This is a genomic window from Thermus tengchongensis (assembly GCF_021462405.1).
In the GTDB taxonomy this organism is placed as follows: Bacteria; Deinococcota; Deinococci; order Deinococcales; family Thermaceae; genus Thermus; species Thermus tengchongensis.
The window spans coordinates 53,792-108,546 of record NZ_JAKEDU010000003.1; the positions used below are offsets into that span (position 1 = coordinate 53,792).

58 protein-coding genes (2 of these 58 running past the window's edge) are annotated in these 54,755 nt (G+C 65.9%); 34 read left to right on the top strand and 24 right to left on the bottom strand.

The genetic code is table 11. The annotated features are described in order from the left end of the window. A protein-coding gene (locus L1087_RS04815) for an alanyl-tRNA editing protein (RefSeq protein ID WP_234557889.1) crosses the window boundary here: on the bottom strand, positions 1-623 show its 5' portion. The gene continues 505 nt to the left of window position 1, outside the view; only the first 623 of its 1,128 coding nucleotides appear in the window; it begins with the start codon at positions 621-623; its stop codon lies beyond the left edge, outside the window. Between the two features lie 19 nt (positions 624-642). Between L1087_RS04815 and L1087_RS04820 the strand changes: the two genes are divergently transcribed. Genes L1087_RS04820 through L1087_RS04830 form a run of 3 tightly spaced genes read left to right on the top strand, consistent with a single transcriptional unit; the run spans position 643 to position 2,100 of the window. After that, complete coding sequence (locus tag L1087_RS04820; RefSeq protein ID WP_234557890.1) at positions 643-1,062, top strand: HEPN domain-containing protein; 420 nt, start codon at positions 643-645, stop codon at positions 1,060-1,062. Continuing rightward, positions 1,043-1,372 carry a nucleotidyltransferase domain-containing protein gene (locus tag L1087_RS04825; RefSeq protein WP_135343289.1) on the top strand — a complete coding sequence of 110 codons (330 nt, stop codon included), beginning with the start codon at positions 1,043-1,045 and terminating at the stop codon, positions 1,370-1,372. Before L1087_RS04820 ends, L1087_RS04825 begins: the two co-directional genes overlap by 20 nt. Further along, positions 1,369-2,100 carry a pseudouridine synthase gene (locus tag L1087_RS04830; RefSeq protein ID WP_234557891.1) on the top strand — a complete coding sequence of 244 codons (732 nt, stop codon included), beginning with the start codon at positions 1,369-1,371 and terminating at the stop codon, positions 2,098-2,100. The genes L1087_RS04825 and L1087_RS04830 overlap by 4 nt, the downstream gene beginning before the upstream one ends. On the opposite strand, the gene pilO is transcribed toward L1087_RS04830, so the two are convergent. The 10 genes from pilO to L1087_RS13295 all read right to left on the bottom strand — a co-directional run bounded on the left by pilO (position 2,068) and on the right by L1087_RS13295 (position 9,610). Further along, positions 2,068-2,538 (bottom strand): type 4a pilus biogenesis protein PilO, encoded by a 471-nt coding sequence (pilO, locus tag L1087_RS04835; RefSeq protein WP_038041166.1) that lies wholly within the window; start codon positions 2,536-2,538, stop codon positions 2,068-2,070. The genes L1087_RS04830 and pilO overlap by 33 nt on opposite strands. Continuing rightward, positions 2,535-3,725 carry a type II secretion system F family protein gene (locus L1087_RS04840; protein WP_234557892.1) on the bottom strand — a complete coding sequence of 397 codons (1,191 nt, stop codon included), beginning with the start codon at positions 3,723-3,725 and terminating at the stop codon, positions 2,535-2,537. Before L1087_RS04840 ends, pilO begins: the two co-directional genes overlap by 4 nt. A 4-nt stretch (positions 3,726-3,729) precedes the next feature. After that, on the bottom strand, positions 3,730-5,376 hold the full coding sequence (locus L1087_RS04845; RefSeq protein ID WP_234557893.1) for a GspE/PulE family protein: 1,647 nt from the start codon (positions 5,374-5,376) through the stop codon (positions 3,730-3,732). After that, positions 5,354-6,535, bottom strand: a complete 1,182-nt coding sequence (locus L1087_RS04850; protein WP_234557894.1) for a hypothetical protein — start codon at positions 6,533-6,535, stop codon at positions 5,354-5,356. The genes L1087_RS04845 and L1087_RS04850 overlap by 23 nt, the downstream gene beginning before the upstream one ends. An 18-nt stretch (positions 6,536-6,553) precedes the next feature. Further along, positions 6,554-7,102, bottom strand: a complete 549-nt coding sequence (locus L1087_RS04855; protein WP_038041160.1) for a prepilin-type N-terminal cleavage/methylation domain-containing protein — start codon at positions 7,100-7,102, stop codon at positions 6,554-6,556. Next, positions 7,103-7,843 (bottom strand): type II secretion system protein, encoded by a 741-nt coding sequence (locus L1087_RS04860; protein ID WP_234557895.1) that lies wholly within the window; start codon positions 7,841-7,843, stop codon positions 7,103-7,105. Then, a complete protein-coding gene (locus tag L1087_RS04865; protein ID WP_234557896.1) occupies positions 7,840-8,283 on the bottom strand; it encodes a hypothetical protein in 444 nt (147 codons plus the stop codon). Before L1087_RS04865 ends, L1087_RS04860 begins: the two co-directional genes overlap by 4 nt. 3 nt (positions 8,284-8,286) lie before the next feature. Beyond that, positions 8,287-8,736, bottom strand: a complete 450-nt coding sequence (locus L1087_RS04870) for a prepilin-type N-terminal cleavage/methylation domain-containing protein (RefSeq protein WP_234557898.1) — start codon at positions 8,734-8,736, stop codon at positions 8,287-8,289. A gap of 10 nt (positions 8,737-8,746) precedes the next feature. After that, positions 8,747-9,178: a prepilin-type N-terminal cleavage/methylation domain-containing protein gene (locus L1087_RS04875; RefSeq protein ID WP_234557900.1), complete on the bottom strand. Its 432-nt coding sequence runs from the start codon at positions 9,176-9,178 to the stop codon at positions 8,747-8,749. A gap of 66 nt (positions 9,179-9,244) precedes the next feature. Then, positions 9,245-9,610, bottom strand: coding sequence for a prepilin-type N-terminal cleavage/methylation domain-containing protein (locus L1087_RS13295; protein ID WP_326490700.1), 366 nt, complete (start codon positions 9,608-9,610; stop codon positions 9,245-9,247). Positions 9,611-9,762: 152 nt separating this feature from the next. Between L1087_RS13295 and L1087_RS04885 the strand changes: the two genes are divergently transcribed. Continuing rightward, positions 9,763-10,905 carry a VanW family protein gene (locus L1087_RS04885; protein ID WP_234557902.1) on the top strand — a complete coding sequence of 381 codons (1,143 nt, stop codon included), beginning with the start codon at positions 9,763-9,765 and terminating at the stop codon, positions 10,903-10,905. Here the strand turns inward: L1087_RS04885 and L1087_RS04890 are convergent. Genes L1087_RS04890 through L1087_RS04905 form a run of 4 tightly spaced genes read right to left on the bottom strand, consistent with a single transcriptional unit; the run spans position 10,847 to position 16,088 of the window. Further along, on the bottom strand, positions 10,847-11,107 hold the full coding sequence (locus L1087_RS04890; protein WP_038041148.1) for a hypothetical protein: 261 nt from the start codon (positions 11,105-11,107) through the stop codon (positions 10,847-10,849). The genes L1087_RS04885 and L1087_RS04890 overlap by 59 nt on opposite strands. Continuing rightward, the gene (gene topA / locus L1087_RS04895) at positions 11,107-13,680 is read right to left on the bottom strand and encodes a type I DNA topoisomerase (RefSeq protein WP_267964717.1); all 2,574 of its coding nucleotides are present in this window, start codon (positions 13,678-13,680) and stop codon (positions 11,107-11,109) included. Before topA ends, L1087_RS04890 begins: the two co-directional genes overlap by 1 nt. Positions 13,681-13,713: 33 nt before the next feature. Then, the gene (locus L1087_RS04900; protein WP_234557905.1) at positions 13,714-15,030 is read right to left on the bottom strand and encodes an acetyl-CoA hydrolase/transferase family protein; all 1,317 of its coding nucleotides are present in this window, start codon (positions 15,028-15,030) and stop codon (positions 13,714-13,716) included. Next, entirely contained in the window at positions 15,027-16,088 is a 1,062-nt protein-coding gene (locus tag L1087_RS04905) for an alanine dehydrogenase (RefSeq protein WP_234557907.1), read from the bottom strand. The genes L1087_RS04900 and L1087_RS04905 overlap by 4 nt, the downstream gene beginning before the upstream one ends. Positions 16,089-16,175: 87 nt before the next feature. Between L1087_RS04905 and L1087_RS04910 the strand changes: the two genes are divergently transcribed. From L1087_RS04910 to L1087_RS04925, 4 genes are read left to right on the top strand one after another with little or no spacing between them, the layout of a single operon-like run. Further along, positions 16,176-16,658, top strand: a complete 483-nt coding sequence (locus L1087_RS04910) for a DUF456 domain-containing protein (RefSeq protein WP_234557908.1) — start codon at positions 16,176-16,178, stop codon at positions 16,656-16,658. A 3-nt stretch (positions 16,659-16,661) separates the two neighbouring features. Next, positions 16,662-16,916, top strand: coding sequence for a glutaredoxin family protein (locus L1087_RS04915; RefSeq protein ID WP_206201852.1), 255 nt, complete (start codon positions 16,662-16,664; stop codon positions 16,914-16,916). 8 nt (positions 16,917-16,924) lie between these two features. Continuing rightward, a complete protein-coding gene (gene lgt / locus L1087_RS04920) occupies positions 16,925-17,752 on the top strand; it encodes a prolipoprotein diacylglyceryl transferase (protein ID WP_135343329.1) in 828 nt (275 codons plus the stop codon). Between the two features lie 4 nt (positions 17,753-17,756). After that, positions 17,757-18,827 carry a MalY/PatB family protein gene (locus L1087_RS04925; RefSeq protein WP_234557909.1) on the top strand — a complete coding sequence of 357 codons (1,071 nt, stop codon included), beginning with the start codon at positions 17,757-17,759 and terminating at the stop codon, positions 18,825-18,827. Positions 18,828-18,868: 41 nt separating this feature from the next. On the opposite strand, the gene L1087_RS04930 is transcribed toward L1087_RS04925, so the two are convergent. Then, positions 18,869-19,333 carry an Hsp20/alpha crystallin family protein gene (locus tag L1087_RS04930; protein ID WP_135343272.1) on the bottom strand — a complete coding sequence of 155 codons (465 nt, stop codon included), beginning with the start codon at positions 19,331-19,333 and terminating at the stop codon, positions 18,869-18,871. A gap of 98 nt (positions 19,334-19,431) precedes the next feature. Between L1087_RS04930 and L1087_RS04935 the strand changes: the two genes are divergently transcribed. From L1087_RS04935 to L1087_RS04945, 3 genes are read left to right on the top strand one after another with little or no spacing between them, the layout of a single operon-like run. Further along, a complete protein-coding gene (locus tag L1087_RS04935) occupies positions 19,432-20,124 on the top strand; it encodes a sulfurtransferase (RefSeq protein ID WP_038041139.1) in 693 nt (230 codons plus the stop codon). After that, the gene (locus L1087_RS04940; protein WP_038041138.1) at positions 20,121-20,756 is read left to right on the top strand and encodes an MBL fold metallo-hydrolase; all 636 of its coding nucleotides are present in this window, start codon (positions 20,121-20,123) and stop codon (positions 20,754-20,756) included. Before L1087_RS04935 ends, L1087_RS04940 begins: the two co-directional genes overlap by 4 nt. Further along, a complete protein-coding gene (locus L1087_RS04945; protein ID WP_038041137.1) occupies positions 20,744-21,499 on the top strand; it encodes a zinc ribbon domain-containing protein in 756 nt (251 codons plus the stop codon). The genes L1087_RS04940 and L1087_RS04945 overlap by 13 nt, the downstream gene beginning before the upstream one ends. A gap of 98 nt (positions 21,500-21,597) precedes the next feature. Here L1087_RS04945 and L1087_RS04950 read toward each other — a convergent pair whose 3' ends face one another. Then, a complete protein-coding gene (locus L1087_RS04950) occupies positions 21,598-22,026 on the bottom strand; it encodes an OsmC family protein (protein WP_038041136.1) in 429 nt (142 codons plus the stop codon). Between the two features lie 117 nt (positions 22,027-22,143). Between L1087_RS04950 and L1087_RS04955 the strand changes: the two genes are divergently transcribed. From L1087_RS04955 to truA, 5 genes are all read left to right on the top strand, one after another. Continuing rightward, positions 22,144-22,920, top strand: coding sequence for a metalloenzyme (locus L1087_RS04955; protein ID WP_234557910.1), 777 nt, complete (start codon positions 22,144-22,146; stop codon positions 22,918-22,920). Positions 22,921-23,004: 84 nt separating this feature from the next. After that, positions 23,005-24,000 (top strand): iron ABC transporter substrate-binding protein, encoded by a 996-nt coding sequence (locus L1087_RS04960; protein ID WP_234557911.1) that lies wholly within the window; start codon positions 23,005-23,007, stop codon positions 23,998-24,000. Between the two features lie 46 nt (positions 24,001-24,046). Beyond that, positions 24,047-25,600 carry an ABC transporter permease gene (locus L1087_RS04965; protein ID WP_234557912.1) on the top strand — a complete coding sequence of 518 codons (1,554 nt, stop codon included), beginning with the start codon at positions 24,047-24,049 and terminating at the stop codon, positions 25,598-25,600. Next, positions 25,579-26,631 carry an ABC transporter ATP-binding protein gene (locus tag L1087_RS04970; RefSeq protein ID WP_234557913.1) on the top strand — a complete coding sequence of 351 codons (1,053 nt, stop codon included), beginning with the start codon at positions 25,579-25,581 and terminating at the stop codon, positions 26,629-26,631. Before L1087_RS04965 ends, L1087_RS04970 begins: the two co-directional genes overlap by 22 nt. Before the next feature lie 9 nt (positions 26,632-26,640). After that, entirely contained in the window at positions 26,641-27,408 is a 768-nt protein-coding gene (truA, locus tag L1087_RS04975; protein ID WP_234557914.1) for a tRNA pseudouridine(38-40) synthase TruA, read from the top strand. Positions 27,409-27,436: 28 nt separating this feature from the next. Here the strand turns inward: truA and L1087_RS04980 are convergent, their stop codons facing one another. From L1087_RS04980 to erpA, 4 genes are all read right to left on the bottom strand, one after another. After that, the gene (locus L1087_RS04980; protein WP_135259315.1) at positions 27,437-28,624 is read right to left on the bottom strand and encodes an ABC transporter permease; all 1,188 of its coding nucleotides are present in this window, start codon (positions 28,622-28,624) and stop codon (positions 27,437-27,439) included. 9 nt (positions 28,625-28,633) lie between these two features. Then, complete coding sequence (locus L1087_RS04985; RefSeq protein ID WP_135259314.1) at positions 28,634-29,644, bottom strand: ABC transporter permease; 1,011 nt, start codon at positions 29,642-29,644, stop codon at positions 28,634-28,636. A 76-nt stretch (positions 29,645-29,720) separates the two neighbouring features. Continuing rightward, positions 29,721-31,568, bottom strand: coding sequence for a peptide ABC transporter substrate-binding protein (locus L1087_RS04990; RefSeq protein ID WP_135343265.1), 1,848 nt, complete (start codon positions 31,566-31,568; stop codon positions 29,721-29,723). A 133-nt stretch (positions 31,569-31,701) separates the two neighbouring features. After that, positions 31,702-32,082 carry an iron-sulfur cluster insertion protein ErpA gene (erpA, locus tag L1087_RS04995; RefSeq protein WP_038041127.1) on the bottom strand — a complete coding sequence of 127 codons (381 nt, stop codon included), beginning with the start codon at positions 32,080-32,082 and terminating at the stop codon, positions 31,702-31,704. An 81-nt stretch (positions 32,083-32,163) separates the two neighbouring features. Between erpA and L1087_RS05000 the strand changes: the two genes are divergently transcribed. Genes L1087_RS05000 through L1087_RS05025 form a run of 6 tightly spaced genes read left to right on the top strand, consistent with a single transcriptional unit; the run spans position 32,164 to position 38,597 of the window. Next, a complete protein-coding gene (locus L1087_RS05000; RefSeq protein ID WP_234557915.1) occupies positions 32,164-33,294 on the top strand; it encodes a M24 family metallopeptidase in 1,131 nt (376 codons plus the stop codon). 59 nt (positions 33,295-33,353) lie between these two features. Beyond that, a complete protein-coding gene (locus L1087_RS05005; protein WP_234557916.1) occupies positions 33,354-34,286 on the top strand; it encodes a ribose-phosphate diphosphokinase in 933 nt (310 codons plus the stop codon). A 10-nt stretch (positions 34,287-34,296) separates the two neighbouring features. Next, complete coding sequence (locus tag L1087_RS05010) at positions 34,297-35,013, top strand: alpha/beta hydrolase (RefSeq protein WP_234557918.1); 717 nt, start codon at positions 34,297-34,299, stop codon at positions 35,011-35,013. Then, positions 34,994-35,581, top strand: coding sequence for a DUF72 domain-containing protein (locus L1087_RS05015; protein ID WP_234557919.1), 588 nt, complete (start codon positions 34,994-34,996; stop codon positions 35,579-35,581). Before L1087_RS05010 ends, L1087_RS05015 begins: the two co-directional genes overlap by 20 nt. A gap of 1 nt (position 35,582) precedes the next feature. Continuing rightward, positions 35,583-37,475 carry a biosynthetic arginine decarboxylase gene (gene speA, locus L1087_RS05020; RefSeq protein WP_234557920.1) on the top strand — a complete coding sequence of 631 codons (1,893 nt, stop codon included), beginning with the start codon at positions 35,583-35,585 and terminating at the stop codon, positions 37,473-37,475. Positions 37,476-37,520: 45 nt separating this feature from the next. Continuing rightward, entirely contained in the window at positions 37,521-38,597 is a 1,077-nt protein-coding gene (locus L1087_RS05025) for a GGDEF domain-containing protein (protein WP_206201717.1), read from the top strand. A 53-nt stretch (positions 38,598-38,650) separates the two neighbouring features. Here L1087_RS05025 and metK read toward each other — a convergent pair whose 3' ends face one another. Next, on the bottom strand, positions 38,651-39,829 hold the full coding sequence (gene metK / locus L1087_RS05030; protein ID WP_038043358.1) for a methionine adenosyltransferase: 1,179 nt from the start codon (positions 39,827-39,829) through the stop codon (positions 38,651-38,653). A gap of 84 nt (positions 39,830-39,913) precedes the next feature. On the opposite strand from metK, the gene murI reads away from it, so the two are divergent. The 10 genes from murI to L1087_RS05080 all read left to right on the top strand — a co-directional run bounded on the left by murI (position 39,914) and on the right by L1087_RS05080 (position 51,284). Continuing rightward, positions 39,914-40,687 (top strand): glutamate racemase, encoded by a 774-nt coding sequence (gene murI, locus L1087_RS05035; RefSeq protein ID WP_234557921.1) that lies wholly within the window; start codon positions 39,914-39,916, stop codon positions 40,685-40,687. Beyond that, on the top strand, positions 40,687-41,331 hold the full coding sequence (locus tag L1087_RS05040; protein WP_038041120.1) for an LOG family protein: 645 nt from the start codon (positions 40,687-40,689) through the stop codon (positions 41,329-41,331). The genes murI and L1087_RS05040 overlap by 1 nt, the downstream gene beginning before the upstream one ends. 5 nt (positions 41,332-41,336) lie before the next feature. After that, complete coding sequence (gene rdgB, locus L1087_RS05045) at positions 41,337-41,948, top strand: RdgB/HAM1 family non-canonical purine NTP pyrophosphatase (protein WP_234557922.1); 612 nt, start codon at positions 41,337-41,339, stop codon at positions 41,946-41,948. Next, positions 41,945-42,976 carry an RMD1 family protein gene (locus L1087_RS05050; RefSeq protein ID WP_135259304.1) on the top strand — a complete coding sequence of 344 codons (1,032 nt, stop codon included), beginning with the start codon at positions 41,945-41,947 and terminating at the stop codon, positions 42,974-42,976. Before rdgB ends, L1087_RS05050 begins: the two co-directional genes overlap by 4 nt. A 95-nt stretch (positions 42,977-43,071) precedes the next feature. Then, positions 43,072-44,268, top strand: a complete 1,197-nt coding sequence (locus L1087_RS05055; RefSeq protein ID WP_234557923.1) for a sugar ABC transporter substrate-binding protein — start codon at positions 43,072-43,074, stop codon at positions 44,266-44,268. Positions 44,269-44,326: 58 nt separating this feature from the next. After that, positions 44,327-45,655 (top strand): ABC transporter permease subunit, encoded by a 1,329-nt coding sequence (locus tag L1087_RS05060; RefSeq protein WP_234557924.1) that lies wholly within the window; start codon positions 44,327-44,329, stop codon positions 45,653-45,655. Then, entirely contained in the window at positions 45,656-46,975 is a 1,320-nt protein-coding gene (locus L1087_RS05065; protein ID WP_234557925.1) for a sugar ABC transporter permease, read from the top strand. It begins immediately after the preceding gene. Further along, entirely contained in the window at positions 46,972-48,684 is a 1,713-nt protein-coding gene (locus tag L1087_RS05070; protein ID WP_234557926.1) for a glycoside hydrolase family 13 protein, read from the top strand. The genes L1087_RS05065 and L1087_RS05070 overlap by 4 nt, the downstream gene beginning before the upstream one ends. Positions 48,685-48,689: 5 nt before the next feature. Continuing rightward, positions 48,690-49,022, top strand: coding sequence for a hypothetical protein (locus tag L1087_RS05075; RefSeq protein ID WP_234557927.1), 333 nt, complete (start codon positions 48,690-48,692; stop codon positions 49,020-49,022). Between the two features lie 27 nt (positions 49,023-49,049). Beyond that, positions 49,050-51,284, top strand: a complete 2,235-nt coding sequence (locus L1087_RS05080; protein WP_234557929.1) for an endonuclease MutS2 — start codon at positions 49,050-49,052, stop codon at positions 51,282-51,284. 98 nt (positions 51,285-51,382) lie between these two features. On the opposite strand, the gene L1087_RS05085 is transcribed toward L1087_RS05080, so the two are convergent. Then, positions 51,383-51,784 carry an acyl-CoA thioesterase gene (locus L1087_RS05085; RefSeq protein WP_038028725.1) on the bottom strand — a complete coding sequence of 134 codons (402 nt, stop codon included), beginning with the start codon at positions 51,782-51,784 and terminating at the stop codon, positions 51,383-51,385. 49 nt (positions 51,785-51,833) lie between these two features. On the opposite strand from L1087_RS05085, the gene L1087_RS05090 reads away from it, so the two are divergent. After that, a complete protein-coding gene (locus tag L1087_RS05090) occupies positions 51,834-53,522 on the top strand; it encodes a M3 family oligoendopeptidase (RefSeq protein ID WP_234557931.1) in 1,689 nt (562 codons plus the stop codon). Positions 53,523-53,680: 158 nt separating this feature from the next. Beyond that, positions 53,681-54,130, top strand: coding sequence for an arsenate reductase ArsC (locus L1087_RS05095; RefSeq protein ID WP_234557933.1), 450 nt, complete (start codon positions 53,681-53,683; stop codon positions 54,128-54,130). A 2-nt stretch (positions 54,131-54,132) separates the two neighbouring features. On the opposite strand, the gene ubiE is transcribed toward L1087_RS05095, so the two are convergent. Next, on the bottom strand, positions 54,133-54,755 hold the 3' portion of the coding sequence (gene ubiE, locus L1087_RS05100) for a bifunctional demethylmenaquinone methyltransferase/2-methoxy-6-polyprenyl-1,4-benzoquinol methylase UbiE (protein WP_326490701.1). 97 nt of this gene lie beyond the right edge of the window; 623 of the gene's 720 nt are visible here — the last part of the coding sequence; the start codon falls outside the window, past its right edge; the stop codon is at positions 54,133-54,135.

Here is a 54,755-nt window from a genome sequence, read left to right on the forward strand (position 1 = left end):
TGGGCGCTGGTCTTGAGGTGGGTGCCCCCGCAGGCCGCCAGGTCGAAGTCCCCGATCCGCACCAGGCGCACCTGGCCCTGAACCTTCGGAGGCCGCCTCAAAGGGTAACGGGCAAGCTCCTCCTCAGAAACCCAAAAGGCCTCTATGGGGTAGTCCGCGTACACGGCGAAGTTGGCCAGGGCCTCCGCCTCCTGGAGCTTGGCCTCCGCCACTTCCTCCTTTAGGTCCACGGTGCAAATGGGCCCATCTAGGCTCACGGCCACCGTGTGGTACCCCCCGGCCCGGAGGAGGGCCTGGGAGAGGATGTGCTGGGCGGTGTGGCGCTGCATGTGGCGGAAGCGCCTATTCCAGTCGATCTCCCCTTCCACCTCCACCCCTTCGGGAATGGGGGCGGAGAGCACGTGGACCACGTCGCCAAAGGCCTTTTCCTCCTCGTAGGCGTGGAGGACCCGCACCTCGCCAAAGGGGCCCCGTAGAACCCCGGTGTCCGCAGGCTGGCCGCCGGATTCCGGGTAGAAAAGGGTCTCGGAAAGCACGGCATGGTGCCCCTTCTCGTCGCTCCAAACCCGCACCACCTGGGCCCGAAAGCGGGTGGCGTAGCTGTCCAGCTGGTAAAGCCTCATGCCCTTTAGGATAAGGAGGATGGTGCCCTTGGACCGGGAGGAAGGAGAGAGATGGCTGGCCCAAGCGCGGCATACCCTGGCCTCTGGGGAGCGTGACCTGGAGGAAGGGGACTACGACTGGGCCAGCTTTAAAGCCCACCAAGCGGGGGAGTACGCCTTGAAGGGGCTCCTCCGGGGCCTTGGGCGGCCCGCCTTCGGCCACGCCCTTTTCCGCCTGCTCCAAGCCTTGGCGGAAACGGGCTTGGTCATTCCCCCGGTCCTGGAGGAGAGGGCGCGGCTCCTGGACGCCCACTACATCCCCGCCCGCTGCCCCGACGCCTACCCCGAGGGCAGTCCCTACGAGTACTACACCCCCTCCCGGGCTAAGGAGGCCTTGCAGGCGGCCAGGAGCATCCTGGGATGGGTAGAGGAGGTGTGGCATGGCCTGGAAGGCCCTTGAGGGGCGAAGGGCCGAGTGGGAGAGCCTTCTGGACGAGGCCAAGGCCTTTGCCCAAAGGGTGCGGCAGGCCTTAGGGGAGGCCCGGGTGTACCTTTATGGTTCGGTGGCCCGGGGAGTGTTCAACGTGGAAAGCGACATCGACCTGCTGGTGGTCTCCCCCCATCTGCCGAAAGACCCCTTGGAGCGCTTCACCTTTCTCCAGCGCCTAAACCCGGGCCGGGTGGAGGCCAGGGGCCTCACCCCAGAGGAGTTCGCCAGGCTTCGGGCCAAGGGGGCCCTTTGGTGGCTGGAGGGGGCTTTGGAGCTATGAGGGGGGAAAGGCTCGACAAGCTCCTGGCCCGCCTGGGCCTGGGGAGCCGCAAGGAGGTAGCCCGCCTGGTGCGCGCCGGGCGGGTGCGGGTGGCGGGGGAGGCGGTGCGGGACCCGGGCTTCCACGTCCCAGAAGGGGCCTCCTTGGAGCTGGACGGGAAGCCCCTGGCGGTGCGCCGCCACCACCACCTCCTCCTGCACAAGCCCGCGGGGTACGTGACGAGCCGCACCGAGGGCCCCAGCGTGTACGCCCTGCTTTCGGGCTTTCCCACCCGGGACCTCGCCCCGGTGGGCCGCCTGGACAAGGACACCGAGGGACTCCTCCTCTTTACCACCGATGGGGAGCTCCTCCACCGCCTCACCCACCCCCGGCACAAGGTGGCGAAGCGCTACCTGGTCCACCTGGAGCGCCCGGCCACGGAGGAGGACCAAAGGGCCTTCGCCGAGGGGCTTTCCCTGGATGGGGAGAGGCTTTTGCCCGCGGCGCTCTCCTTGGGGGAGGACCCCACCCGGGTGGAGCTCGTCCTCCGGGAGGGGCGCTTCCACCAGGTGAAGCGCATGTTCCAGGCCCGGGGGAACCGGGTGCTCTACCTGAAGCGCCTCTCCTTGGGGCCCTTGGAGCTGGGGGACCTTTCCAAAGGGGAGGCCCGCTACCTTACCCCCGAAGAGGAGGAAACCCTCTACCGGGCGGTGGGCCTAGGGGGCCAAGATGCGCAGGGCGAGCTCTAGGGTTAAGCGCTCCCCCCGGGTTTCCGCCACGGGCGCCAGGCGGTAGCGCTCCACCCAGAGGGGTGCGGGCACCTGGGGTAGGGCCTCGAGGTAGGCCAGCACCCCCGGGTAGGGGCCTTCCAAGGTTATCTCCAGGCTCCAGGCGCGGGCCTCCCCCACCTGGGCCACCTCCTGGGGTCGGAGGTTTTTGAGGGCAAGGCCTTGGGCCTCTGCCAGGCGCACCAGGGCTTCGTAGAGCTGAGGGAGCTCCCCTTCCTTCACCGGGGCCTCGGACAAGGCCCCAGGGAGGCTTTTCGTCAAGGCTTCCACTTCCCGCTCTAGGACCTGCGCTGCTGCCACCGCCCGTCGGTAGTGGGCGTAGGCGGAGAACACCGCCTGGCCGCTCCAGAGGAGCGTCGTCAGGGGCAGGAGGAACCAAAGCCAAATAGGCGGTTTCATCGGCGCAGGATCCGGGAGAGGTCAAAGAGGGGCAGGTACAAGGCCAGGGCGACCACGAGCATTATACCCCCCAGGAGCACGGTTAGGGCGGGCTCTATGCTGGAGGAAAGCCGTTTGACGCCGTAGTCCACCTCTCGTTCCAGATGGGAGGCCACCTGGTAGAGCATCTGGTCCAGACTCCCGGCCTCTTCCCCTACCAAGGTAAGGCGGACCACGATGGGCAGGAAGAGGGGCTCCCGGCTCATGGCGGCGCTCAGGGACTCCCCCCGCACCACCCGCTCCAGGACCCGGTCCAGGGCCTCGGCCAGGGCTGCGTTCGCGAGGACGTTCCGGGTGGCCTCGAGGGCCTGGGTGATGAGGACTCCTCCCTCATACAGGGTGGCCAGGGTGCGGGCGAAGCGGGCCATGGCCGCCTTGTGCAGGATGGGGCCCACCAGGGGAAGCCGGAGAAGGAGGCCGTCCAGCAACTTGGCCCCCCCTGGGGTGCGGCGGTAGGCCCTAAGGACGTAGAGGAGGGCCAGGAAGAGGAGCAATAGCCAGAGGATATTTTGGCGCACGAACAGAGAAGTGCCGATGAGGAGGCGGGTGGGAAAAGGGAGCTCCGCTCCCGCTGCCCCGTAGAGTCGGGCGAACACCGGGATGACGAAAACCAGGAGAACGGCCACCACCAGGACCAGGACCGCGACCACGAAGGAGGGGTAGAGGAGGGCGGTGCGCACCTTCTCCCGGAGGTCGTGGCTTTTGTCCAGGTACTCGGCGATGCGCCTCAGGACCACCTCTAAAGCCCCCCCCGTCTCCCCTGCTGCCACCAAGGCCCGCACCAGGGGAGGGAAGACTCCAGGGTAGTGCCCCATGGCCTGGGCCAGCCCCTCCCCCGCCTCCACCCGCTCCCGCACCCCTCGGGCGGCCTCCTTTATAAGCGGGTGGCGGGTTTCCAGAGAGAGGGTGTGCAGGGCTTGGGTTACGGGGACCCCAGCCCCCACCAGGGTGGCGAACTCCTCCATGAAGAGGACCAGTTCCGGCAAGGGTACCTGGCCCCTTTTAGGGCGCCGCGCGCGCTCTAGGCGCAAGGGGTAAAGCCCCATCTCCCGCAGGCGCCGCCTGGCCCCTTGGGGGCTTTCCGCCTCCAGAACCCCCCGGTAGACCCGTTCTCCCTTGGCGTCGGTGGCCTCGTAGAGAAAGCGCATGCCCTTACTCCCAAAGCCCAAGCACCCTGAGGAGCTCGTGCCCGGTGGTGACCCCCGCCCGCACCTGCAAAAGGCCCACCTGTCGCAGGCTCCGGTGCCCCTTTAGCTCCGCCAATTGCCGAAGCTCTTCCTCCCCTGCCCCCTGGCCCAATCGGTAGAGAGCCTCCCGATCCGGGGCGTAGACCTCGTAGATCCCCACCCGTCCCCGGTACCCCGTGCCCCGGCAGTAGGGGCAGCCTTCCCCCACAAGCTCCTTCTCGGGAGCCTCCTCTCCGAAGAACAGCCGGGCTTCTTCCGAAACGGGCCTGGGTCTGGCGCACTGGGGACAGACCCGACGCACCAGGCGCTGGGCCACGGTTCCGATCAGGGTGGAGGCCAGGAGGTGGCGTTCGGCCCCCATTTCCAGGAGGCGGGTCACGGCGGCGATGGCGTCGTTGGCGTGCAGGGTGGCCAGAACCAGGTGCCCGGTGAGGGCCGCCCGCAGGGCGGTGTCCAAGGTATCCCCGTCCCGCACCTCCCCCACCAGGATCACGTCCGGGTCCAGGCGCAAGACGCTTTTCAGGGCCTCGGCGAAGGTGAGGCCGATCTTGGGCTGCACGGGGATCTGCACCACCCCTTCCAGGGGAAATTCCACCGGGTCCTCAATGGTCACGAAGGTCTTCTCCTTGGTGTAAAGCTGTTCCAAGGCGGCGTAGAGGGTGGTGGTCTTGCCGCTTCCCGTGGGCCCGGTGACGAAGAGAATGCCGTAGGGCCTGAGAAGGAGCTTCTGGAAGCGGGCGAGTTCTTCAGGAAGCATTCCGAGTTCGGGGAGGCCCAGCCGCACCCCCGTGGGGTAGATGATGCGCAGGGTGAGCTTCTCCCCGTGCAGGGTGCCTATGGAGGCCACCCGCACCTCGTACCGCCGCCCTTCAAAGGCGAAGGTAAAGTGCCCATCCTGAGGGCGGCGCCTCTCGGCGATGTCCATGCCCGCCAAGACCTTGTAGCGGGCGGCCAAGGGGGCTTCCAGGTCCTTGGCCAGGCGCTCCAGCTCCTGCACCACCCCGTCCACCCGGGCCCGCACCAGGAGGTGGGTTTCCTCCGGGTCCAGGTGCAGGTCGCTGGCGGAAAGGGCGATGGCCCTTTCCAGAAGGGCCTGGGCCAGGCGCACCGCGGGGCTTACCCCCAGGGTGAGGTCCAGCTCCGCCGCCGAGGAGGGCTCCGCCTCTGGCTGCTTGGGCCTCGAGGCCTCCGCCAAAAGCCGGTCCAGGGCCTCCAGGATCTCCCGGTCCGGGGCCAGGTAGGGTACGATCTCCTTGCCCGTGAGGAAGCGGAGCTCGTCCAGAAGGGCCAGGTCCGAGGGATGGGCCATGGCCACGTGAAGGCGGTTTCCCTCCAACCTAAAGGGCAGCACCCGCCGTTCCCGCGCCAGGCGGGGGTCCAGGAGGGCAAGGGCCTTGGGGTCTGGGGTAAGCTCGGCCACCCGCACCAGGGGGGCCTTCTGCTGGTCCGCCAGGGCCCGCACCAGGTCTTCCTCCCGCACGTACCCTCGGCGGAGGAGGATCTGGCCCAGGAGGTCCCCTGTGCGCTCCTGCTCCTGAAGGGCGGCCTGGAGCTGTTCCTCCGTGAGGTACCCCAGCCGCAGGAGTAGCTCACCGAGCCTCGGCCTTGGCAACCTCCACCTCCCAGGTGTACAGTCGGCCTTCGCCTTCCGCCTGGATGACACCAGGCTTTCCCCCGAGGCGGCGGGCCAGAAGCAGGGGCGCGTAGGGGTCCAAGGCCTTGCCCTCCAGGTGGAGCCTGGTCTGTTCCGCGGTGAGGCTTGTGAGCCAGAGGTTTTCCGGGCGCTCCGAGGCTACCCTCAGGACCTCTTCCAGCCCCAAGCCCCGGGGCCGGGCCGGCTGGAAGGTCTGGGCCCGGAGGAGCTCCACCTGCTGGCGCAAGGCTTCGGCCCGCCGCTCCTCCCTGGACGCTCTCTCCTCCAGAAGGCCTTTCCCTACCAGTCCCCCCACGAAGAAGAGGGCCGCCAGGAAGACCGCCCACTGGGCTTCCCGGGGCAGGCCCTCGCCCAGGGCCTTGCGCCTGGGCTTGAGATCCAGGGAGAACCCTTTGGCCAGGGCTTGGGCCTCCAGGTCCAGGGGTACCCCCTGGGCCACCTCGCGGGCGGGGAGGCCCGGGGGTACCGGGGGCGGGGTGGGCAGGCCCAGGAGCAGGGCCTGGTCCACCGCCCCCGCGTGGCCGAAGAGGGCCAGGGACCTGGCCACCTCTTCCGCGAGCTGCGCCGAGCCCTCGTCCGCGGGCAGGGTCAGGTAGCGGAAGCCCCGGAGTACCCCGTTCTCAAAGAGGGCCACGGTGTGGGCCAGGTTTTCCAGGACCAAGAGACTGGGGGCCTCGCTTTGGCTTAGGGCATGGCGCCAAAGGAGAAGGGGCAGGGGTTCCACCCGGGCAGGGCGGAGCCGCGCCAAAAGCCCCGCTCCCCTCCTGGGTAGGGCGGCGAAGAGGACCCGGACCCGCCTTTCGTCCTCAGGAGCCACCAGGAGGTAGTCCGCAAGGAGCTCCTCCTCCGCAAAAAGGGGGCTGCGCTCCGCCTCGGCCAGGACCGCCTCTTCCAAGGGGAAGCCCTGGAGCCTGGGGAAGGGCTGGAGCCGGAGGAGGGCGAACTCCGGGCCCAGGCCCACGTAGGCCCCCCGTCCCCCCAGTTCCCGCAGGTGGTGAAGAAGGCGTTCGTACCGAGGGTACCCCTCCTCTGTGAGGAGGTCCTCTGCGGGGAAAGCCTCGGCTTCGCCCTCTCTTAAGCGCAGGATGCGGCGGTGGGTGACGAAGAGGAGGTTCATAGCTAGGCTGGGTACAGTCTAACCGCTTCGCAGGGAAAACACCAGGGGCGGGAAGGGGTAGTCCTTCCCGCCAATCCTCAGGGTGAGGCCTTTGCCGTTCAGATTTACCGGGTCGCAGGGAGCGTCCATCAGGCCCACGAGGCTAGGATTCGTCAGGTTGTCGTAGCAGAAGCTGGCGTTGGGCAGGAGGGCGGGCTCGAGGAGGCTCACGAAAACCCCCGTGGGGCTGGTGCAGCTTCCCGTCCAGCTCCGGCGCTCCAGGGTCTTGCTGGCGGTCAGGCGGTATTGGACACACACCTTTCCCGAGCCTGCCTGGGTTTCCACGATGAATCCGCTGGCGGTGGGGCTCTGCCCGGAAAGGGTCGCGATGCCCGCGCTGGTGGCGCTCCGCAGGTCCTTTCCCAGGCGGTCCCGCAGGTCCTGGGCCAGGGATTGCGCCTGGAGCAGCGGGGCCTCCCCGTGGGTCCGGACCCCCGAAAGCAGAAGGTAGGAGAGGGCCAGACCCAAAATCCCTGCCAGCGCCAGGACGATGGATAGCTCTACCAGAGAAAGACCTTCCCTCCGCATTCACCACCTCAGGGAACAGGAGGCCGTATAGGTCACCTGGTTGTTGCCTTGACCCACGTAGAGAAAAAGCGTGAAGGTGTAGTTGCCTGCCTTGAAGTTGGCGTTGAAGGTGAAGGTGAGCGTCTGGCTCCCAAAGGTGAGGTTTTGGCTTAGGGAGATGGGGGTGCCCTTTTTAACCCCTTTGTTGTTGGACCAGAGGGTGGTACCTCCCGAAGACACCGCCACGATCCGCTTTTTGCCTTCGCCGTTCCAGCTTAAGGCGAGGGTTCTGGTGGTCACCGAAGCGCCGGCGTTGGTTACCGTCATCTGCAGCTGGTTGGAGGAGGCCTTTTGGCATGTGGCGGTGAAGTTGGGGCTGGGGGGAGGCGGGGGAGGGGAGCCTTCCCAGGTCACCTGGGTAAGGGAAAAGGTCCGGCTCGGGCTGCTGGAGACCTCCTCGAAGGTGTAGGTGTAAGCGTAAACGGAGGTGTTGGCTGGGGGGGTGATGGATAAGCCCGCGGTTTGTTGGCAGATGCGGTAGCTCTTTCCCGCTAGGGTCAGGACCAAAGGCGGGCTTGAGCCACAGGGGGGGGCATCCAGACCCGTTTCCAAGACCGTCTCCGCCGCATGCAAGACCTCCTCTTCCAGCCCGGTGGCGGCCCCGGCTTCCAGGGTCCGGGACAGGGCCAGGATCATGTAGGCCACCACCCCCACCAAAAGGAGGGCTACGGCCACCTCCACCAGGGTAAAGCCTCGCTTCACGGGAGCACCTCCCAGGAGAGCACCGCTTGGTTAGCCGTGTCGTAGGTTACCTTTACCCAGCGCACGAGGCCGTCTTTGGTCTTCCCAAACCCCCAGAAGGTTACCGTAGTCCCGCTTGGCAAAGTGGGCGTGGCGCAGTCTGTGGGCTGGCTGGAGCTGTAGGTGTAGCAGCCCACGTAATCGGGAGAGGTGCTGGTGCAGGGGGCGGTTGCAGTGCGGCACACGAGCACGGGGGAGCCGGGTGCTCCATTTTTGCTATCCAGCCGGGCGATGGCCTCCCACGCCCCGGCCTCGGCCAGGTAGAGGGCTTGCAGGGAGGACTGGGACCGGAGGGTGCGCTCGGCGTTTAGGAGGCTGAGAAGGGAGTAGGGCAGGAGGAGGAGGCCGAAGAAGGTCAGGGCCAGGGCCACCATCACCATGAGATACCCTTGCCGCTTCATCCCCTAAAACTCCCCCTGGCAGTAGTCGCTTATGCCCGAGGTATACGGCCGGAAGACCACGATCTGGGCTTTGGGGTCGGTGGGGTCCCCTGCCTCGGCGAGGCCCCCCAAGGGGTTGTACCCGTCCATGCAGTACTCCCGCCCCGGGCGGTAGCGGAGAACGATCTGGTAGTTGTAGTTGTCGTAGGGGTTCCGCTTGAGGAAAGGCTCCTCCCAGGTGTCCTTTTTATAGGGAGAGTCCAGGGCCTCCCAGACCTCGTCCAGGATGGGAGGGCGGCCCAGCTTCACCGTGAGGATGCGCACCGTGGAGTTCAGGGCCAAGAGGGTCTGCCGCGCCGCCGCCTGTTCGGCCTGCAAGGAGAGGTCCACGAAGCGCGGCACGGCCACTGCCACCAACAATCCCAGGATCAGGATCACCAGGGCCAGTTCAATAAGGGTGAACCCTTTCCGCATCCTCCCTCCTTCAGTTTAGGGTGTCCGGGTGGGCCCGCAGGCAGCGGATGGGCACGGTGACGGTGGTCTGGCTCACGGCGATGAGGAAGAGGGTGCAGGCCTCGTCGGCGTAGAGGTAGGCCAGGCGCTCCCCGGCGTTGCACAGGGCGTTGCCGTTTCCGTCCCAGTAGGCCACGGTGGTGCCGGAAGGGCAGCTGGAGGAGAGCCGGAGGGGGGTGGGGTTGCCCATGAGGGCCTTGAGGGCGTTCCAGGTGGGCGGGCTGCGGTGCTGGGCCACGTGGATGGCGTAGGCCGAGCGCAGGTGGCGCAGGACCTCCTGCCGCTGGGCCTTTTGGGCCTGGGCCTGCAGGTCCAGGTACCGGGGCACGGCCACCGCGGCCAGGACGGCTAGGAGGAGAAGGGTCACCGCGAGCTCCGCCAAGGTGAAACCTCTTGCCTTCAAAGCCCCTCCTCTTTGAGACATATGGGGGTGGGATCCATCCCACCCCCTATCCCCGAAGGCTCCTTCTCAGAAGGCCTTGGTAATACAACGAACAGTATTTCCCACAGCAGTAGCAGGGGTAGTGCAGGTCTCGTCAGTATAGACGTTGGCGATGTCGGTGGCCGTTCCCCCTATGACAACCTGGATCTTGCCCTCAGAGAAGCTAGCGCCGCCTTCCAGTTTGCCGAGGATCTCTTGCACCGTGGGGTAGCCCTTTTTCTGCGCGATGGCGATGGCATAGGCGGAACGGATGGAGCCGTAAGACGCTTCCTTGGCTGCCTGCGTGGCCTGGCTGGAAAGATCCGTGAACCGCGGCACCGCGATGGCCACCAGGATCCCGATGATCACGATCACGATCGCCAGCTCGATCAGCGTGAAGCCTTTTGCCTTCATCTCTGCCCTCCTTTCACAGGTCCCAGCATGGGGGAAGGGTGTGAAAACGGTGTGAAAGCTGGGGCCTAGGCTGAAGGGTACCATGGGGAAGTAGGGAAGGCAAGGCCAGGGGGATCACGGGGTTTCCCCTGCCTCCGTGCTACCCTTGGGGCATGCGCTGGCAGCTCTTGGGGGCCCTGGCCCTCCTGCTGGGAGCCCCGGGGGGCTTGGGGCAGGAGGGGGGGAGCCTCCCCGTGGAGGCCCTTCTGGTGCTCCAGGAGGACGTCATCGAGGAGAGCCGGCTGGTCACCTACACCGGGGTCCAGCGCTACCCCGTGGCCTCGGAGGCGGAGCTTTTGGCCCTCATCCGGCGGCTCGCCCGTGACCCTAGGCCTCCCCGCTTCATCCTCCAGGAGGGACGGTGGCGGGGGGTGGAGAAGAAGGGCCTCGCCTTCAGCGAGGCCGAGGCCCTGGCCGCCTACCGGGAGGCCCTGGGGGCGGGGCGGCGGAGCTTCCACCTCCCCGTGCGCTACACCCCCCCTCGCCCCAGCCTCAGGGAGCTCTACGCCCTGGGGATCAAGGAACACCTGGCCACGGGGGAGACGGACTTCCGGGGCTCCAGCCGGGAGCGCACCCACAACCTCCTCCTGGCCTCCAGCAAGTTGGACGGCCTCCTCATCCCCCCGGGCAGGTTCTCCTTCAACCAGGCCCTGGGGCCCGTGACCCAGGAGGAAGGGTACAAGGAAGCCTTCGTCATCGTGGGCGACCGCACGGAGCAGGGGGTGGGGGGCGGGGTGTGCCAGGTTTCCACCACCCTCTTCCGGGCCTTCTTCTTCGCAGGGCTTCCCATCCTGGAGCGCCACGCCCACAGCTACCAGGTGGCCTACTACAAGCCCACCGGCCTGGACGCCGCCGTGATCCAGCCCTACAAGGATCTACGGGTGCTCAACGACACCCCCGGGTATATCCTGGTGCAACGCTCCGTCCAGGGCACCACCCTGCGCTTTCACCTCTTCGGCACCAAGGACCGGGAGGTGCGCTGGGAAGGCCCCTTTGTTTCGGAGCGCAAGCCGCCCTTACCTCCGAAGGAGGTGGTGGAACCCTCCCTGCCCCCTGGGACGCGCAAGCAGGTGGACTTTGCCGCCGAGGGGGCAAAGGTGGAGGTGCGGCGTACCGTGCGCTACGGGGACGGACGGGTGAGGGAGGACAAGCTGGTGAGCGTGTACCGCCCCTGGGGGGCGGTCTACCTGGTGGGGCCTACCCCACCTCCAAAAGCACCGCCCGCTCCACAGGGAGGAGGCGGTGGGGCTCCGTGAGCCGGGCGGCCTCCCCTTTTTTGAGGTGGAGGTAGCGCCCTTCGGGGAGGTCGATGACCAGCTCCCCTTCCAGAAGGAGGTAAAACCCACTCCCTTCCCGTTCCACGGGTTCCAAGAGGGTGTAGGCCCGTGCGGGCACCCCGGGCACCTCCACCGGCCCCTGCCGGGCTAGCCGCAGAAGGTGGAGTTTGAAGCTTTCCATCAGGGGGCTACCGTCTCCTTTCTGGCCCGTCCCTTGCGCATGCGCAGTTTGAAGAGGGCCCGCTGGGCCAGCTTGGCGTTTTCCGGGGAAAGAGGCTCGCCAAGGGCCAGGGCTTCCACCGCCCCGCGCTCCTCCGGGGCCAGCTCTTGAAGGAAGGGTTTCAGCTCCTCCCAGTCCGAGGGCGGCTTGGGTGGGGAGGCTCCTTGGCCCTTTCCTTTGGCCTTTGCCCCGGTACGGCTCGATGCTCCCGAAGCGGCCTTGCGGCGGGCGGTTTTCCCGCCCTTGGAAGCCGAGGTTGCCTGGGCTTTGGGGAGCGGGACCAGCTTGGGATCGTGCGCCGGGCAGGCGGGGTTCATGCAGGCCCCTTGCCCTTTGCCCACCAACGGCCAGCCACAAGAAGGGCAGGTCTGGTCCAGAAGGGGGTAGAAGGAAAGGAAGTCGCAGGCGTTGCTTTCGCACTTGTAGTAGGGCTTCCCCCGCTTGCTCCGCTTTTCCAGGACCCGGCTTCCGCATTTGGGGCAGGTGTGGCCCGTGGGGGTGCCGTCGTCCCGGGTGTAGTCGCACTCGGGGTAGCCGGAGCAGGCGATGAAACTGCCGTAGCGGCCTTCCTTCCGCACCAGGGGCCTGCCGCACTTGGGGCAGGCTTCCCCGATGGGCTCGGCCTCCTTTTTTCTTTCCAGGGGCTCGGTGTAGGTGCACTCCGGGTAGCCGGTGCACCCTAAGAACTGCCCGAAGCGGCTCACCTTGAGCTCCAGGGGCCTGCCGCACTGGGGGCAGGTCTTCTTGGGCACCTGGCTCAGCTCCTTCAAAAATGGCTCGTAGAACTCCCACACCACCTTAGGCCAGGGGACCTTGCCCTCCTCCACCTGGTCCAGCCCCTCCTCCATCTGGGCGGTGAACTCGTAGGCCACCACCCGGGGGAAGCGCTCCTTGAGGTAGTGGACGATCTGCCGCCCCAGGGGGGTGGGGAGGAGGGTGCGCCCCTTTCGCTCCACGTAGCCCCGCTTCTCCAGGGTCTCGAGGGTAGGGGCGTAGGTGGAGGGACGGCCGATGCCGAGCTCCTCCATGGTCTTCACCAAGGTGGCATCGGTGTAGCGGGGCGGGGGCTCGGTGAAGTGCTGCTCGGGCCTCGCCTGGAGAAGCCTGGCCTCCGCCCCCTGGGGCACGGCAGGCACCGGGGGGGCTTCCTCCTCGTCCTCCCCTTCCCGGCCCCAGGCCTTCAGGTAGCCCTCAAACCGGAGCACCGAGCCCGCGGCCCGGAAGGTGAAGCGGGGCTGTCCTTGACCCTCCAGCAGGATCACCGTCTGCTCGTAGAGGGCGTCTTTCATCTGGCTGGCCAGGAAGCGGCGCCAGATGAGGTCGTAGAGGCGGTACTCCTCCTCGGAGAGGTAGGGGCGCACCCCTTCAGGGGTGCGCCTGGGGTCCGTGGGGCGGATGGCCTCGTGGGCGTCTTGGACTCCTTCCTTGCGGTTGCGGTAGACCCGGGGGGCCTCGGGCAGGTAGGCGGGGCCGTACATTTCCCCGATCACCTCCCGCGCCAGGGCCACGGCCTCGGGGGAGACGCGCACGGAGTCGGTGCGCATGTAGGTGATGAGGCCCACGGTGCCCTCGGGCAGGTCCACCCCCTCGTAGAGGCGTTGGGCGATGCGCATGGTGCGGCCCGCGGTGTAGCCCAGGCGGCTGGAGGCGGCCTGCTGCAGGGTGGAGGTGGTGAAGGGGGGCGGGGGGGATTTGCGCCTTTCCCTGACCTCCACCTGGGCCACGCGGTAGGGGAGGGTTTGCGCTCGTTCCGCCAGGGCGAGGGCCTGAGCTTCGGTTGCCAGGTGCAGTTTTCCTTCCTTCTCCCCCTGCCCGGTCCAGAGGCGCTGGCCCTCCACCTCGTGGAGGAGGGCGGGGAAGGTTTTGCCCTGGACTTCAAAGAGGCCCTCGAGGGTCCAGTACTCTTCCCGCCGGAAGGCCTCGATGGCCTCCTCCCGCTCCACCACCAGCCGGAGGGCCACGCTCTGCACCCTGCCGGCGGAGAGGGCCCGCTTGCGGAACTCCAGGGAGAGGAGAGGGGAGAGGTTGTAGCCCACCAGGCGGTCCAGGACGCGCCGGGCCTGCTGGGCGTCCACCAGGTTCTGGTCGATGGGCCTAGGGCGCTCCACCGCCTGGCGCACCACCTTGGGGGTGATCTCGTGAAACTCCACCCTTAGGGGCTCCTTGGGGTCGCGCTCCAGGAGCCTGGCCACGTGCCAGCCGATGGCCTCTCCTTCCCGGTCGGGGTCGGTGGCGATGAGGAGGCGTTTGCCCTGGGCGGCCCGCCTTAGCTCCTCCACCACCGCCTTTTTATCCTTCTTCACCTCGTAGGTGGGGGCGAAGTCCCGGGCCACGTCCACCCCCAGCTCCCTCTCGGGGAGGTCGGCCACGTGGCCCAGGCTGGCCTTGACCTCGTAGCCAGGGCCCAGCATCTTCTGGATGCTCTTGGCCTTGGCAGGGGACTCCACCACCACCAAGGTGGTGGCGTTCCCCGCCTTCAGGCTGGCCCCGGGGGATTTCCGGGACGTGGCTTTGGCGTTCCCCTTAGTCGGCATCGCCCCCTATTTAGGGGCGCCAAGGCCCCCTTGTCAAGTGCGCGGCTTGAGGTCCGCCCCTGGGTAGCTCCTCGGCAAAAGCCTCCGCTCCCAGGCGGCCTTTAGGAGCTCCTCCCGGAAGTCGGGGTGGGCCACCTCGATCAGGGCCAGGGCCCTTTCCCTTAGGGAGCGGCCGAAAAGCTCCGCCACCCCCCACTCCGTGACCACATAGTGCACGTCGGCCCGGGTGGTGACCACCCCTGCTCCTGGGCGGAGGTAGGGGACGATGCGGCTATGCCCCTTGGCGGTGGAGGGAAGGGCGATGATGGGCTTGCCCCCCTCGCTCCGGGCCGCCCCCCGGATGAAGTCCAGCTGGCCGCCGAAGCCCGAGTAGATGCGGGTGCCGATGGAGTCCGCCACCACCTGGCCGGTGAGGTCCACCTCGATGGCGGAGTTGATGGCCACCATCTTGCGATTCTGGGCCACCACGAAGGGGTCGTTCACGTAGTCCGCGGGGTGGAGCTCGAAAAGGGGGTTGTCGTGGACGAAGCGGTAGAGCCTTTCCGAGCCCAGGACGAAGGTGCCGATCACCTTGCCGGGGTGGAGGGTCTTCCTGGCCCCGGTGATGAGGCCCTTTTCAAAGGCTTCCAGCACCCCGTCGGAGATCATCTCCGTGTGCACCCCCAGGTCCCGGCGGCCCTCGAGGCTGGCCAAGACGGCGTCCGGGATGGCCCCGATGCCCATCTGCAGGGTGGCCCCGTCCTCGATGAGGCTCGCCACGTGCTCCCCGATGCGCCTCTCCACCTCCCCGAAGCCCTCCCGCTTGAGCTCGGGCAAGGGCCAGTCCATCTCCACGATGGCGGTGAGGCGGGAAACGTGGACGAAGGTATCCCCCAGGGTGCGGGGCATCCTGGGGTTCACCATGGCGATCACGATGGGGGCGGCCTCGAGGGCCGCCTTGGTGGCGATGACCTCCACCCCCAAGGAGCAGAAGCCGTGCTCGTCCGGAGGGGAGACCTGGACGATGGCCGCGTCCAGGGGCAGGATGCGCCTTTTGAAGAGCCAGGGCACCTGGTGGAGCATGATGGGCACGTAGTCGGCCCGGCCCTGGTTCACCGCCTCCCGGTCCGTGGGGCCCACGAAGAGGGAGCGGCGGCGGAAGTGCCCCTCCATCTCCTCTCCAGCAAAGGGGTCTTCGCCCATTTGCAGGAGGTGGACGAGCTCCACGCCCTCCAGCTCGTCCTTGCGGGCAGCCAGGGCCTTGAGGAGGGGCGTGGGGGTGGCGGCGTTGCCGGAGACGAAGACCCGCATCCCCGATTGGATGAGGCGCACGGCGTCCTCGGGGGAGGTCAGCTTCTTGCGGTAGCTCATTCTAGGTGGCCTCCTTTCTGGCCCAGGAGGAGGTAGGCTCCTTGGCGGAGTTCGGGCACCTTTAGGGGGTCGTCTTCCACCTGCAGGAGGAAGGGGAGGAGGGTGGCGGTGAGGGCGTGGCTGGCGGTGCGGGGCACCAGGGCGGGGACGTTGGGGAGGCAGAAGTGGGTGATGCCCATCTCCTGGTAGACCCCAGGGCGGCTGGTTTCCGCAATGCCCCCCTGGTCGATGGCGAAGTCCAGGAGGACCGCCCCTGGGCGCATGCGGGCCATGAGATCCCGGGAGAGGAGAAGGGGGGCCCTTTCCCCCGGCACCGCCACCGCCCCCACCAGGACGTCGGCGAAGGCCACGTAGCGCTCCAGACGGCTTTGGGTAATGAGGGCGGTCACCGCTCCCCTGGCCTCCCTGGCCGCCTCCTCCAGGGGGGCGAGCTCCTTGTCCAGCACGTACACCGAGGCCCCCGTCCCCAAGAAGGCCCGGGCGGCGGCCCGGCCCAGCACCCCGGCCCCCAGGATGACCACGTCCGCAGGGGGGATGCCGGGGAGGCCGGAGAGGAGCACCCCAGGGCCGAAGGGGGCCTCCAGAAGCCTTCCCGCAATCTGCGGGGCCAGGCGGCCTGCAATCTCGCTCATGGCCTTGAGGACGGGCCGCTTCCCCTCACCTCCCACCAGCTCGTAGCCGATGGCCGTCAGGCCCTTTTGGGCCATGGCCTCCACCAGGCTGGACTCGGCCACCGCCAGGTGCATAAAGGCCATGACGGTGGCCTCGGGGCGGAGGAGGGCGATCTCCTCGAGGGTGGGCCTTCCCACCTTCAGCACCACCTCGCCTCGCCCAAAGGCCTCCTCCCGGCTCACCAGCCGGGCCCCAGCCTCCTCGTAAAGGGCATCGGGGAAGCCCGCCCGCTCCCCCGCCCCCCGCTCCACGTACACCCGGTGGCCCCTTTGGGCCAGCTCCCGCACCCCTTGGGGAGTGAGGGCCACCCTTCCCTCCCGGACCTCTTCCCCGAAGGGGGGAAGGGTTTTCAGGCTCGCGTGCTCCTTGGGCAGGCCAAAGTCCATACCGCCTCCTCGCTTCTGAGCTTACGCGCTTTCCCCAAGGCGGATGTCCCTTGCCCTTCTCATGGCATCCCCGCCTAGACTTTCCCCGTGGAGGCCTTTGCCGACTGGCTCTTCGTGGCCCTCTGGGGCCTTGCGGTCCTCCTCACCTTTCTGCCCTTTTTCCCCGCCACCCTCCTCATCCTGGCCGCCGCCTTTCTGCACGAGCTCCTCCTGGGCTTCCGCGACCTGAGCGTGGGGCTATGGCTCCTCCTGGGGGCCCTGGCCCTCCTGGCCATGGCGGTGGACAACCTGGCCGCCCTCCTGGGGGCCCGGCGTTACGGGGCGGGCCGGGCGGGGCTCTGGGGGGCTTTCCTGGGAGGGCTGCTTGGCCTCTTCCTGGGGGCTGTGGGGGTCTTGGTCCTGCCCTTCGCGTTGGCCTGGCTTTTTGAGTACCTCTCGGGGCGCAGGCCCGAGGAAGCCCTGAAGGCCGCTTGGGGCACCCTAGTGGGCCTCATGGGGGGCGTGGTGGCCAAGGTGATCGTCCACGTAGCCATGGGAATCCTGGTGATCCGGGCCATCTTTCAAGGCTAAGGTATGCTTTTCCCCATGGACCTGGTCCTCGTCACCCGGGAAGGATGTGGCCTTTGCGAAAAGGCGGAAAGGGCTCTTTGGACCCTGGGAATACCCTATGTGCGCCGGGATGTGGACCAAGACCCCGAGCTCTTCCGCCTTTACACCTTCCGGGTACCCGTGCTTCTTCTGGGGAATAGGGTGCTTTTAGAAGGCGTTTTTGACGAGAAGTCGCTGATGGAGTTGATGCAGAAGCTTCAAAGAGGGGGTGAGGCATGAACCCCACCATGATCCAGATCGGCCCCTTGCGCATCCAGTGGTACGGTTTTCTCCTCACCCTGGCCATCTTCATCGGCTTTGAGCTGGCCAAGCGGCGCCTTAGGGCCTGGGGGTTGGACGCGGAGAAGTTTGAGACCGTGGCCTTTTGGGCCGTTGTCTGGGGGGTGGTGGGGGCCAGGCTGGGGTACGTGCTCACCTCCCCCGGCTACTTCCTGCAAAACCCGGCGGAGATCCTTTACATCTGGCACGGGGGGCTCTCCTTCCACGGGGCCATTTTGGGCGGGGCTTTGGTCTTCCTCTACTACCACCGCCGCCGGGGCTACCCCTTGTGGCCCTATCTGGACGCCGCCACCCCCGGGGTAGCCCTGGGCATCATCGCCGGCCGGATTGGCAACCTCATGAACGGCTCCGACACCGTGGGCCGCCTCACCTCTTTGCCCATCGGCTTCACCTGGCCCGAGTGGGCCAAGGGCTTCCCCGGGGTCTGCCTGGGGATTGACGACATCTCCCAGGTCTACCGGTGCCAAGAGCTGGTGCGGGGCCCCGTGCACCTCACCCAGATCTACGGGGCCCTGGTGGGGCTCATCCTCCTTCCCCTTGCCTATTACTGGCTAAAGAAGAAGCCCTTCTACGGCTACGCCTTTTGGAATTTTATTCTCTGGTACAGCGTATTGCGCTCCGTGCTGGAAGAGCCCTTCCGTTTGAACCCCCTGTGGCTTCCCGTCTACCGCAACGACGAGCTGGGCATCGGTCTTTTCACCGCCACCCAGGTGGTGAGCCTGCCCCTCATCCTCTTTTCCTGGTACATGCTTCGGCGCCTGGGCCGGTTAAGATAAGCCCATGGTGCTTCCCCCCCGCAAGGACTCGTTGAAGTGGGGCACCTACCCTGAGGACATCCTGCCCCTTTGGGTGGCGGACATGGACTTCCCCGTGGCCAAGCCCATCCAGAGGGCCATACGGGAAAGGGCCGAGGGCTTTTTGGGCTACCCGCCCCGGGAAGGGGACCAGGAGCTCAAGGCCCTCATCCTGGAACAAACGGGCTTAGAAGGCGATGTGGCCTTCATGCCCGGGGTGGTGGTGGGGCTCTACGGGGCGGTGGCCGCCTTCACCGCCCCCGGGCAGGGGGTCCTGACCCAGGTCCCCGTATACCCTCCGTTTCTGGCTGCCATCCGCCAGCAAAGGCGCACGGTTCTGGCCAACCCCTTACGGGAAACAGAGGAGGGGTACAGGCTGGACCTCGAGGGCCTGGAGCGCCTGGCCTACGCCAGCCGGCTCCTCCTCTTTTGCCACCCGCAAAACCCCACGGGAAGGGTCTACAGCGAGGAGGAGCTTTCCGCCCTGGCCGCCATCGCCCGCAAGCACGACCTCATCGTGGTCTCCGATGAGCTCCACGCCCCTTTGACCTACGAGAGGCCCCACGTGCCCCTGGCCCGCTTCCTCCCCGAGCGCACCCTAACCCTCCTGGGCCCGGGAAAGGCCTACAACCTGGCTGGGCTGCCCATAGGGGCGGTGGTGGGGCCTAGGCCCCTGGTGGAGGCCTTTAAGCGCCACCTGCCCCCCACCTTCCCCAACGTGTTGGCCATGGCCGCCTGGAAGGCCGCCCTGCTGGAGGCCGGACCCTGGCTTCGGGAAACCCTAGCCCGGCTCAAGGCCAACCGCGACCGGGTGGCGGCCTGGGCCAAGGAGGTGGGCCTCGGGTACTTCGCTCCGGAGGGCACCTACCTGGCCTGGCTCAAAACCCCCATTCCCCAAGCGGCCACCTTCTTCCTCAAGGAAGCCCGGGTGGCCCTGAACCCCGGGGAAAACTTCGGGGAAGGGTACGACCGCTACGTGCGCCTCAACTTCGCCACCTACCCGGAGGTGCTGGAGGAAGCCCTAAAGCGCCTTGCCGAGGCTCTAAAGAAAGTGTAAACCCCCCGGGGACGTTCCCCAGGGGGAAGGGACCTCCGGGCTTACTGGACCACCTCGATGGGGATCCGCTTGGCCCGGGCCTCGGCCACCTTGGGCAGGGTGAGGCGCAGGATCCCGTGGCGGAACTCCGCCTTGGCCTGGGAGGAATCCACCTCCACGGGGAGGGTGAAGGTGCGCACGAAGGAGCCGTGAGGGATCTCCTGTAGGTAGTAGCGGCGCACCTTGGGCTCCTCGGCGGGCTTCACCTGGCCCCGTACGGTGAGCTTGTTCCCCTCGAGGCTCACCTCCAGGTCCTCCGGGGAAAGGCCCGGCACCGCCATCTCCAGGACCAAGGCCTCGTCGGTCTCGTAGAGGTCAGCAGGAGCTACGTAAGTAGCCACGGGCCGGGCAAAGTCACCCAAAACCTCCTCAAAGAGCCGGTTGGCTTCCTCCAGCAGGGAGAAAGGACCCCAGGTACGGAAGGGAGTGATCTCCGCAGGGCGCACATCCCTACGAACCAGGGCCATATCTATCACCTCCCTTCTCACTTATATCAGCTGCGCGTCCTCTTGTCAAGTCTCTTTAGGCTTATGCGCCTACCCTTGCGCCCCCTATAATCAAGGGCATGGAGATCCCTCCTGAGGCCGTCTTGGTGGACACCCGGCCTAGGGCTGCCTACGAGGCAGGCCACCTGCCAGGCGCCCGCCACCTGGATCTTTCCGCTCCCAAGCTCCGCCTGAGGGATGAGGCGGAGCTCAAGGCCCTCGAGGCCGGCCTCACCGAACTCTTCCGGGAACTTGGCCTAAGAAGCCCGGTGGTCCTCTACGACGAGGGCCTCACCAGCCGCCTTTGCCGCACGGCCTTCTTCCTAGGCCTCGGGGGGCTAGAGGTGGAGCTTTGGACGGAGGGTTGGGAACCCTACGCCACCGAGCGGGAAGAGCCCAAGCCCGAGCGCTCGGATACCCTAGCCCGCCTCCGGCGGGACTGGCTCCTCACCGCGGACGAGGCGGCCAGGCACCCTCTTCTCTTGGATGTGCGAAGCCCCGAGGAATACCAGGGCAAGGTCCACCCCCCCTGCTGCCCCAAGGGGGGGCGGATCCCGGGGAGCCGGAATGCTCCCCTGGAGCTTTTCCTGGAGCCGGACAAGGTGCTGAAGCAACTCGGCCTGGAGCCGGGACAGGAGGTGGGGGTCTACTGCCACTCCGGGGCCCGAAGCGCCGTGGCCTTCTTCGTGCTGAGAAGCCTCGGGGTGCGGGCCAGGAACTACCTGGGCTCCATGCACGAGTGGCTAGCAGAAGGCCTTCCCACCGAGCCATGAGGGTGTACGGCTTAAGCGTGGGCCCCCTCCAGGAAAACACCTACCTGGTGGAGGGGAAGGAAGGAGCGGTGCTCATAGACCCTGGGGACGAGGCGGAAAGGATCCTGGCCCTTTTGGAGTCCACAGGATTAACCCCCAAGGCCATCCTCCTCACCCACGCCCACTTCGACCACGTGGGGGCGGTGGCCCCGTTGGTGAAAGCTTTGTCCCTACCCGTCTTCCTCCACCCCCTGGACCTCCCCCTTTATCGGCATGCGGCGGAGGTGGCCCGCATGTGGGGCCTCGCCATCCCCGACCCTCCCCTCCCGGTAGAGCCTCTGGAAGAGGGGCAGGTCCTTTTCGGCTTCACCGTTTGGCACCTTCCCGGCCATAGCCCCGGCCATGTGGCCTTCATCCATCCCGGCGAGGCCGGGGAACCCCCCCGGGTCCTTTCCGGGGACCTCCTCTTCCAAGGAAGCATCGGCCGCTACGACCTGCCGGGGGCAAGCCGGGAAGATCTTTTCCGCTCCTTAAAGCGCCTCCTCACCCTGCCCCCACAAACGGAGGTCTACCCAGGGCATGGACCCAGCACCACCCTGGCCCTCGAGGCCAAGACCAATCCCTTCCTCCTCGGATTAGAATGGGAAACGTGAACGGGGCGGATGCTCCCCAGAGGGGACAGCTTGAGGCGCTCAAGGCTCTTTACCAGCTACAGGAAAAGGACCTGGAGATAGACCGGTTGCAAAAGGAAGCGGAAACCCTCCCCGAGGACCTGGTTTCCGTGAAGGCCCAGGTGGAGGCCCTGGAAGACCGGCTTGCCGACCTCCTGGAGCGCCAGGCGGAGCTCCGCAAGGAGTACAACCGCCACAGCCTGGACATCGAGGATCTCACCGCCAAGGAAAAGCAAGCGGAGGCCGAGCAGCGCCAGGCCCAAAGCGCCCGCGAACAGACCCAGTACGAGAACCGCATCCAGCAGATCAAGGACCGCATCAAGGAGCTCCTGGAGCTTTCCACCCCCATCATGGAGGCCATGGAGAACCTGGAAAAGGAGATCCAGGAGGTGGAAGCCCAGCTGGCGGCCTTAAGGCCCCGCCTGGAAGAGCTCTTGGAGGCCAACCAGGTAAGGGTGGAGGCCCTAAAGGCGGAGATCGCCCTCAGGCTGGAGGAACGCTCCCTCATGGCCCAGGCCATCCCTGCCCCTGTCCTGAAGGAGTACGAGGCCATCCGCCGGGCCCGGAAAGGCACCGGCATCGCCCGCATGCACCGCCAGGGCCAGGTCTTCCGTTGCGAGGGGTGCAACGTGGTCCTGCCCACCCATGTGGCGCAAAAAGTGGTACAGGGACAGCTCACCCGCTGCCCCTCCTGTGGCCGGCTCCTCTGGAAGGGGGAAGGCTAAGTACCCCGTCGTGGCTTGCGCCACGACGGGGGCCCCAAAGAGGCCATGAGCACGCCACTTTGGCTTTGGCCAGTGGGGCAACCTTTGCGTGCGGGTACTTAGGCCAGGCGGGCCTCGAGGGTAATCTCCTTCACCGCCCCCAGGGCCCGGGAGACCGGACACCCTTCCTTGGCCGCCTGGGCGATCTCCTGGAACTTCTCCGGGGTTATCCCCGGCACCTCCGCCTCGGCGATGAGCTCAATACGGGTGATGGTGGCCTTTCCGTCCACCATTTCCAGGTGCACCCGGGCCTCGGTGGAAACCCGCTTGGGGGGAAACCCCTCCCGTTCCAGGGAGGCCGCCAGGGCCATGGAGAAGCACCCCGCATGGGCCGCGGCGATGAGCTCCTCGGGGTTGGTCCCCGGCCCCTCCTCAAAGCGGGAGGGGAAGGAATAGGGTCCCTCAAAGGCCTGGCTTTGCAGCCGCATCAACCCCTTACCGCTCCGCAAACCTCCCTCCCATACGGCATTGGCCTTTCTTACCGGCATAGGTTTACCTCCAGTGCCAGGATACCTAGCACCTTGGGGAAGCTCCAGTGAGGAAAGGCACTTTTCCCACGCCCCCCGGGGTTTGACGAAGGGGGACGGGTAACCCACACTAAGGGCGTGCTCTTCCTCTTCGTGGATGGCCTGGGCCTGGGGGAGGCCTTGGAGGACCTTTTGCCCCTTCTCTTGGAGCTTTCCCCCAGGGCCCTGGAGGCCACCTTGGGGGTGGAGGGCCTACCCCAGTCGGGCACGGGCCAAACCACGCTCCTCACCGGGGTCAATGCCGCCAGGCTCCTAGGCCACCATCAGGGGCCTTTCCCGAGCCCCAGGCTCAGGCCCCTTCTCCGGCAAAGCCTTTACGCCTGGGCTAAGGAAGCCGGCCTCAGGGTCCTCCACGCCAACGCCTACCGCCCGGAATACCTGAAGCGGGCCACCGGGGGAAGGAGGCTTATGCTTTCCGCCTTTGCCCAGGCGGCCCTCCTGGCAGGCCTCCCCCTTTTGCCCCTGGGCCATCCCAAGGCCCTCACCCCCGGGTTCTGGGAGGATCCCTACGGCGCAGGCGCCCAGGCGGCGGCCCTGGCCCGGGGCTTCGACCTGGTGGTCCTGGAGTACTGGGCCCTGGACCTGGCCGCCCATCGCCATCCAGATACCCTTCCCGAGCGCTTTCGCGAGCTTTCCCAGTTCCTGAAGGGCTTCCTGGAGGAAGGGGGCACCCTCCTCCTCACCTCTGACCACGGGAACGCCGAGGAGCCCTGGCACCCCAAGCACACCCGAAACCCCGTACCCCTGGTGTATACCGGGGAAATCCCCTTCTGGCCGCAAGACCTGGTGGGGGTGTTTTCCTGGCTGCAAGTGATTATCACTTCTAAACTTACAAAATCCGACCGGAATACTTGACTTTAACCCCCCCTTGGGGTAAAGTCCCCAGGTAGAGGGCGCCCTCGCCCTGGGAAACCCCTGGGGATGCGGGAAGGAGGCGAAATGCAGCTTAGAAGGTTTCTTACCCTTATCGGCCTTGGGGCTTTAGGACTGGCCTTCGCCCAGCAGCAGACCCTAACCCTCTACTCCGGGCGGGGGCAGAGCCTGGTGGAACCCTTGGTGAGGCAGTTCCAGGCGGAAACGGGCATCCGGGTCCAGGTGCGCTACGGCACCGACGCCCAGATCCTGGCGGCCTTGCAGGAGGAAGGAAGCCGTTCCCCGGCGGATGTCTTCTGGGCCAACACCGCGGGCGCCTTGGGCCAAGCCGCCAGCAAAGGGCTCTTAAGGCCTCTGGGGGATACCCTCCTTAGGCAACCCCTGGCCTTCGCACCCACCTCCAAGGCCTGGGTGCCGGTGACCCTGCGCCTGAGGGTGCTGGCCTATAACCCCCAGAAGCTAAGGCCGGAAGAGCTTCCCGCCAGCATCCTGGACCTCCCCCGCTTCGCCCAGGAAAAGGGCCTGGCGGGCCGGGTGGGCTGGACCCCCACCTACTCCAGCTTCCAGGACATGGTGGCGGGGATGATCGCCCTCTACGGGGAAGTCAGGACCCGGGAGTGGCTTTCCGCCATGAAGGCCCTAAACCCCAAGGGCTATGCCTCCAACCCGGCCATGCTGGACGCCATCCGCGCCGGGGAAATCGACCTCGGTTCCACCAACCACTACTATGTGGTGCGCTTCCGCCGGGCCGGGTACAACCTGGGGCTGCACTACTTTAAGGACGGGGACCCCGGCAACCTGGCCTTGGTCACGGGGGCGGGCATCCTCAAGACCTCCAAGAACCTGGTGGCCGCAAACCGCTTCCTCACCTACCTGCTTTCCCCCAAGGGGCAGCAGTACTTCGCGGGCACCGTGGGGGAATACCCCTTGGTGAAGGGAGTGGTGGCCGATGCCCACCTCCTGCCCCTCGAGGAGGCCCTGGCGAAAAGCCCCAAGCTAGACTTTGAAAAGCTCCCCCTGGACCAGGCCCTAAGGCTCCTAAGGGAACTGGGGATTCTCTAGGACCACCCCCTCCCCCCGGATCCGGGGGCGAGCGCCGAAGCCGAAGATGACCAGCGCAAGAAGGCTTCACCAACTTCCCGGGCTCCTGCCCTTCCTGGTGCCCGCCCTCCTCACGGGGGGCGGGGTGGCCCTTCCCCTCCTCTACCTAGCCTTAAGGGCCTTGGAGGCCGATCCCGAAACCCTTCGGGATATCCTCCTCCGCCCCAAGAACCTGGAGCTGGTGAAGAACACCCTCTCCCTCCTCCTCGGGGTCCTCCTCCTCACCACCCTGATCGCCTTGCCCCTAGCCTTCCTCACCACCCGCACCGACCTCAAAGGGAAGAGCCTCTTCTCCATCCTCCTCACCCTGCCCCTGGCCATCCCCGGGTACGTGGGGGCCTACGTGATCCTTTCGGCCACGGGGCCCGGGGGAATCCTCCCCCTGCCGCGCCTCGAGGGGTACTGGGGAGCGCTCTTGGTCCTCTCCCTCATCACCTACCCCTACCTCTTCCTGGGCCTGCGGGCCGCCTTTTTGGGGCTAGATCCCAGCCTGGAGGAAGCCGCCCGAACCCTGGGGGCGGGGCCTTTAAGGGCCTTTTTGCAGGTGGTTTTCCCCCAGCTCCTCCCCGCCCTCCTTTCGGGGTACCTGGTGGTGGGCCTCCACGTCCTGGGGGACTTCGGCACCGTGAGCCTCCTTCGCTACGAAACCTTCTCCTACGCCATTTACCTTCAGTACAGCGCCGCCTTTGACCGGGTGTACGCCGCCTGGCTGGCCCTTTTCCTCCTCCTCTTCACCGGGGGGCTCCTTCTGCTGGAAGGCCTTCTCCTGCGCCGCCTCAGCCTGGCCCGCACGGGCAAGGGAAGCGGGAAAAAAGCCCGGCCCCTAAGCCTGGGAAGGTTTGCCCCCTGGGCTTACCTTTCTCTCCTTCTGCCTGTCCTCCTGGCCCTGGTTCTACCCCTTTATGCCCTCTTCCACCTGGCCAGCCGCTTCCCCCGGGAAAACCTGGAAGGCCTCTGGGAGGCCCTTTTCCACTCGGCCATGGCCGCTGTGCCCGCCTCCCTGCTAGCCGTGGGCATGGCCCTGCCCATCGCCTATCTGGTGGTGCGCTACCCCTCGCCGGCCTCCCGCTTCTTGGAAAGGCTGGCCTACCTAGGCTACACGGTTCCCCCTTTGGCCTTTGCCCTGGCCTGGATCTTCTTCAGCCTGAAAAGCCTTCCCTTCCTCTACGGCACCCTACCCCTCCTCATCCTAGTTTTGGCCTTCCACTTCCTGGCCGAGGGCCTGGGGCCGGTGCGGGGGGCGCTTTACCAGGTGCCAAGGCGCCTGGAGGAGGCGGCCAGGACCCTAGGGGACACCCCTACCCGGGCCTTCTTCCGCGTGACCTTTCCCCTCCTCTGGCGGGGAGCGGTGGCCGGGGGAGCCTTGGCCTTCATCGGGGCGGTGAAGGAGCTACCCCTCACCTTGCTCCTAGCTCCCATGGGCTACAGCACCCTTTCCACCCGGGTCTTCAGTTACACTCAGGAAGCCATGTTCGCCGAGGCCGCCCCCTTTGCCCTAGCCATCGCCCTCCTCTCGGCGGCCTTCGTGGGGGTGTTGCTTTGGAGCGAGCGCCGCTTCTAATCCTGGAAGGCATCGTCAAGCGCTTCGGGGAGCACGAGGTGCTTAAGGGAATCGACCTCGAGGTCTATCCCGGGGAGATCCTGGCCCTTTTGGGGCCCTCGGGTTGCGGCAAGACCACCCTCCTCCGAGTGGTGGCCGGGTTAGAAAACCCGGAGGCAGGGCGGATTTTCCTGGAAGGCAAGGAGATCACCTCCCTGCCCCCGGAAAAGCGGGGGATCGGCTTTGTCTTCCAGGACTACGCCCTTTTTCCTCACCTCACCGCCTTGGGCAACGTGGCCTTCGGCCTTAAGGGAAAAGACCGCCACGAGAAGGCCAGGAAGGCCCTGGAGCGGGTGGGCATGACCCTCTTCCAGGACCGCAAGCCCGGGGAGCTTTCCGGGGGGCAGCAGCAGCGTATCGCCCTGGCCCGGGCCCTGGCCCCGGGGCCGAAGCTGGTCCTCCTGGACGAGCCCTTTTCCAGCCTGGACGCCAGCCTCAAGGCCAGCACCCGGGAGGAGGTGCGCAAGATCCTCAAGGAAACGGGCACCACCGCCCTCCTGGTCACCCACGACCAGGAAGAGGCCCTCTCCTTCGCCGACCGCCTGGGAGTCATGCGGGGAGGGAGGCTAGAGCAGGTGGGTAGCCCGGAGGAGGTTTACCTCAAGCCCAAGACCCCCTTCGTGGCCCAGTTTCTGGGGCGCACCAACCTGCTTTCGGGGGAAGGGTTTGGACGATATGCGGAGACCTGCCTGGGTCCGGTTCCGCTGGCCGAGCCCGCCCACGGACCCCTTCTCCTCTCCCTGCGCCCCGAGGCCCTAAGGCTTCTTCCCCCGGAGGCCCCGGAGGGCGCCCTGGGACAGGTGCTGGCCCGGGAGTTCAAGGGGCACGACCTCACCTACCGGGTGCGCCTCCTCTCCCCGGAGAAGGAGATCCTGGTGCAGGAGGGGCCGGAAAGCCCCTTCCGCGTGGGGGACCGGGTGCGGCTTAAGGTGGTGGGAAAGGGCGTGGCCCTCGAGGGGCATCCCTCCAAGGCCCCGGTGGGGGCGGATTAAGCTGGGTGCGTGCGCCGCATCCTGATCCTCACCGAGTACGATGGCACCCATTTTGCGGGGCTTCAACGCCAGCGCCCGGGCCTGCGCACCGTACAGGGGGAGCTGGAAAGGATTTTGCCGGAAATCGGGGCCCTGCCCAAAGCGGTGGCCGCCGGGCGCACGGACGCCGGGGTCCACGCCCTGGCCATGCCCTTCCACTTTGACCTCCCGGGGAGGATCCCCACGGAGAAGATCCCCGAGGCCCTAAACCGCCTCCTTCCCGAGGACCTCAAGGTGCTCGCCGCAAGGGAGGTGGCCCCAGACTTCCATGCCCGCAAGGACGCCCTCTGGCGGGCTTATCTTTACCGGGTGCTCCTCCGGCCCCACCCCTCCCCCCTCCTGCGGCACCGGGCCCTTTGGATCCGCCACCCCCTGGACCTCGCCGCCATACAGGAGGCCCTCGCCTACCTCCCGGGCCGGCACAACTTCCTGGGGTTCGCCAAGGAAGAGGTGCGGGCAGGGGAAAGGGAGCTTTACGAGGCCCGCATGGAGGAGGTGGAAGGGGAAGCGGGTAGGGAGCTACGCTTCTACTTCCGGGGCCAAAGCTTTCTGAGGGGCCAGGTGCGGGGAATGGTGGGAACCCTCCTCGAGGTGGGCCTGGGCAAGCGCTTCCCGGAGAGCCTCCGGCTCATCCTGCAAACCCAGGACCGGGGCCAAGCGGGCCCCTCGGCACCACCCCAGGGGTTATATTTCCTCGAGGCGCGCTACCCGGAGGACAAGCTCCCCCCAAAAACCTGAGGACCGGGGAAACCCCGGCCCTCACCGCCTAGAGCCTACTCCTCGGGTCCAAGGCATCCCGAAGGCCGTCCCCCACGAAATTGAAGGCCAAAACAGTGAGAAAGATCATGAAGCCGGGGGGTAAGGCCAACCAGGGGGCCATGAAGATGTACTCTTGGGCATTGGCCAACATGTTCCCCCATGTGGCCACTGGAGGCTGGATGCCAAAGCCCAAAAAGGAGAGGGCAGACTCCACCAAAATGGCGTTGCCGATTTGCAAGGTGGCCAAGACCACCAGGGGAGCCAAGGCGTTGGGCACCAGGTGCCGGAAAAGCACCCGGAAATCGGAAGCACCGAGGGCCTGGGCGGCAGTGGCATAATCCTGTTCTCGCAAAGCCAAGATCTGTCCCCGAACGATTCGCGCGGACGTCAGCCAGCCGAAGAGCACCAAGATTAGGATAATGAGGAAGACGCTGGCCGCATCCCCCAAAGCCCCTTGTATCCAGGCACCGAAGGCCACCCGGGGATCGCGAAGGAGAGCGGAAAGAACCAGGAGGAGCGGAAGGGTAGGGATGGCCAACATGAAGTCAATGAGGCGGCTTATAGCTGTGTCCAGATCCAAAACCGCCTTGCCCTTAAAACCCCAAAAAGCCGCCCACACGAGGGCGCCCACGCCCAAAAGAAAGAAGGCCCAAGCCAGGGGGGAACCCGCCTCCCGCCCCAGGTGGGTCACGCCGAAAACCATCTGCCCTAGCAGGTAGATAAGGCCGTAAAAAGCAAACCACGAAAGGACGCGCCACAGGGCAAAGCCCAGGGGGTACCATCCTCCCCGCTCTTGCCTTAGCGGCCCCAGGTACAGGCGCAAGGGGCGACCTGCGTAGTATCCCGCCAAAGCGCCCATTATAAGGCCCACAAAGACACTGGAGAAGGAAACGGCAAAGCCCACCAGGAGGGATATTCGCGCCCCGTAGATCAGGCGGGAAAGCACATCCCGCCCAAGATCATCCGTGCCCAAGGGATGCTCGGGGCTGGGGGGAGCAAAGATCCGCGCGGAAAGGTCATCGCTTCGAGGCTGAGCAAAGGGGTCGTGAGGCGCTATCCAAGGGGCGAAAACGGCCACCAAAACCAGCAGAGCGATGAAGGTGAGGCTGACCATGGCCAGCTTATGCCGCCGAAAACGCCGCCAGAACAGAGCGGAAAAGGAGCGGGCTTGGGTATTCACCGCCTGTGTCGCCATAGTTCACCTCTAGCTGTAGCGAATGCGGGGATCCACTACCGCATAAAGCAAGTCCGTGACCAGGTTGAAAAGAGCCACCATCAAGGCTAAGAAAGCCAGGGCAGCCATGGCCACGTTGTAGTCTTTCTCCACCAAAGCGTCAAAAATGGCCCGGCCCATCCCTGGGTAGCTGAACACGGTTTCCGTAAGCACCGCACCGCTCATCACCCCAGGTATGGCGAGGCCCACCAAGGTGACGATGGGTATCAGGGCGTTGCGCAGAGCGTGCTTATAGAGGACCACCCGCTCCGCCAACCCCTTGGCCCGGGCGGTACGGATGTAGTCCTGGGAAAGCACCTCCAGCAGGGAGGCCCGCATGAAGCGGGTCCACTCAGCCATGGATCCCGTGCTTAGCACGATCACCGGCAAAACCAGGTGCCAGGCCCAGAGGCGTAGGTACTCCCAGAGGCTTACGATCCCTTGCCGGACCTCTTCAAAAAGCAGGGGAGGCACACCTCCGGTGGGGAACTGGGGAAAACCGGGGATAGCCTCGGGTAAGCGCACGGAAAAGAGGTAGAGGAGGAGAATGCCGAGGAAGAAGTTGGGTATGGAAAGACCCACGAAAGCCAAGAAGGTAACGATATAATCCGCAGGGGTGTACTGCCGCACCGCTGAGAAGACGCCCACGGGAATGGCCACCAACAAGGCTACTAAAAGGGAAATCCCCGAGAGAAGCAGCGTCTTGGGCAGGCGCTGCTCAAAGATGTACTCAGCAGCAGCCACCCCATAGGTGCGGCTATAGCCTAAGTCTCCCTGAAGGACGCGGGTGAGCCACTTGGCGTAGCGCACGTGAATGGGGTCGTCCAACCCGTAAGCCCGCCGGAGCGCCTGCAACTCCTCGGCAGTGATCCTGGGATTTTGCATCCGCACTTCATCCAAAGGATCCCCCGGCTGTAGGGCCAAGAGGGCAAAGATCGCGAAAGAAGCAGCCAGGAGCAGGGGGACCATCTGCAAAAGCCGACGCACAGTGTAAGCTATCATTTTTCCTCCCAAAAACGCTTCTAGACAAGAAAGGCCCCGCCGGGTCGTCCCCGGCGGGGTTCACTATACCACGAGGCTAGCGAACCGGGAGAGCGTACTTGGCCTGATCGAAGAGCTTCTGCGCTCCACGGCTCTCCCAACCGATGGCCCAAGGCCACCAGTTGGGGTAGTTGTTCCCGCCTGAGTAGGCTGCAGACACGTAGTTCACAAGGCCCTTCCGCACCACCAGGGGGTCGGCCCGGAAGTAAAGGGGCAGAGCAGGCAACTCCTCTGCCCAGATCTCTTGCATCCGGTCAAAGAGCTGCTTGCGGCGCGCCTGGTCAAACTCCAGGTTGGCCTGCTCCCGCAGGCGGTCGTACTCGGGGTTGCACCAACCGCCCACGTTCTGGCCCACATAGTTGTTCTCCCGGGTGGGTCGGAACTCGCAGGCGAAGAGGTTACCCTGCTCCGCCAAGCCCGATACCCAGGCGAACATGAACATCCCCGTCCAACGCCCCTCGCTGGCCCGCTGGATGAAGTCATCCGCAAAGACCACGGCGCTGGGAGCATTGTTGATCCTAACAGCAATGCCGATCTTGCGGAAGTCCTCAGCCACGAACTGCTGGAAGCGCTCACGCACCACGTTGCCCGCCGTGGTCACCCACTCGATCTCAAAGCGCACCGTCCGGCCGTCCACCGTCCGCTGCAGGATCCCGTCCGGCCCAGGCCGCCACCCCATCTCCGCCAAAAGCGCCCGCGCCCGGTCCAGGTTGTACTCGTACTTGCGCACGTTGGGGTTGTGCAGGGGGTTGGTGGGAGCGATCCAGGTATGGGAAACCGGCTGCAGGCCCTGGAAGAAGGTGCGCACGAAGCCTTCCCGGTTGATGGCATGGAGGAGGGCCTGACGGGTACGCTTGTCGTTCAAGCCCAGGTCGCGCACCTGCGGGACGTTGGGGAACTGGTTGATATCGATGTGCTCCCAAATGGCCCCAGGCACGAACCAGATATCGAAATTGCGACCCACCCGGTTCACGAACTCCCGGGCTCGAGCCTGATCAAATGTCAGGCCTACGCGGGAGATGGCGTCTAGGCTCCCACCCATGAAGGCTACCTGCAAAGAGGCCGTGTTTTGGATGAAGCGGTACGTGACCCGCTGCACGTAGCGGCTGGCACCCCCTGGAGGTTCGATGGGGAAGTTGGGGTTGCGCACCAGCTCCAGGGTGCTCCCCGGCACCCACCGCTGGACGACAAAGGGACCAGAGTACGCCATTTTCCTCTGGTTCAGGTAGGCCGGGGTGGAGAACTGGGTGAAGAAGTTGCGGTAGATTTCGTTCAGCCGCTGGGCATCCCTTGCGGGATCAAGGGCCGCGGTCTGGCGTTTCACCTGCTCCCACGCCGCGCCCATGATGTGCTTGGGAGCGTAACCGATGGGCGAACCGATCAGGTCGGTGGCGTAGGCGGGCTCAAAGATAACGGTGAAGTTGCGAGCGTCGCGTACACGCAGGTTCACCCGCTGCCAGTAGTCCGGGTTCAACACGGGCATGCCCTTGGCCTTGCCCACCTCAAAGTAAAACTGAACGTCCTCCGTAGTTAGGGGCCTACCGTCAGACCACCTGGCGTCCGGACGGATGGTGAGGTCGATTTCCAGGCGCCTCTTACCACCCCCGATGTCGGTGAAGCGCACCCGGCCATTTTGCACCGTGGGGACTTCCGTGGCCAGGACAGCCACGTTTTTGCCGTCCAAGTCGATGGTGATGAAGGGGGGGTAGAGGTACTGCTCGATCTCCGCCTTGATGGACTGGTTGGAGATGACGCTGAGGAAGTCCCCCGCCAACACCCTAGGCTCCTGGGAAGCCCCTACGACCAGGCTGTTGTCCTGGGGACCTGCTAGGGCCAGGCCCAGGGCGGTTAAACCGAGTACAGCCAGCTTGCCTACTTTTCTCATACGGCCTCCTTTCGTGGTCGCGGCACTATCCTTAGTGGCCGAGGCTATTATACGGCGCCTCCCATGAAGGTCAATGGGAAGAAGGTTAAAGGGGCCCAGGACCTGGGCCCCAAAAGGTGCTCAAAAGGGGGAATCAGTGGCCGCAGGCGCGGACCTCGCCTTCCTGGTCCTTGGTGCGAAAGGAGTGGCCGCAGCCGCAGGTGCTGGCGGCGTTGGGGTTGTGAACGGTGAAGCCGCCGCCCATAAGGCTTTCCACCCAGTCGATCTCCGAGCCCACCAGGTAGGGCAGGGACCTGGGGTCCACCACCAGGCGCACCCCGTGCATCTCCACCAGGGTATCCCCCTCGAGCTCCCTTTCGTCCACGGCCATGCCGTACTGGAAGCCCGAGCACCCGCCGGACTTGACGTAGACCCGGATGGCCGCATGCTCCTTGCCATAACGGGCCAGGATCTCCTTAGCCTTCTCCGCCGCCAAGGGGGTAATGCGGATGACCGCCTCCTGCGTTTCGACCATCTTCCAAACCTCCCTACCCCCCAACGTAGCACGTCAGGGGTAAGAAAAGGTGAGGTGGGTTCCAAGGGGTAGCATGGAAACGTGGAGCTCACCCGCGTGCAGGAAATCCTCAGGGAAGAGAGGCTGGATGCTTGGCTCCTCCTCTCCTTTGGCCGGAGCAATCCCTTGGCCCTCGAGGTGCTTGCCCTCACCCACCTTCACCTAACCCGCCGTTTTGCCTACCTCATCCCCCGGGAAGGGGAACCCGTGCTCCTCTGCCACGCCATAGAGGAAAGCCTCTTTCCCCCCCTTCCCGGGAAGAGGCGCACCTACCACACCTGGCGAGGGTACCTGGAAGCCCTTTCGGAGCTTTTGGAAGGACAGCGGCGCATCGCCTTGGAGTATGTGCCGGGAGGGCTCATCCCCTACCTGTCCCGGGTGGATGGGGGCAGTTTGGACCTTCTCAGGGGAATGGGCCTCGAGCTCGCCTCCTCCTGGCCCTTGCTCCTCCTCTTCCAGACCTGGGGGGAGGAAAAGCTAAGGAGCCACCGCCGGGCAGCCGAGGGCCTGGTGGCCGCCAAGGACCAGGCCATAGCCTTCCTGCGCCAAAACCCTGGGTCCACGGAACAGGCGGTACAGGCCGTCTTGGTCCAGGCCCTGGAGGAACGGGGCCTGGCCTTTGACCACCCCCCCATGGTGGCCTTCGGCCGAAACGCCGCCAACCCTCACCACACCCCCACGGACAAGGCCCTCGAGGAGGGGGAGGTGGTGCTTTTGGACCTCTGGGCCAAGGAGAAAGGCGGGGTCTATGCCGACATCACCTGGATGGCGGGCCTAAGGCCTCCCGAGGCCGCCCACCAAGCCTTCCAGGCTGTGGTAAAGGCCCGGGATGAGGCCATCCGCTTCGTGGCCGAGGCCTACCAAAGAGGGCGCTACCCCAAGGGCTTCGAGGTGGACCAGGTGGCCCGGAAGCTTCTGGAAGACGCAGGCTACGGCCCCTACCTCCGCCACCGCACGGGGCATAACCTGGGGGAGGAGGTCCACGGCTCGGGTCCCCACCTGGATGACCTGGAAACCCACGACTTCCGCCCCTTGGTGCCGGGGCTGGCCTTCACCGTGGAGCCCGGGCTTTACCTGCCTGGCTTCGGGGTGCGCACCGAGGTGAACGTCTACCTGCACCCCACGGGTCCGGAGGTTACCACTCCCTTGCAGGAAGCCCTCACCCTCCTTTAAGTAGCCCCTTCGGGGCCAACTTGGGCATACCCCTCTCCCGTGGTATCTTGGGGAACGGCATGGACCGCCCCCTGCTGATCTTCTCCGGCCAGTCCAACCGCCCCCTGGCCCAAGCCATCGCCGAGGCCCTGGGGCTCCCCTTGGGCAAAAGCACCACCTTGCGCTTCGCCAATGACAACCTCTTCGTGCGCTTCGAGGAAAGCCTGAGGGAAGGGGATGTCTTCATCGTCCAGTCCCTGACCCCTCCGGTGCAGGACCACCTCATGGAGCTCCTCATGATGGTGGACGCCGCCAAGGGGGCCAGCGCCGCCAGGGTCACGGCGGTCATCCCCTACTTCTCCTACGCCCGGAGCGACAAGAAGGACGCCCCCCGCATCTCCATCGCCGCCCGGCTCATCGCCGACCTCCTCCAGACCGCCGGGGCCGACCGGGTCCTCACCATGACCCTGCACTCCCCCCAGGTCCACGGCTTCTTCAAGGTGCCCGTGGACCACCTCTCCGCCGAGCCCGTCATCGCCAACCACTTCGCCACCCGGGTGGACCTGGAAAACGCCGTGGTGGTGGCCCCGGACGCGGGGGACCTCAAGCGGGCCAGCTCCCTGGCCCGCAGGCTCGGCCTCCCCCTGGCCTTCATCGACAAGGAGCGGGTCTCGGACACCGAGGTGCGGGTGCGGATGCTGGTGGGGGAGGTGAAGGGGAAAACCGCCCTGATCGTGGACGATGAGATCTCCACCGCCGGAAGCCTGGTGGAGGCGGTGGACGCCCTCCTGCAGGCGGGGGCCAAGGAGGTCTACGCCGCCGCCACCCACGGGGTCTATGTGGGCCCGGCCCTGGAGCGCATCGCCCAGAGCCCGGTCAAGGAGGTGGCCGCCACCGACACCTGCCCTCCCAAGGAGGGTCCCAAGCTCAAGACCCTCTCCGTGGCCCCCCTCTTCGCCGAGGCCATCTGGCGCATCCACCGGGGGGAGTCGGTGTCCAGTCTGTTCACCTGAGGGGAGCGGGATGCGGAAAGAAGCCTTCACCCTGGCGGGGCAAAGCGTGCTGGCCCACATCCCCGAGCGCCCGAGGGCCCTCCTCCTGGCCCTCCACGGGCTTCAGGGCTCCAGGGAACACATCCTTTCCCTCCTCCCGGGGTATGCGGAAAGGGGCTTCCTCCTCCTGGCCTTCGACGCCCCCCGGCACGGGAAACGGGAAGGCCCACCCCCCTCCTCCAAAAGCCCCAGGTATGTGGAGGAGGTGTACCAGATAGCCCTGGCCTTTGCCGAGGAAACCAGGGAAGTGGCCCAGGAGGCCAGGGAACGCTTCGGCCTACCCCTTTTCCTGGCAGGAGGGAGCCTGGGGGCCTTTGTGGTGCACCTGCTTCTTTCCCAGGGGTTCCGGGCAGAAGGGGCCCTGGCCTTCATTGGAAGCGGCTTTCCCATGAAGCTCCCCCAGGGTCAGGAGGTACGGGACCCTCGAGTCCTGGCCCTTTACGAAACCCCTCCCGCCCAGAGGGGGGAAGCCTATGGAGGTGTGCCCCTCCTCCACCTCCACGGCACCAAGGACCTGATCGTGCCCCTTTCCCGCATGGGGAAAACCGTGGAGGCCTTGAGGCCCCACTACCCCGAAGGCCGCTTAGCCTGGTTTGTGGAGGAGGGAGCCGGGCACGCCATCACCCCCCTGATGGCCCGGATGGGGCTGGCCTTCTTGGAGGCTTGGCTTGATCCTGGAAGGCCTTAAGGGGTATAGGGGCTACCCTGGGGGCTTCAAGGCCTATGCCAAGGCCTTCCCCACGGTGGAGCTCTCTTGGTGGCACCGGGCGGGGGACAAGAGGACCATAAGCCGCTTGAAGACCCTGGCCCCGGTGGGATTCCGCTTCAGCGTCTTTGGCCACAAGCACTTCTCCTTCCAGCCCTCAGGGGGGGAGAGGCGTACCTTAAGGCGCTTCTTAAGGCGGTTTGGGCTCTTTGGGGAGAAAAGGGGGGCGGTGCGGATTGCGGTTCCTCCGAGTGTGGACCCCACCCAACTGGCCCGCTGGCTGGACCTTTTGGAGGAGGTCTTGAAAGAGGTGGGGCCGGTACCCCTTGCCTTTCAAGCCGAGGAGGCCTTGCATCCCCTTCTCAAAGAACGGGGCTACGCCCTGGTAAACCAAACGGGAGGCCCTTTCCTCTACCTGGTGGACCCTGGGGAAATCCCCAGGGAAGGCCAGGGGTACCTTTACCGGAGCCCCACCTCTTCCCAAGCCGCCCCTTCCGCCCTACACTCAAGGGCGGAGGTTGACCGGGATTGGTCAGCCCTGGAGGGCTAGCTTGAAAACCGCCAGGCGCTTTTCCCCCAAGGAAGCTGAGGAGATCTACCTGGTGCCCTACTGGGGGGCGGGGTTCTTCCGGGTAGGGCGGGACGGGGAGTTGGAGGTAACCCCCCTGGGTCCAGAGGGGCCTTCCGCCTCCCTTTTGGAGATCGTGGAGGCCCTCCGGGACGAGGGGCGGCCCCTGCCCCTGGTGCTCCGCTTCCCCCAGATCCTCGAGGCCCGGGTGCGGGAGCTGAACGAGGCCTTTCGCAGGGCCATGGAAAAGTACAGCTACCACGGGGGCTACCGCGGGGTCTACCCCGTGAAGGTGAACCAGCGCCGGCTGGTGCTGGAAACCGTGGCCAAGGCGGGGAGGCCCTACCACTACGGCCTCGAGGCGGGGAGCAAAGCGGAACTCGCCCTGATCCTGGCCCAGGACCTCTCCCCGGAAGCCCTCATCACAACCAACGGCTTCAAGGACGACGACTTCATCCGCCTGGCCCTAATGGGAAGAAAGCTTTCCCGGAACGTGGTCATCACCCTGGAGAAGTTCGCCGAGCTCCCCCGGGTGATCCGCATCTCCAAAGAGCTGGGTGTGCGGCCCAAGCTGGGCATCCGCTACAAGCTGAAGGCCAAAGGGGCCGGGCAGTGGGAAGCCAGCGGCGGGGAAAACGCCAAGTTCGGCCTCACCACCCCGGAGATCATCCGGGCGGTGGAGATCCTAAAAGAGGAAGGCCTCCTGGACACCCTGGTCATGGTCCACGCCCACATCGGCAGCCAGGTGACAGACATCCGCAGGATCAAGGCCATGGTGCGGGAGGCAGCCCAGACCTACGTGCAGCTCCGCAAGCTGGGGGCTCCCCTCCAGTACCTGAACCTGGGCGGGGGGCTGGCGGTGGACTACGACGGCTCCAAGACCAACTTCTACGCCTCCGCCAACTACACCCTTCCCGAGTACGCCGAGGATCTGGTCTACGTGACCAAGGAGGTGGTGGAGGCCCAGGGGGAGCCCCACCCCACCCTGGTCACGGAGTCGGGCCGGGCGGTGACCGCATACCATGAGGTCCTGGTCCTCGAGGTCATCGACGTCATCACCCCCCCGGGGGAGGCCCGGCCCTCCCCCCCGCCTGCGGAGGCCCACCCCCTGGTCAAGGAGCTCTGGGAGAGCCTGGAAACCCTCTCCCCCAAGAACTTCCGCGAGGTCTACCACGACGCCTTTGCCGACAAGGAGACCCTGCAGACCCTCTACGACTTGGGGTTGGTGTCCCTAAGGGACCGGGCTTTGGCCGAGGAGATCTTTTACCACATCGCCCGCAAGGTGTATGCCATCGTGAAGGAGCTGCCCTACGCCCCCGACGAGTTTGAGGACCTGGAGAAGCTTCTGGCAGACAAATTGGTCTGCAATTTTTCCATCTTTCAAAGCCTTCCCGACGCCTGGGCCATCCACCAGCTCTTCCCCATCGTCCCCCTAAGCCGCCTTAACGAGCCCCCCACCCGCCAGGCCACCCTGGTGGACATCTCCTGCGACTCCGACGGCAAGATAGACCGCTTCATCGACCTGCACGACGTGCGTCAGAGCTTGCCTGTCCACCCCATCCGCCCGGGGGAGGACTACTACCTGGGGGTCTTCCTGGTGGGGGGCTACCAGGACGTGTTGGGCTCCAACCACAACCTTTTCGGCCAGGTGGGGGAAGCCCACGTGGTGGTGGACGAGGAGGGGTTTGCCATCGAGCGGTTTGTCCCCGGGGAGACCGCGGAGAAGGTCATCGAGAAGATGGGCTTCACCGCCCGGGAGCTCTTCCTAGGAGTGGAGCGGCTGGTGCGGCAAAGCCGCCTCTCCCCCGTGGAGAAGGGAGCCTTCTTGGAGCGGTACATGCGGGAGCTCCAGGGCTACACCTATCTGGAAGACTGAAGAGCCGTTAAGGGCTGGTTAAGGGGTCCCGCCCATCCTGGAGGTATGGCCCGGGCGGGACCCCTGTATACTCGAAGTGGCTTGCATCCTACCCTGGAGCTTTTGGACCCCCTAAACCCCCTAAGGCGGCGGATGGCCCTTTGGCTTCTGCCCTTGGGGACCCTTTTGACCCTGGTGGCCTGGGCCGCCTCGAGGGCCGTGGGCCTGGACCCGGTGGACCGCCTCTTCCTCCCTCTCCTGGCCTTGGGTTTTTCCCTTTTGGCCATAGTCCTGTGGCGCTTCCCCCGCACCAGCCCCTGGGTTCTGCCCCTGGCCCATGCTCTCGTGGCCACCTACCTCCTGGTCACCCTGGCCTATCAGCTGCTTTTCGCTCCCAACCCCCTGGGCCTGTCCCCTGCCGCCTACTGGGTGCCCTTCGTGTACTTTAGCAGTTTTCTTTTCTTTCAAACCCGGCAGGCGGTGCGCCTGGCCCTTCTTTACCTCCTCACCCTCTTCCTCCTATCCCTCCTAGGGGCTTTCCGCGGCCACCTCCACACGGAGCACCTCAACGCCTTGGCCCAGTTCTTCGGGGCCAACCTGGCTTATGTGGGCCTTCTCTACATGCTGGTGCGGGTCAAGGAGGGCTACCTGGAAGCCCAGCTGGAAGCCTACACCGACCCCCTCACCGGCCTCAGGAACCGGCGCTATCTGGATCTAGTCCTGGAAAGGGAGCTCTTCCGCGTCCAACGTTATAACCGGCCCCTCTCCCTCCTGGTCCTGGACTTGGACGACTTCAAAAAGGTAAACGATACCTACGGCCACCCCGCGGGGGACCGGGTGCTAAGGGCTCTTGCCCGCTGCCTGGAAGAGCACCTCCGGCAAAGCGACCGGCCCGTGCGCCTGGGGGGGGAGGAGTTTGCCGTCCTCCTGGTGGAAACCCCTCTGGCCCAGGCGGTGCGCCTGGCGGGGCGCCTGCGCCAGGCGGTGGCCGCCCTGAAGGTCCCCCCGGTGGCGGGAATGACCGCCAGCATTGGCGTGGCCGAGGCCCGCCCCGAGGACTCCCCCCTTTCCCTCCTCAAGCGGGCCGACGACGCCCTTTACCAAGCCAAACGCCGGGGGAAAAACCGGATAGAGGTGGGTTAAACCCACCCCTCCCTACTGGGGCCCCCAACCTGGCTTTAGCCAGGTTGGGGTGATTAGAGGCCTGCTTCCCGCCTTAAGGCCTCCACCCGGTCGGTTTCCTCCCAGGGGAAGCCTGCGCGGCCAAAGTGGCCGTAGGCGCTGGTGGGGGTGTAGATGGGACGGAGGAGGTCCAGCTCCTCGATGATGGCCAAGGGCCTGGGGTCAAAGACCCGCTTCACGATGTCCGTGAGCTTTTCATCGGGCAAGACCCCGGTGCCGAAGGTTTCCACCCGCAAGGAAACAGGCCTAGCCTTGCCAATGGCGTAGGCCAGCTCCACCAGGGCCCGCCGGGCCAGGCCTGCCGCCACCAGGTTTTTAGCCATGTAGCGGGCGTAGTAGCTGGCGGAACGGTCCACCTTGGTGGGATCCTTGCCGCTGAAGGCCCCGCCCCCGTGGGGCACCGCCCCCCCGTAGGTGTCCACGATGATCTTGCGCCCGGTAAGCCCGGTGTCCGCATGGGGCCCCCCTAGGATGAAGCGGCCCGAAGGGTTGATGAGGTACTCCGTCTCCCCTTCCTTCAGGTACTCGGGGGGGATGGCCTGGCGCACCACCTCGCGGATGAGGTCCTCGCGGAGCTGGTCCTGCTCCACCTCCGGGGAATGCTGGGCGGAGACCACCACCGTCTTCACGTAAAGGGGCTTATCCCCCTCGTAGACCACGGTGACCTGGGCCTTGCCGTCGGGGCGCAGGTAGGGCAGCAAGCCCGTCTTGCGCACCTCCGCCAGGCGCATGGTGAGGCGGTGGGCCAGGGTGATGGGCAGGGGCATGAGCTCGGGGGTCTCGTCGGTGGCGTAACCGAACATGAGGCCCTGGTCCCCCGCGCCCGTGCGGTCCAGAGGATCCGTGGACTTGAGGACCCGCCACTCGTAGGAGAGGTTGACCCCGCCCGCGATGTCCGGGGACTGCTCGTCGATGGCGGTGAGCACCGCGCAGGTGTCGGCATCAAAGCCGTACTTGGCCCGGGTGTAGCCCACCTCCCTCACCGTCTTGCGCACCAGGCCGGGGATATCCACATACCCCTCGGTGGAGATCTCTCCCGCCACGAACACCAGCCCGGTGGTGACTAGGGTTTCCGCCGCCACCCGGGCCTTCTTATCCTGGGCAATCAAAGCATCCAGGATGGCGTCGGAGATCCGGTCCGCCAGCTTATCCGGGTGTCCTTCCGTGACCGACTCGGACGTGACCAGCCTCAACTTGCGCACCTCCCTCGCCCCCCACCGGGGCAACCCTGATAGTATAGCACCCCCCCTTTTCCGTCCAGGGTATGATGGCGGCTCGTGAAGGACCCTAGGAGGCCCATCGGCGTCTTTGATTCGGGGGTAGGGGGGCTTACGGTGCTTTCCGCTTTGCGCCGGGCCCTGCCCCAGGAGGATTTCCTCTATTTTGGCGACACCGCCCGGGTACCCTACGGCAGCAAACCCCTTTCCATGGTGCGGCGCTTTGCCTGGGAGATCGCGGGGTTTTTGCTCCGCCAAGGGGTCAAGGCCATCGTGGTGGCCTGCAACACCGCCAGCTCCGCGGCCCTTCCGGACTTGGCGGAGGATCTTTCCGTGCCCGTCTTTGGCGTGCTGGAGCCGGCGGCGGAGGTAGCCCGCACCTACCGCAAGGTGGGCCTCATCGGCACCCAGGCCACGGTGGAAAGCCGGTCCTACGAGCGCTACGTGGAGGTTTCCTGGGCCAGGGCCTGTCCCCTCTTCGTGCCCTTAGTGGAGGAAGGGCTTTGGGATGACCCCGTGGCCCTCTTGGTGGCCCGGCACTACCTGGAGGAGGCGCCCCAGGACCTCGAGGCCCTGATCCTGGGTTGCACCCATTACCCCTTCCTGAAGGGCACCCTGGCCAAGGTTCTGCCCGGAGTGAGGCTCATCGATTCCGCTGAGGCCACGGCGGAAGCGGTGGCCAAAGCCCTACAGGAGGAGGGGCTTTTAAACCCCGAGGGCCAAAGCCGGGTGGTGCACTTCGTCACGGGGGACCCGGAAAGCTACCGGAACCTGGCGGAGCGCCTGGGGGTGAGGGTGGAGGAGCTGAAGCGGGTCAGCTTGGAGGAGCTCTGATGGCCAAGAAGCCCCTGATCGACCAGCTTCACCACGAGGATGCCTGGCGGCTTTTCCGCATCCTGGCGGAGTTCGTGGAGGGGTTTGAAACCCTTTCGGAAATAGGGGTCCCCCTGGTTTCCGTCTTCGGCTCGGCCCGCTTCGGGGAAGGGCACCCCGCCTACGCCTTGGGCTACCGCCTGGGAAGGGCCCTAGCCCAAGCGGGCTTCGGGGTGGTCACGGGCGGAGGACCAGGGGTCATGGAGGCGGTGAACCGGGGAGCCTTTGAGGCGGGCGGGGTGAGCGTGGGCCTGAACATTGAGCTTCCCCACGAGCAGAAGCCTAACCCCTACCAGACCCACGCCCTCACCCTGCGCTACTTCTTCGTGCGCAAGGTGCTCTTTGTGCGCTACGCCCACGCCTTCGTTTTCCTCCCCGGGGGCTTCGGCACCTTGGACGAACTATCGGAGGTCCTGGTGCTCATTCAGACGCAAAAGGTCCACCCCTTTCCCGTCTTCGCCTTGGACCGGGGGTATTGGGAAGGCCTCCTCTCCTGGATGGCCTTCCTGAAAGAACAAGGGGCCATCGACCCCCAGGACCTCGCCCTCCTCACCCCCCTGGACACCCCGGAGGAGGTGGTGGAGGCCCTCAAGGGAGTATCCTGAAAAGGATGCGCGTGGTCCTGGCCACCTCCAACCCCGGCAAGGTGCGGGAGCTCAAGGAGGGGCTCACCCCCCTGGGCTGGACCCTTTTCTCCCTCGCCGACTTCCCCTTGCGCCTGCCCAAGGAGGAGGGGGCCACCTTCCTGGAAAACGCTCTCCTCAAGGCGGCCTACGTGGCCAAGGCCACGGGGCTCCCCGCCTTGGCCGACGACTCGGGGCTGGAGGTGTACGCCCTCGGGGGGGAACCCGGGGTCTACTCCGCCCGCTACGGAGGCCGGGAAACCGACAGGGAAAGAAACGTCTACCTCCTGGAGAGGATGCGCCACCTGAAAGGGGAGGAGCGAAGGGCACGCTTCGTGGCGGTCCTGGTCCTGGCCTACCCCGACGGGCACGCGGAGGCCTACGAGGGGAGCGTGGAGGGGTACATCCTCGAGGCCCCTCGGGGGGAGGGAGGCTTCGGCTACGACCCCCTCTTCTACGTGCCCGAAGCGGACAAGACCTTCGCGGAGATGACCCTGGAGGAAAAGGCCCGCCACTCCCACCGGGGCCAGGCCCTAAAGGCCCTCCTTAAGGCCTACGAGCACGGGCCCCCACCCCGGGAAATCTCCAAGCTGGAATGAACCTCCTCTCGCCCCACATCGCCCTTTACCGTCTCTACGACCTGGCGGACGAGATTGACCTCTCCCGCCTGGCCACCCCCAGGCTTCGCCTTTCCCGGCCCCGGCTGGGGGCGGTGCGCTTCGAAAACCCCCCGGCGCAGATAGAGCTCGGGGTAAGAAGCGTGGAGGGGATCTCGGGCCTGCTCACCGCCCGGCTTTACGAGTTCGGGGTGGCCTCGCTTTCCTTTCGCGTGCACCTGGGGGAAAAGGTCCCCTGGGAGACCTTCCTGGCCCAGGCCCTGGCTTTGCCGGAACTTCCCTTTTGGGAAGGGTTTTTTCTGGCGGAGCTTTTGGCCCTCGAGCCCTACCTGCAAGGCGCCCTCCTGCGCCCGGAGGAGAAGCGCCTCTCGGAAGAGTTCACCGTCTACCACGCCTTGGGGTTTGAGGGGCACAAGGCGGCAAGCCCCCCCGTGGACCTCACCCCTCTCTGGATGGGGGCCAAGGAGGAGTTCGCCCCCGAGGTCAGGCGGGAGATGGAGCGCTACCGCTACAGCTACTCCACCGAGGACCTGGCCCTTTTGGGCTTCGACCGGGTCTTCATCCTGGACTCGGAGGGCATCTGGGACGTGGCCGACCTGGTGGAGTTCGTGCACGCGCAACTCCTGGAGCTTTCCTACTACGACGGGGTCCTCACCCAGGAACTGGAGGCCGTGCCCCAGGTGCTCAAACACCGCGGCCTTTGGGGTTACGGGAAGCTCCAGCGCTTAAGGCGGCGCCTCATGGCCCGGCATGCGGAGATCGCCGACGTGCGGGCCAGGATGGAAGGGGCCTTGCGCATCACCGAGGACCTCTTCTACGCCAAGATCTACCGGGCGGCCTTGGAGCTTTACGGGGCCCACGAGCTGGAACGGAGCCTGGAGGAAAAGCTCAGGGTCCTCGAGGCCACCTACGAGATGGTCACCGAGGAGGTGGTGCACTTAAGAAGCCAGGCGGTGGAGGTGGGCATCCTGGCCCTCATCGCCTTTGAGGTGGTGCGGGCCCTCTATTAAAGGGGACTTGCGTCCCGGGAAAGTAGGAGTATACTCAGCCCGCAGGGCGCGGAAAAAGTTAAGCGGAAACGCTACCACGCGCCCGGAGGTGGGATATGAAACGAGCACTGGCAGCACTGGCCCTCGGACTTTCCCTGGCCCTTGCCCAGGGGAAGATCACGGTGTGGACCCACTTCGGCGGCCCCGAGCTGGAGTGGCTGAAGGCCCAGGCCCGGGCTTACGAGAAAACCTCCGGCACCAAGGTGGAGGTGGTGGAGGTTCCCTTTGGGGACATCAAGCAGAAGTTCATCCTGGGGGCCCCGCAGGGGCAGGCGGCGGACCTGGTGGTTTCCATCCCCCACGACTGGCTGGGGGAGATGGCCCAGGCCGGGGTGCTGGAGCCCATGGGCAAGTACGTGACGCCAAGCTACCTCTCCGATCTGCAAAGCGTGGCGGTGGAGGCCTTCACCTTCGGGGGCAAGCTCATGGGCCTTCCCGCCTTCGCCGAGAGCGTGGCCCTCATCTACAACAAGAAGTACGTGAAGGAAGCCCCCAAGACCTGGGACGAGTTCCTGGCCCTGGCCCGGCAGTACACCACCGGCTCCACCTTCGGCTTCCTCTACAACATCGGCGACCCCTACTTCAACTTCGGCTTCTTCAAGGCCTTTGGCGCCGACAACGTCTTCGCCAAGGACGCAAAGGGGAACCTGGACCCCGCTAGGCTCCTCCTGGGTGGGGAGGTGGGAGAGAAGGCCCTGGCCTTCATCAAGGACCTCCGCTACCGCTACAACCTGGTGCCCGAGGGCGTGGACTACGGCGTAGCCGACGGAGCCTTCAAGGACGGGGCCTTGGCCATGATCATCAATGGCCCCTGGGCCCTGGGGGACTACAAGAAGGCCAAGATCGACTTCGGCATCGCCCCCTTCCCCACCCCGCCCGGGGCTAAGAACCCTTGGGGCCCTTTCCTGGGCGTGCAGGGGGTGGTGGTGAACGCCTACTCCAAGAACAAGACTGCCGCGGTCAACTTCGCCAAGACCCTTATCTCCGGCAAGAACCTGGTGTCCTTCAATCAGGCAGGTGGCCGCATCCCTGTGTCTAAGAGCGCCGCCAAGACCCTGGAGAAGGACCCGGTGGTGGCGGGCTTTTCCAAGGTCTTCGCCCTGGGCACCCCCATGCCCAACATCCCGGAGATGGGCAAGGTCTGGGGTCCTTGGGCCAACGCCATCAACCTGGCCATCCAGCGGCCCGACTCCAACTTGAAGAAGATCGTGGAGGACATGGTGGCCGAGATCCGGAAGGCCATCGGCAAATAAGGCCCATGCCCGCCCCCCACGGGACCATCCTCCCCCGTGGGGGGCGTATCGTTAAAGCATGAAGCACCCGCCTGGCCTGAAAGGCTTTCTCCTGGCCCTCGGCCTCCTCCTGGGCCTCCTCGTCCTGGCCACGGGGGTGGCCCTTCTGGGCTACCTGGCCCTCGAGGCCTACTTTGCCCCGCCTGGCTGGACCCTCCTGCTTTTGGCCCTCTTGGTCCTAGTCCCTGGAGCCATCCTGATAGGGCGCCTCTTCCCCTGGCTCACGGACTGGTACTACTTTCTCCCCGCCCTCTCCTTCCTCCTGGTCTTCACCCTCTACCCCATCGGCCTCACCCTCTACCTGGCCTTCACCGACTACTCGGGGGCCAAAAACGGCTTCCCCGACCGCTCCACGGAAACCCGGGTGGTGAAGCAGGAGGGTAACCGGCTCACCCTGGAAGAACCTGTGCGGGAGGCTCTCCGTTGCGACCCCTGCCGGGGGGAGCCGGTGGAGGTTTATGCGGAAGGCCACCGAGTGCGGGCCAAGATCCTCGAGGCCGAGGGAAGCACCCTGCTCCTGGACCGCGCCCTCCCCTTCCCGGCGGCCTTCGTGGCCAAGGTAAACGCCTTCCGCTTCGTGGGCCTCAAGAACTTCGCCTTCATCCTCTCCCAGGCCAGCCAGGCCCTCCTGCCCGTCTTCGCCTGGAACGTGGTCTTCGCCGCCGCCACCGTGCTTTTGAACGCCCTGGTGGGCCTGGTCCTGGGCCTCATCTTGAACAACAAGGCCCTGAAGCTAAGAAACTTCTACCGCACGGTGCTCATCGTGTCCTGGGCCCTCCCCGGGGTCATCACCGTGCAGGTCTGGGTGGCCCTCTTAAACTACAACTTCGGGGCCATCAACCGCCTCCTGGGGGTCCTGGGCATCTACCCCATCCCCTGGCTCAACGACCCCGACTGGGCCAAGGTGGCCATCCTCCTGGTGAACCTTTGGCTGGGCTTCCCCTACATGATGACCGCCACCTTGGGAGCCCTTTCCACCATCCCCGACGAGCTCTACGAGGCGGCCAAGGTGGACGGGGCCACTCCCTGGCAGGCCCTTTGGGGCATCACCCTGCCCCTTTTGGAGAAGCCCATGGTGCCCATCCTCCTCTCCTCCTTCGCCTTCAACTTCAACAACTTCTACATCATCTACCTGCTCACCGGGGGCGGTCCGGCCCAGGAAGGGCGCCTGGCCACAGCCCAGGCCACGGACATCCTCATCTCCTGGGCCTACAAGACCGCCTTCAGCGCCGAAGGGCAGTCGGCCTACGGCCTGGGGGCGGCCATCAGCCTCCTCATCTTCGCCATCACCGTAGCCATCAGCCTGGTGAACTTCCGGGTCACGGGGGCCCTAAGGGAGGTGAGGTAGATGCGGCGCCTGGCCTATTTCTTCCTTGCAGGCCTTATCCTCTATGGAGCCTACTGGTTCGCCGCCCACCGGCTTTTTGACGAGGGCTCCTACCGCAAGCAGGTGGCCTTCGGTAGCGTCTTCGTGCCCTATGGATGGGCCTATGCCCTGGGCATCCTTTTGAGCCTGGTCCTCCTGCTTCTCCTTTACAGCGTGATTCGCACCGCCTTGGCCAACCGCATCCAAGGGCGCAAGCGAAGCCCCTGGCCCCTTTTCTGGCAAGGGGTGACCCACCTCTTCCTCTGGGTGCTGATCCTCCTCGTCTACTACCCCGTGGTGCAGGTGGTGGCCGCTAGCTTTGATCCCACCAACAACCTCTTCAGTTTCCGCAGGCCGGATACGGGGTTTCTCCTCCTGGACGCCAAGGTCATCCCTTACGTGCCCGAGCCCTCCTTGGAAAACTACGCCAAGCTGGTGGAGGGGGTGGTGCTTTACCCCTACCAGGTGGGCCTTCTCCTCCTCGGGGGGCTCGCCCTTCTGGGTGTAGCCCTCATCGGCCTCCTGAGGCGGCTCCTGCCCCCGGACGGCTGGATGGACCTCTGGCAGGGGAGGCTTCTTTTGGTCTTAGCCCTTGCCGTATTCGCCCTGGCCCTCTTCCTTTCCCCCAAGCAGTTCACCGGCCAGGGCACGGAGGCGAAGTTCCTCCTCTGGGTGCGGAACACCTTCCTCATCTCCGGGCTCACGGGGCTTCTGGCCGTCCTCCTCACCGCCACCGCCGGCTACGCCTTCGCCCGCTTCCGCCACCTGCCGGGCCGCTACCCCATGCTCCTCTTCTTCATCTTCGTGCAGATGTTCCCGGGGTTTTTGGCCCTGGTGGCCATCTACTACCTGCTTTCCCGGCTGGACCTCCTGAACACCTTCACCGGGCTGGTGCTGGCCTACTCCGGGGGGATCATCAGCTTCGGCACCTGGGTGTACAAGGGGTACCTGGAAAGCATCTCCCCGAGCCTCGAGGAGGCGGCCATGGTGGACGGGGCCACCAAGTGGCAGGTCTTCACCAAGATCCTCCTCCCCCTTTCCGCCCCCATGTTCGTCTTCATCTTCCTCCTGCAGTTCGTGGGCACCTACTCGGAGTTCGTCCTGGCTAACCTGGTCCTCACCGGGGTGGAGAGCTGGAACGTGGGGGTGGGCTTAAGGAGCTTCACCACCGGCCAGTTCCAAACCAAGTGGGGGATCTTCGCCGCGGCCAGCGTCCTCGGCTCCTTGCCCATCCTCTTCCTCTTCTACGGCTTCCAGCAGTACTTCGTCTCCGGCTACACCGCGGGGGCGGTGAAGGAATGAACCACCACGACCTGGAACACGTGGACCCCCCCTTTCCCGACCTGGGGGAGGAGGTGGTCCTCTCCTTGGAAACCCCGGCAAAGGAGGGGCTTCTCCTTTTTGAGAAGGACGGGGAGATCCACCAAAAACCCATGGAAAGGACGGAAGGGGGCCTAAGGGTGCGCGTCTTCGTGCCCACGAGCCCCTTCCGCTACGTCTTCCGCCTCCCGGAAGGCTTCCTGGGAAGCCACGGCCTGGAAAAGGCCCTCCCTCGCTATGACCGCTTCTTCCACCTCCTGGCGGGGCCCCAGCCCCCGGAGTGGGCCCAGGGGGCGGTCTACTACCAGATCTTCCCCGACCGCTTCCGCATGGGGCGCCCCGAACTCGCCCCCCAGGACGGGGCTTGGCGCTACCAGGGGAGGCCCATCCGGAGGAAGGCCTGGCACGAGCCCCCAGGGCCCGAAGGCCCCTGGGAGTTTTACGGGGGGGACCTGTGGGGCGTCCTCGAGGCCCTTCCCCACCTGGAGGGCTTAGGGGTGGAGGTGCTCTACCTCACCCCCATCTTCCAAAGCCCCTCCAGCCACCGCTACGACACGGAAGACTACCTGCGGGTGGACCCCCACCTGGGAGGAGAAGAGGCCCTGGAAGCCCTCTTCCAGGCTTTAGAAAAAAGGGGCATGCGCCTGGTGCTGGATGGCGTCTTCAACCATGTGGGGGCCACCCACCCTTGGTTTCAAAGGGCCCTAAAGGACCTGGAGAGCCCGGAACGGAGCATGTTCACCTTTTACCCCGATGGCTCCTACGCCGCCTTCTGGGGGGTGAAGTCCATGCCCAAGCTGGACTACGCCTCCCCCCTCACCCAGGAGCGCTTCGTCTTCGGCAAGAAGGCCCCCATCCGCTACTGGATGCGCCTAGCCCACGGCTGGCGGCTGGACGTGGCCCACTCCATCGGGGAAGGGGGGACGAACCGCAAAAACGCCCGCTGGCTCCGCGCCCTGGCCCGGGCGGCTAAGGAAGAAAGGCCCGAGGCCTTGGTCATCGGGGAGCTCTCCTACGACGCCACCCCCACCCTGCGCGCCCACACCCTGGACGGGGCCATGCACTACGCGGGCTTCGCCCACCCGGTGATGGCCTGGCTCTCCGGGCGGGACGTGCACGGGCGGGAAGCGGCCTTGAGCGCGGAGGAAGCCTGGGAGGTGCTCTGGGACCACTACCGGGCCCTGCCCCTGCAGGTGCGCCACGCCATGTACACCTTCGTCTCCTCCCACGACATCCCCCGGGCCCTGTGGCGGCTTCGGGGCAACCTGGGGCTTTTCCAGTTGGCCTACGCCCTCCTCTTCGCCTTCCCCGGGAGCCCCGCCATCTACTACGGGGACGAGGTGGGCCTTTCCCAGCCCAACCCCTACACCCTGTGGCAGGGAGACCCCTACTGCCGGGCCCCCTTCCCTTGGGACGAGGCCCTTTGGAACCGGGAGACGCTGGGGTTCTTGAGGCGCCTGGTGCGCCTCAAGAAGACCCACCCCGCCCTGCGCCGGGGAAGCCTTCTGCCCCTGAAGGCCCCGGAGGGAGTGCTGGCCTTCCGGAGGCGGTACCGGGGGGAGGAGGTCTGGGCCTTCTTCGCCAAGGAGGGGGCGCGCCTAAGGCTCCCCAGGGGGGTGGACCTCCTACGGGAGGAGGAGGTGGCGGGGGAGGTGGAGGCCCAATACCTCCTCTTCCAACCCTTAAACTGAAGGGGGTGCGCTTGAAGCGGTTTTCCGGCAGGGTGAGGCGGGTGGTGCGGAAGGAGGCTTCCCGCGGGGATCTCCTGGCGCAAGCCGAAGCGCTCAAGGGAGAAGGCGGCAGGGCTATAGGCTTCCCTAGGCGGCTCTTGGGGCTCCTTCGGGAAGCCCAACGCCGCTGGGGTTCCTTCTCCCCGGAAGAAAGGCAACGCTTTCTCGCCCTGCTTACCGGGCTTCTGGCCCTCTTACCCCTGGGGCGGCTGGGACGGGTGGGCTGGCTCCTGAAGCGGGCTGCCGGACCCGAGGGCCAGGCCCTTTTGGGCCTTCTCCTGCGGCTTCTAAGACGCTAACCCCTTTCCGGGGTATACTCTTCCTTTGTGCGGGATGTCCTCGAGGTCCTGGAGTTCCCCAAGGTCCGCGCCCTCTTGGCGGAAAGGGCCAAGACCCCTTTAGGGCAAAGGCTGGCCTTGGCCCTTGCCCCCCTCCCCCAGGAGGAGGCGGAAAGGCGCCACGGGCTAACCCAGGAGGCCTTAGCCTATCCCTACACCCTTCCCGAGGCGGGAACCCTCGAGGAGGCCTACCAAAAGGCCCAAGGCGGGGCCAGGCTTTCGGGCCTCGAGCTCCTGAAATCAGCCCAGGCCCTGGAGGAGGCCATGGCCCTCAAGGAGGAACTTCTTCCCCTACAAAACCTCCTGAGCCAGGTGGCGGCGGGCATAGGGGACCACGGGGCCTTCCTCGCCAAGGTCAGGAAAGCCCTGGACGAGGAAGGAGCCGTGCGGGATGAGGCAAGCCCCAAGCTTTTCGCCATCCGCCGGGAACTCAAGCCCCTGCGCCAGCAGATCCTGGACAAACTCTACGCCCTCATGGACCGCCACCCCGAGGCGATCCAGGACCGGTTCGTCACCCTGCGCCGCGAGCGCTACTGCATTCCCGTGCGCGCGGGGATGGCCCAAAGGATCCCCGGCCTTCTCCTGGATGAGTCCGAATCCGGGGCCACCCTTTTCATCGAGCCCCTTTCCGTGGTGAAGCTCAACAACCGCCTCCAGGCCCTGCGCCTGCAGGAGGAGGAGGAGGTGAACCGCATCCTGCGGGAGCTCTCGGAGAGGCTGGCCCAGGACCCCGGGGTACCGGGCACCCTGAAGGCCTTGGGCCTTTTGGACCTGGTGCAGGCCCAGGCAGCCCTGGCCCGGGACCTGGGCCTCACCCGCCCTCGCTTCGGGGAGCGCTACGAGCTTTGGGAGGCCTTCCACCCCCTCATCCCAAACCCCGTCAAGAACTCCTTTGCCCTGGACGACCATCACCGCCTCCTCCTCATCTCCGGCCCCAACATGGGGGGCAAAACCGCCCTCTTGAAGACCCTGGGCCTGGCGGTCCTCATGGCCCAGTCCGGCCTCTTCGTGGGGGCCAAGCGGGCCCTTTTGGCCTGGCCCGACCGGGTCTTTGCCGACATCGGGGACGAGCAGTCCCTGCAGGAAAGCCTCTCCACCTTCGCCGGGCACCTCCGCCGCCTCAAGGAGATGCTGGAGGGGGCCACGCCCCAAAGCCTGGTCCTCATCGACGAGCTGGGCAGCGGCACCGACCCCGAGGAGGGGGCGGCGCTTTCCCAGGCCATCCTGGAAGCCCTCTTGGAGCGGGGGGTGAAGGGCATGGTCACCACCCACCTCTCCCCCCTGAAGGCCTTCGCCCAGGGGCGGGAGGGCATCCGGAACGCCTCCATGCGCTTTGACCTGGAAGGGCTTCGCCCCACCTACGAGCTGGTCCTGGGGGTGCCGGGGCGGAGCTACGCCCTGGCCATCGCCCGGAGGCTCGCCCTGCCCGAAGAGGTGCTGCAGCGGGCCGAGGCCCTTCTGCCCGAGGGGGGTAGGCTGGAGGCCCTCCTGGAAAAGCTGGAGGCGGAAAGGCTCGCCCTGGAGGAGGAAGGGCGCAAACTCCGGGAAGAGCTCGCCCGGGCGGAGGAGCTGAGGCGGCGCCTCGAGGCCCGCGAGGCCCGCTACGAGGAGGAGCGGGCGGAAAGGATGCGGGCCCTGGAAGAGGAGGTGCGCAGGCAGCTTCTCCAGGTGGAGGCCGAGCTCAAGGCCCTGAAGGAAAAAGCTCGGGTGGGAGCCAAGAAAGACGCCCTTAGGGAGCTTATGGCCCTAAGGGAGCGCTACGCCAAAAAGGCTCCCCCACCCCCGCCCCCTGCGGAGCTGGCCGAGGGCCAGCTGGTGGAGGTGGTCTCCCTGGGCCGCCAGGGGCGGCTCTTGGAGCTTCGGGGTGAGGAGGCCTTGGTCCAGGTGGGCCCGGTGCGGATGACCCTGAAGGCCAAGGAGCTCAAGCCCCTCAAGGCCCCCGAAGCCCCCAAAGCCCTTTCCACCAGGCCCAGGCGGGAGGTGAAGGAGGTGGACCTCAGGGGGCTCACCGTGGAAGAGGCCCTCCTCGAGGTGGACAGCGCCCTGGAAGAGGCCAAGGCCTTGGGGCTTCCCACCCTGCGCCTCCTCCACGGCAAGGGCACGGGGGCCCTCAGGCAGGCCATCCGCGAGGCCCTAAGGCGGGACAAACGGGTGGAAACCTTCGCCGACGCCCCTCCCCACGAGGGCGGGCACGGGGTCACGGTGGTGGTGCTGAAGAGCTAAGCACCCACGGACAAAGGCCGCTCCATCGGCCAAAGCCAAAGCGGCTTGCCCATGACCTCTTTGGGGCCCCCGTCGTGGTGCAAGCCACGACGGGGCACTTAGAAGGAGCGGCCTTCCAGGGCCTCTATGCGCCCTCGGATGACCGGGGGCAAAGGCGCAGGCCTGCCTCCTTCCAGCCAAACCTGAACCGTCTTGCCCCGGGCGGCCTCCTCCCCCCTGGCCAGGAGGAGGTACTCCATGTCAAAGCTGCTCCGCCCGATGCGCACCACCCGCACCCCCACCTCCACGGGATCCTCGAGGAGAATGGGCTTCAGGAAATCCACCTCCGCCCGGGCCAGGATGAAATGCCCCTTCTCCACCCAGTCCCTTTCCAATCTCTGGAAGTAGGCGGCGCGGGCCACCTCAAAGTAGGTGAGGTAGACCGCGTTGTTCACATGCCCCAGGGCATCCAGGTCGCGGAAGCGTACCTGTATGGGTACGGATACGGGAAAACCCTCCACGAAGCCAGAGTATACCAGGGCTGACCCGCGGGTCAGGTATAGTGGGGCCATGGAAACCACGTGGGACCTAACCCCCCTCTTCCCCAGCCTAGAAAGCCCCGAGTTCGGGGCCACTTGGGACGGAGTGAAGCGGCGCATCGGCCAGCTTAGGGCCTTGGTGGAAGGGGAGGCCCCCCTAGGGGAGGTTCTTTCTGCCCTGGACGCCCTGCAGGAAGAAGCCACCCCCCTTTGGGCCTACCTCTACGCCCGCTTCACCGCCGACACCACCGACGAGGCCGCTTTGGCCAAGCTCTCCGAGCTGGAGGTGCTCTTTTTGGACTTCCAGCGCCTCAGGCCCCGCCTCACCCGCTACCTGGCCCTACAGGACCCGGAGGAGGCCGGGCCTTACCGCATCCTGGTGGAGGAGGCCCGGGAGGAAGCCCTGCACATGATGCCGGAAGGGGAAGAGGTTCTGGCGGCGGAGCTCTCCCTTTCCGGGCGCCAGGCCTGGTCCAAGCTCCACGAGAACCTCACCAGCCAGATCACTGCGGTGGTGGACGGGGAGGAGTTGCCCATCACCCAGGTGCGCAACCTCTACTTCCGCCCCGAGGAGGAGGTGCGCAAGAAGGCCTACGAGGCGGAGCTTTTGGCCTGGGAGCGCCATGAGGTGCCCCTGGCCTACGCCCTGAACGGGGTGAAGGGGGAAGCGGGGGTCCTGAACCGCAGGCGGGGCTACCGGGACGACCTCGAGCCCAGCCTGCACCGAAACCGCATCACCCGGAAAGCCCTCATGGCTCTCTTGGAAGCGGTGCGGGAAAACCTTCCCCTCTTCCACCGCTACTACCTCCTCAAGGCCAAGGCCCTGGGCAAGGAGAGGCTGGACTGGTGGGACCTCTTCGCCCCCATCGGCCAAGGCCGGAAGTGGACCCTGGAGGAGGCCCGGCGCTTCATCGTGGAAAAGCTCGCCACCCTGGTCCCGAACGCCGCTAAGGTGGCGGAAACCGCATTCCAAGAGCGCTGGATGGATCTCCTGCCCCGCAAGGGCAAGATCGGCGGGGCTTACTGCATGGGAAGGGGCGGGGGCAAAAGCCTCATCCTGGCCAACTACGAGGAGAGCTTTGAGTCGGTTTCCACCCTGGGCCACGAGCTGGGCCACGCCTACCACAACTTCGCCCTGGCCCGGGTGCCCGCCAGCCTGCGGGAGGTGCCCATGACCCTGGCGGAGACCGCCAGCATCATGAACGAGACCCTGGTGGTGGAGGCAGCCCTTAAGGAAGCCTCCCCGGAAGAGGGAGTTCTGATCCTGGACGCCTACCTCCAGGGGGCGGCCCAGGTGGTGGTGGACATCTACAGCCGTTACCTCTTTGAGTCTTGGGTCTTTGAAAGGAGGAAGGCCCGGGAGCTTTCTCCTAGGGAGTTCAAGGAACTCATGCTGAAGGCCCAGAAGGAGGCCTACGGGGAGGTCCTCGCCACCCATCACCCCTACATGTGGGCGGTGAAGGGGCATTACTACGGCTCCGACTTCTACAACTACCCCTACGCCTTCGGCCTCCTCTTCGGCTTGGCCGTGTACCAGGAGGCCAAGGAAGACCCAGGCTTCGCCGAGCGGTACGAGGAGCTTTTGGCCTCCTCGGGCATGTACCGGGCCAAGGAGCTGGCGGCCCGCTACGGCTTTGACCTGGAAAGCCCCGCCTTCTGGCAAAAGGGGTTTGCGGTTTTGGCCGAGAAGGTGGAGGAGCTGGAGAGGAGGCTTGCCTAAGCACTCGCACGCAAAGGTTGCCCCATCGGTCAAAGCCAAAGCGACGTGCTCGTGGCCTCTTTGGGGCCCCCGTCGTGGCACAAGCCACGACGGGGTACTTAGCCCAGCCGGGCACCTTCCTGACCTTCCCCTGACCTGGAGAAGGTTAGGTTTATAGGATGCGCCTTTTGGTTCTCTGCACCCACAACTCCGCCCGTAGCCAGATGGCGGAGGGCTGGCTCCGGCACTGGGCCAAGGAAATGGGAGTGGACCTCGAGGTCCACTCCGCCGGCACCGAGAAGACCCTCGTCAAGGAGGAGGCCAAGCGGGTGATGGCCGAGGTGGGGATTGACCTTACGGGGCACTTCTCCAAAACCCTTTTTGAGCTCCCCGATCCCTGGAACTTCCACCTGGTCCTCACCGTGTGCGATGCCGCTAAGGAAGCCTGCCCCGCCTACCCCGCCAAGACGGCAAAGCGCCATGTTTCCTTCCCCGACCCCTCGGGAAAACCCCTGGAGGAGTGGCGCAGGGTGCGGGACGCCCTCGGGCGCATGGCCCGCCACCTGGTGGAAAACCTGAAAGTGGGGCGCATCCCCACAGACGAGGAACTGGAGGAAGCTGCAAGGTAGCCCTATCGGGCCGATCCGGCCTCGAGGTCCCCGATGTGGATGGCCGCCACCCCGAAGGTGAGGAGTTCGTAGCGCACCTTGAAGCCCGCTTCCTCCATCATGGCCTTTAAGGTTTCCGGCGGGGGAAAGGCCTCCACGCTTTCCGGCAAGTAGCGGTAGGCCCCGAAGCTCCCCGAGACCACCCCCCCCAGGAAGGGGAGAAGCCGCTGGAAGTAAACCCGGTAAACCAGGCCAAAGACCCCCCGGGGAGGCGGGGGAAACTCCAGGATGACCAGCCGCCCCCCCGGGGCCAGGACCCGGCGGAGTTCGAAAAGGGCCTTACGGTAGTCGGCGAAGTTGCGGAAACCGAAGGCGATGGTGATGGCCTCAAAGCTCCCTTGGGGGAAAGGAAGGGACAGGGCATCGGCTTCCAGAAACTCCACCGCAAGGCCCTGCGCCCGGGCTTTCCTGCGGGCGATCTCCAGCATGGGCAGGGCGAAGTCCGCCCCCACCACCTGAGCCGTGGGCGCCTTCCTCTTCAACATAAGGGCCAGATCCCCCGTGCCCGTGGCCAGGTCCAGAATGCGCCGGGGATTTTTTTCCAAAGCCAGGGCCACCGCCCGCCTGCGCCAGCGAAGATCGGCGC

Coding starts and splice junctions, on each gene's coding strand:
- L1087_RS04820 (WP_234557890.1), top strand. CDS start 643: ATGGTGCCCTTGGACCGGGAGGAAGGAGAGAGATGGCTGGCCCAAGCG.
- L1087_RS04825 (WP_135343289.1), top strand. CDS start 1,043: ATGGCCTGGAAGGCCCTTGAGGGGCGAAGGGCCGAGTGGGAGAGCCTT.
- L1087_RS04830 (WP_234557891.1), top strand. CDS start 1,369: ATGAGGGGGGAAAGGCTCGACAAGCTCCTGGCCCGCCTGGGCCTGGGG.
- pilO (WP_038041166.1), bottom strand. CDS start 2,538: ATGAAACCGCCTATTTGGCTTTGGTTCCTCCTGCCCCTGACGACGCTC.
- L1087_RS04840 (WP_234557892.1), bottom strand. CDS start 3,725: ATGCGCTTTCTCTACGAGGCCACCGACGCCAAGGGAGAACGGGTCTAC.
- L1087_RS04850 (WP_234557894.1), bottom strand. CDS start 6,535: ATGAACCTCCTCTTCGTCACCCACCGCCGCATCCTGCGCTTAAGAGAG.
- L1087_RS04855 (WP_038041160.1), bottom strand. CDS start 7,102: ATGCGGAGGGAAGGTCTTTCTCTGGTAGAGCTATCCATCGTCCTGGCG.
- L1087_RS04865 (WP_234557896.1), bottom strand. CDS start 8,283: ATGAAGCGGCAAGGGTATCTCATGGTGATGGTGGCCCTGGCCCTGACC.
- L1087_RS04870 (WP_234557898.1), bottom strand. CDS start 8,736: ATGCGGAAAGGGTTCACCCTTATTGAACTGGCCCTGGTGATCCTGATC.
- L1087_RS13295 (WP_326490700.1), bottom strand. CDS start 9,610: ATGAAGGCAAAAGGCTTCACGCTGATCGAGCTGGCGATCGTGATCGTG.
- L1087_RS04885 (WP_234557902.1), top strand. CDS start 9,763: ATGCGCTGGCAGCTCTTGGGGGCCCTGGCCCTCCTGCTGGGAGCCCCG.
- L1087_RS04890 (WP_038041148.1), bottom strand. CDS start 11,107: ATGGAAAGCTTCAAACTCCACCTTCTGCGGCTAGCCCGGCAGGGGCCG.
- topA (WP_267964717.1), bottom strand. CDS start 13,680: ATGCCGACTAAGGGGAACGCCAAAGCCACGTCCCGGAAATCCCCCGGG.
- L1087_RS04900 (WP_234557905.1), bottom strand. CDS start 15,030: ATGAGCTACCGCAAGAAGCTGACCTCCCCCGAGGACGCCGTGCGCCTC.
- L1087_RS04905 (WP_234557907.1), bottom strand. CDS start 16,088: ATGGACTTTGGCCTGCCCAAGGAGCACGCGAGCCTGAAAACCCTTCCC.
- L1087_RS04915 (WP_206201852.1), top strand. CDS start 16,662: ATGCTTTTCCCCATGGACCTGGTCCTCGTCACCCGGGAAGGATGTGGC.
- lgt (WP_135343329.1), top strand. CDS start 16,925: ATGATCCAGATCGGCCCCTTGCGCATCCAGTGGTACGGTTTTCTCCTC.
- L1087_RS04925 (WP_234557909.1), top strand. CDS start 17,757: ATGGTGCTTCCCCCCCGCAAGGACTCGTTGAAGTGGGGCACCTACCCT.
- L1087_RS04930 (WP_135343272.1), bottom strand. CDS start 19,333: ATGGCCCTGGTTCGTAGGGATGTGCGCCCTGCGGAGATCACTCCCTTC.
- L1087_RS04935 (WP_038041139.1), top strand. CDS start 19,432: ATGGAGATCCCTCCTGAGGCCGTCTTGGTGGACACCCGGCCTAGGGCT.
- L1087_RS04940 (WP_038041138.1), top strand. CDS start 20,121: ATGAGGGTGTACGGCTTAAGCGTGGGCCCCCTCCAGGAAAACACCTAC.
- L1087_RS04945 (WP_038041137.1), top strand. CDS start 20,744: ATGGGAAACGTGAACGGGGCGGATGCTCCCCAGAGGGGACAGCTTGAG.
- L1087_RS04950 (WP_038041136.1), bottom strand. CDS start 22,026: ATGCCGGTAAGAAAGGCCAATGCCGTATGGGAGGGAGGTTTGCGGAGC.
- L1087_RS04960 (WP_234557911.1), top strand. CDS start 23,005: ATGCAGCTTAGAAGGTTTCTTACCCTTATCGGCCTTGGGGCTTTAGGA.
- L1087_RS04965 (WP_234557912.1), top strand. CDS start 24,047: ATGACCAGCGCAAGAAGGCTTCACCAACTTCCCGGGCTCCTGCCCTTC.
- L1087_RS04980 (WP_135259315.1), bottom strand. CDS start 28,624: ATGGCGACACAGGCGGTGAATACCCAAGCCCGCTCCTTTTCCGCTCTG.
- L1087_RS04985 (WP_135259314.1), bottom strand. CDS start 29,644: ATGATAGCTTACACTGTGCGTCGGCTTTTGCAGATGGTCCCCCTGCTC.
- L1087_RS04990 (WP_135343265.1), bottom strand. CDS start 31,568: ATGAGAAAAGTAGGCAAGCTGGCTGTACTCGGTTTAACCGCCCTGGGC.
- erpA (WP_038041127.1), bottom strand. CDS start 32,082: ATGGTCGAAACGCAGGAGGCGGTCATCCGCATTACCCCCTTGGCGGCG.
- L1087_RS05005 (WP_234557916.1), top strand. CDS start 33,354: ATGGACCGCCCCCTGCTGATCTTCTCCGGCCAGTCCAACCGCCCCCTG.
- L1087_RS05010 (WP_234557918.1), top strand. CDS start 34,297: ATGCGGAAAGAAGCCTTCACCCTGGCGGGGCAAAGCGTGCTGGCCCAC.
- L1087_RS05025 (WP_206201717.1), top strand. CDS start 37,521: ATGGCCCGGGCGGGACCCCTGTATACTCGAAGTGGCTTGCATCCTACC.
- L1087_RS05040 (WP_038041120.1), top strand. CDS start 40,687: ATGGCCAAGAAGCCCCTGATCGACCAGCTTCACCACGAGGATGCCTGG.
- rdgB (WP_234557922.1), top strand. CDS start 41,337: ATGCGCGTGGTCCTGGCCACCTCCAACCCCGGCAAGGTGCGGGAGCTC.
- L1087_RS05050 (WP_135259304.1), top strand. CDS start 41,945: ATGAACCTCCTCTCGCCCCACATCGCCCTTTACCGTCTCTACGACCTG.
- L1087_RS05055 (WP_234557923.1), top strand. CDS start 43,072: ATGAAACGAGCACTGGCAGCACTGGCCCTCGGACTTTCCCTGGCCCTT.
- L1087_RS05060 (WP_234557924.1), top strand. CDS start 44,327: ATGAAGCACCCGCCTGGCCTGAAAGGCTTTCTCCTGGCCCTCGGCCTC.
- L1087_RS05065 (WP_234557925.1), top strand. CDS start 45,656: ATGCGGCGCCTGGCCTATTTCTTCCTTGCAGGCCTTATCCTCTATGGA.
- L1087_RS05070 (WP_234557926.1), top strand. CDS start 46,972: ATGAACCACCACGACCTGGAACACGTGGACCCCCCCTTTCCCGACCTG.
- L1087_RS05090 (WP_234557931.1), top strand. CDS start 51,834: ATGGAAACCACGTGGGACCTAACCCCCCTCTTCCCCAGCCTAGAAAGC.
- L1087_RS05095 (WP_234557933.1), top strand. CDS start 53,681: ATGCGCCTTTTGGTTCTCTGCACCCACAACTCCGCCCGTAGCCAGATG.